Origin of the sequence: Amycolatopsis bullii, from assembly GCF_014654205.1 — a bacterium.
Classification (GTDB): domain Bacteria; phylum Actinomycetota; class Actinomycetes; order Mycobacteriales; family Pseudonocardiaceae; genus Amycolatopsis; species Amycolatopsis plumensis.
Genome location: NZ_BNAW01000019.1, coordinates 1 through 57,671, shown reverse-complemented (window position 1 = coordinate 57,671; position 57,671 = coordinate 1). Strand labels below are relative to the sequence as shown.

Annotated in this window: 46 protein-coding genes and 1 pseudogene (1 of these 47 running past the window's edge); 26 read left to right on the top strand and 21 right to left on the bottom strand. The window is 70.0% G+C overall.

Annotated features, from left to right (window positions below; all coding sequences use genetic code 11):
- On the bottom strand, positions 1-115 hold the 5' end (the start) of the coding sequence (locus IE317_RS21880; RefSeq protein ID WP_191312902.1) for an aldo/keto reductase. 707 nt of this gene lie to the left of the window's left edge; 115 of the gene's 822 nt are visible here — the first part of the coding sequence; the start codon lies at positions 113-115; the stop codon falls past the left edge of the window.
- A gap of 151 nt (positions 116-266) precedes the next feature.
- Between IE317_RS21880 and IE317_RS21875 the strand changes: the two are divergent.
- Together IE317_RS21875 and IE317_RS44635 are read left to right on the top strand one after the other, a co-directional pair.
- Positions 267-448: pseudogene (locus tag IE317_RS21875) on the top strand (hypothetical protein); the annotation flags it as partial.
- A 267-nt stretch (positions 449-715) separates the two neighbouring features.
- Positions 716-874 carry a hypothetical protein gene (locus IE317_RS44635; RefSeq protein WP_229902839.1) on the top strand — a complete coding sequence of 53 codons (159 nt, stop codon included), beginning with the start codon at positions 716-718 and terminating at the stop codon, positions 872-874.
- A 13-nt stretch (positions 875-887) separates the two neighbouring features.
- On the opposite strand, the gene IE317_RS21865 is transcribed toward IE317_RS44635, so the two are convergent.
- The gene (locus tag IE317_RS21865) at positions 888-3,629 is read right to left on the bottom strand and encodes a hypothetical protein (RefSeq protein WP_191312900.1); all 2,742 of its coding nucleotides are present in this window, start codon (positions 3,627-3,629) and stop codon (positions 888-890) included.
- A 222-nt stretch (positions 3,630-3,851) separates the two neighbouring features.
- Here IE317_RS21865 and IE317_RS21860 point away from each other — a divergent pair, with 222 nt between their 5' ends.
- The 5 genes from IE317_RS21860 to IE317_RS21840 are packed head-to-tail and all read left to right on the top strand — an operon-like array spanning position 3,852 to position 9,296.
- Positions 3,852-5,237 carry an FAD-binding oxidoreductase gene (locus IE317_RS21860; protein WP_191312899.1) on the top strand — a complete coding sequence of 462 codons (1,386 nt, stop codon included), beginning with the start codon at positions 3,852-3,854 and terminating at the stop codon, positions 5,235-5,237.
- Positions 5,234-6,796: an acetolactate synthase large subunit gene (locus IE317_RS21855; RefSeq protein WP_191312897.1), complete on the top strand. Its 1,563-nt coding sequence runs from the start codon at positions 5,234-5,236 to the stop codon at positions 6,794-6,796. Before IE317_RS21860 ends, IE317_RS21855 begins: the two co-directional genes overlap by 4 nt.
- Before the next feature lie 45 nt (positions 6,797-6,841).
- Positions 6,842-7,645, top strand: a complete 804-nt coding sequence (locus IE317_RS21850) for an SAM-dependent methyltransferase (RefSeq protein ID WP_191312895.1) — start codon at positions 6,842-6,844, stop codon at positions 7,643-7,645.
- The gene (locus IE317_RS21845; protein WP_191312893.1) at positions 7,645-8,448 is read left to right on the top strand and encodes an SAM-dependent methyltransferase; all 804 of its coding nucleotides are present in this window, start codon (positions 7,645-7,647) and stop codon (positions 8,446-8,448) included. The genes IE317_RS21850 and IE317_RS21845 overlap by 1 nt, the downstream gene beginning before the upstream one ends.
- 41 nt (positions 8,449-8,489) lie before the next feature.
- Entirely contained in the window at positions 8,490-9,296 is an 807-nt protein-coding gene (locus IE317_RS21840) for an SAM-dependent methyltransferase (RefSeq protein WP_191312891.1), read from the top strand.
- On the opposite strand, the gene IE317_RS21835 is transcribed toward IE317_RS21840, so the two are convergent.
- Both IE317_RS21835 and IE317_RS21830 read right to left on the bottom strand, forming a co-directional pair.
- A complete protein-coding gene (locus tag IE317_RS21835; protein WP_229902845.1) occupies positions 9,293-10,627 on the bottom strand; it encodes an MFS transporter in 1,335 nt (444 codons plus the stop codon). The two genes, IE317_RS21840 and IE317_RS21835, sit on opposite strands and share 4 nt — an antisense overlap.
- Positions 10,628-10,790: 163 nt before the next feature.
- Entirely contained in the window at positions 10,791-11,249 is a 459-nt protein-coding gene (locus tag IE317_RS21830; protein ID WP_191313021.1) for a DUF3761 domain-containing protein, read from the bottom strand.
- 93 nt (positions 11,250-11,342) lie between these two features.
- On the opposite strand from IE317_RS21830, the gene IE317_RS21825 reads away from it, so the two are divergent.
- The 4 genes from IE317_RS21825 (at position 11,343) to IE317_RS21810 (ending at position 15,591) form a co-directional block, all read left to right on the top strand.
- Positions 11,343-12,410, top strand: coding sequence for a sensor histidine kinase (locus IE317_RS21825; RefSeq protein ID WP_191312889.1), 1,068 nt, complete (start codon positions 11,343-11,345; stop codon positions 12,408-12,410).
- A 7-nt stretch (positions 12,411-12,417) separates the two neighbouring features.
- Positions 12,418-13,083 carry a response regulator gene (locus IE317_RS21820; protein WP_191312888.1) on the top strand — a complete coding sequence of 222 codons (666 nt, stop codon included), beginning with the start codon at positions 12,418-12,420 and terminating at the stop codon, positions 13,081-13,083.
- A gap of 114 nt (positions 13,084-13,197) precedes the next feature.
- Entirely contained in the window at positions 13,198-15,243 is a 2,046-nt protein-coding gene (locus IE317_RS21815) for an MMPL family transporter (RefSeq protein ID WP_191312886.1), read from the top strand.
- Between the two features lie 42 nt (positions 15,244-15,285).
- Entirely contained in the window at positions 15,286-15,591 is a 306-nt protein-coding gene (locus IE317_RS21810) for an antibiotic biosynthesis monooxygenase family protein (RefSeq protein WP_191312883.1), read from the top strand.
- 48 nt (positions 15,592-15,639) lie between these two features.
- On the opposite strand, the gene IE317_RS21805 is transcribed toward IE317_RS21810, so the two are convergent.
- Both IE317_RS21805 and IE317_RS21800 read right to left on the bottom strand, forming a co-directional pair.
- Complete coding sequence (locus IE317_RS21805) at positions 15,640-17,811, bottom strand: 3-hydroxyacyl-CoA dehydrogenase NAD-binding domain-containing protein (protein ID WP_191312881.1); 2,172 nt, start codon at positions 17,809-17,811, stop codon at positions 15,640-15,642.
- Positions 17,812-17,820: 9 nt separating this feature from the next.
- Positions 17,821-19,032 carry an acetyl-CoA C-acetyltransferase gene (locus tag IE317_RS21800; RefSeq protein WP_191312879.1) on the bottom strand — a complete coding sequence of 404 codons (1,212 nt, stop codon included), beginning with the start codon at positions 19,030-19,032 and terminating at the stop codon, positions 17,821-17,823.
- 150 nt (positions 19,033-19,182) lie between these two features.
- Here IE317_RS21800 and IE317_RS21795 point away from each other — a divergent pair, with 150 nt between their 5' ends.
- From IE317_RS21795 to IE317_RS21775, 4 genes are all read left to right on the top strand, one after another.
- Positions 19,183-20,358, top strand: a complete 1,176-nt coding sequence (locus IE317_RS21795) for a TetR/AcrR family transcriptional regulator (protein WP_191312877.1) — start codon at positions 19,183-19,185, stop codon at positions 20,356-20,358.
- A gap of 791 nt (positions 20,359-21,149) precedes the next feature.
- On the top strand, positions 21,150-22,910 hold the full coding sequence (locus IE317_RS21785; RefSeq protein WP_191312875.1) for an HEXXH motif domain-containing protein: 1,761 nt from the start codon (positions 21,150-21,152) through the stop codon (positions 22,908-22,910).
- Positions 22,911-23,144: 234 nt separating this feature from the next.
- The gene (locus tag IE317_RS21780; RefSeq protein ID WP_191312873.1) at positions 23,145-23,342 is read left to right on the top strand and encodes a hypothetical protein; all 198 of its coding nucleotides are present in this window, start codon (positions 23,145-23,147) and stop codon (positions 23,340-23,342) included.
- Positions 23,343-23,344: 2 nt separating this feature from the next.
- Entirely contained in the window at positions 23,345-25,183 is a 1,839-nt protein-coding gene (locus IE317_RS21775) for an HEXXH motif domain-containing protein (protein ID WP_229902838.1), read from the top strand.
- A gap of 22 nt (positions 25,184-25,205) precedes the next feature.
- Here the strand turns inward: IE317_RS21775 and fxsT are convergent, their stop codons facing one another.
- From fxsT to IE317_RS21755, 4 genes are read right to left on the bottom strand one after another with little or no spacing between them, the layout of a single operon-like run.
- Positions 25,206-29,714 carry an FxSxx-COOH system tetratricopeptide repeat protein gene (gene fxsT, locus IE317_RS21770; protein WP_229902837.1) on the bottom strand — a complete coding sequence of 1,503 codons (4,509 nt, stop codon included), beginning with the start codon at positions 29,712-29,714 and terminating at the stop codon, positions 25,206-25,208.
- A 1-nt stretch (position 29,715) separates the two neighbouring features.
- Positions 29,716-30,801, bottom strand: a complete 1,086-nt coding sequence (locus tag IE317_RS21765) for an AAA family ATPase (protein ID WP_191313039.1) — start codon at positions 30,799-30,801, stop codon at positions 29,716-29,718.
- The gene (locus IE317_RS21760) at positions 30,785-32,368 is read right to left on the bottom strand and encodes a VMAP-C domain-containing protein (protein WP_229902836.1); all 1,584 of its coding nucleotides are present in this window, start codon (positions 32,366-32,368) and stop codon (positions 30,785-30,787) included. The genes IE317_RS21765 and IE317_RS21760 overlap by 17 nt, the downstream gene beginning before the upstream one ends.
- A 22-nt stretch (positions 32,369-32,390) precedes the next feature.
- Positions 32,391-33,266 (bottom strand): effector-associated domain 2-containing protein, encoded by an 876-nt coding sequence (locus IE317_RS21755; RefSeq protein ID WP_191312871.1) that lies wholly within the window; start codon positions 33,264-33,266, stop codon positions 32,391-32,393.
- 148 nt (positions 33,267-33,414) lie between these two features.
- On the opposite strand from IE317_RS21755, the gene IE317_RS21750 reads away from it, so the two are divergent.
- The 3 genes from IE317_RS21750 to IE317_RS21740 all read left to right on the top strand — a co-directional run bounded on the left by IE317_RS21750 (position 33,415) and on the right by IE317_RS21740 (position 37,244).
- Positions 33,415-34,620, top strand: coding sequence for a low temperature requirement protein A (locus IE317_RS21750; RefSeq protein ID WP_191312869.1), 1,206 nt, complete (start codon positions 33,415-33,417; stop codon positions 34,618-34,620).
- A gap of 101 nt (positions 34,621-34,721) precedes the next feature.
- A complete protein-coding gene (locus IE317_RS21745) occupies positions 34,722-36,017 on the top strand; it encodes an acyl-CoA dehydrogenase family protein (RefSeq protein ID WP_191313013.1) in 1,296 nt (431 codons plus the stop codon).
- Positions 36,018-36,038: 21 nt separating this feature from the next.
- On the top strand, positions 36,039-37,244 hold the full coding sequence (locus tag IE317_RS21740) for an acyl-CoA dehydrogenase family protein (RefSeq protein WP_191312867.1): 1,206 nt from the start codon (positions 36,039-36,041) through the stop codon (positions 37,242-37,244).
- A gap of 56 nt (positions 37,245-37,300) precedes the next feature.
- Here the strand turns inward: IE317_RS21740 and IE317_RS21735 are convergent, their stop codons facing one another.
- From IE317_RS21735 to map, 4 genes are all read right to left on the bottom strand, one after another.
- The gene (locus IE317_RS21735; protein WP_191312865.1) at positions 37,301-38,374 is read right to left on the bottom strand and encodes an alpha/beta hydrolase; all 1,074 of its coding nucleotides are present in this window, start codon (positions 38,372-38,374) and stop codon (positions 37,301-37,303) included.
- A gap of 93 nt (positions 38,375-38,467) precedes the next feature.
- Positions 38,468-39,313: an SDR family oxidoreductase gene (locus IE317_RS21730; protein ID WP_191312863.1), complete on the bottom strand. Its 846-nt coding sequence runs from the start codon at positions 39,311-39,313 to the stop codon at positions 38,468-38,470.
- Positions 39,314-39,372: 59 nt separating this feature from the next.
- The gene (locus IE317_RS21725) at positions 39,373-39,885 is read right to left on the bottom strand and encodes a GNAT family N-acetyltransferase (protein WP_191312861.1); all 513 of its coding nucleotides are present in this window, start codon (positions 39,883-39,885) and stop codon (positions 39,373-39,375) included.
- A gap of 10 nt (positions 39,886-39,895) precedes the next feature.
- Positions 39,896-40,660, bottom strand: coding sequence for a type I methionyl aminopeptidase (gene map, locus IE317_RS21720; RefSeq protein ID WP_191312859.1), 765 nt, complete (start codon positions 40,658-40,660; stop codon positions 39,896-39,898).
- A gap of 146 nt (positions 40,661-40,806) precedes the next feature.
- On the opposite strand from map, the gene IE317_RS21715 reads away from it, so the two are divergent.
- From IE317_RS21715 to IE317_RS21705, 3 genes are read left to right on the top strand one after another with little or no spacing between them, the layout of a single operon-like run.
- On the top strand, positions 40,807-41,328 hold the full coding sequence (locus tag IE317_RS21715) for a YbaB/EbfC family nucleoid-associated protein (protein ID WP_229902835.1): 522 nt from the start codon (positions 40,807-40,809) through the stop codon (positions 41,326-41,328).
- A gap of 11 nt (positions 41,329-41,339) precedes the next feature.
- Positions 41,340-41,675, top strand: a complete 336-nt coding sequence (locus tag IE317_RS21710) for a hypothetical protein (protein ID WP_191312855.1) — start codon at positions 41,340-41,342, stop codon at positions 41,673-41,675.
- The gene (locus tag IE317_RS21705) at positions 41,672-42,949 is read left to right on the top strand and encodes a hypothetical protein (protein WP_191312853.1); all 1,278 of its coding nucleotides are present in this window, start codon (positions 41,672-41,674) and stop codon (positions 42,947-42,949) included. The genes IE317_RS21710 and IE317_RS21705 overlap by 4 nt, the downstream gene beginning before the upstream one ends.
- Here the strand turns inward: IE317_RS21705 and IE317_RS21700 are convergent, their stop codons facing one another.
- The 4 genes from IE317_RS21700 to IE317_RS21685 all read right to left on the bottom strand — a co-directional run bounded on the left by IE317_RS21700 (position 42,950) and on the right by IE317_RS21685 (position 48,602).
- Positions 42,950-44,104, bottom strand: a complete 1,155-nt coding sequence (locus tag IE317_RS21700; protein ID WP_191312851.1) for an acyl-CoA dehydrogenase family protein — start codon at positions 44,102-44,104, stop codon at positions 42,950-42,952.
- Positions 44,101-46,086, bottom strand: coding sequence for an acetyl/propionyl/methylcrotonyl-CoA carboxylase subunit alpha (locus IE317_RS21695; RefSeq protein WP_191312849.1), 1,986 nt, complete (start codon positions 46,084-46,086; stop codon positions 44,101-44,103). Before IE317_RS21695 ends, IE317_RS21700 begins: the two co-directional genes overlap by 4 nt.
- Before the next feature lie 5 nt (positions 46,087-46,091).
- Positions 46,092-47,705 carry a carboxyl transferase domain-containing protein gene (locus tag IE317_RS21690; protein ID WP_191312847.1) on the bottom strand — a complete coding sequence of 538 codons (1,614 nt, stop codon included), beginning with the start codon at positions 47,703-47,705 and terminating at the stop codon, positions 46,092-46,094.
- Positions 47,706-47,831: 126 nt separating this feature from the next.
- Positions 47,832-48,602 carry an SGNH/GDSL hydrolase family protein gene (locus IE317_RS21685; protein WP_191312845.1) on the bottom strand — a complete coding sequence of 257 codons (771 nt, stop codon included), beginning with the start codon at positions 48,600-48,602 and terminating at the stop codon, positions 47,832-47,834.
- Positions 48,603-48,883: 281 nt separating this feature from the next.
- On the opposite strand from IE317_RS21685, the gene IE317_RS21680 reads away from it, so the two are divergent.
- From IE317_RS21680 to IE317_RS21670, 3 genes are all read left to right on the top strand, one after another.
- Positions 48,884-50,482, top strand: coding sequence for a cellulase family glycosylhydrolase (locus IE317_RS21680; RefSeq protein ID WP_191312843.1), 1,599 nt, complete (start codon positions 48,884-48,886; stop codon positions 50,480-50,482).
- A gap of 94 nt (positions 50,483-50,576) precedes the next feature.
- On the top strand, positions 50,577-51,167 hold the full coding sequence (locus IE317_RS21675) for an SACE_7040 family transcriptional regulator (RefSeq protein WP_191312841.1): 591 nt from the start codon (positions 50,577-50,579) through the stop codon (positions 51,165-51,167).
- 46 nt (positions 51,168-51,213) lie between these two features.
- Complete coding sequence (locus IE317_RS21670) at positions 51,214-51,720, top strand: hypothetical protein (protein ID WP_013229665.1); 507 nt, start codon at positions 51,214-51,216, stop codon at positions 51,718-51,720.
- A 5-nt stretch (positions 51,721-51,725) separates the two neighbouring features.
- On the opposite strand, the gene metX is transcribed toward IE317_RS21670, so the two are convergent.
- Together metX and IE317_RS21660 are read right to left on the bottom strand one after the other, a co-directional pair.
- On the bottom strand, positions 51,726-52,835 hold the full coding sequence (gene metX, locus IE317_RS21665; protein WP_191312840.1) for a homoserine O-acetyltransferase MetX: 1,110 nt from the start codon (positions 52,833-52,835) through the stop codon (positions 51,726-51,728).
- Entirely contained in the window at positions 52,832-54,136 is a 1,305-nt protein-coding gene (locus tag IE317_RS21660; RefSeq protein WP_191312838.1) for a bifunctional o-acetylhomoserine/o-acetylserine sulfhydrylase, read from the bottom strand. The genes metX and IE317_RS21660 overlap by 4 nt, the downstream gene beginning before the upstream one ends.
- Before the next feature lie 174 nt (positions 54,137-54,310).
- Between IE317_RS21660 and rdmE the strand changes: the two genes are divergently transcribed.
- A complete protein-coding gene (gene rdmE / locus IE317_RS21655) occupies positions 54,311-55,861 on the top strand; it encodes an aklavinone 12-hydroxylase RdmE (RefSeq protein ID WP_191312836.1) in 1,551 nt (516 codons plus the stop codon).
- An 8-nt stretch (positions 55,862-55,869) separates the two neighbouring features.
- Here the strand turns inward: rdmE and IE317_RS21650 are convergent, their stop codons facing one another.
- A complete protein-coding gene (locus IE317_RS21650; protein ID WP_191312834.1) occupies positions 55,870-56,490 on the bottom strand; it encodes a class I SAM-dependent methyltransferase in 621 nt (206 codons plus the stop codon).
- 50 nt (positions 56,491-56,540) lie between these two features.
- Here IE317_RS21650 and IE317_RS21645 point away from each other — a divergent pair.
- Positions 56,541-57,671 (top strand): PucR family transcriptional regulator (locus IE317_RS21645; RefSeq protein ID WP_191312832.1); only part of this gene is annotated, 1,131 nt, incomplete at its 3' end.

Here is a 57,671-nt window from a genome sequence, read left to right as displayed (position 1 = left end):
GGCGTGCGACGGCCTGGGCGCCGTCCTTCACGTGGTCCCACTCGGTCAGCCGCATGGCTCCGAAACCCAAGCGGTGCACGGAAAGGCCGTCTTCGAAGGTGTACGTCGAGGTCATGCCGGAAGCTTCGCCGCCGCCGTCGTCACCCACCAGAGATTTAGCCTGAGCTAAATCCAAGACGGTTACTCAGGGTGCCCTGATAGCGCGAACAGACCAGTGATCACCCTGACCACTGGGGTCCGTGGGGGCCGAGGAGAAGGCGAGCCACATGAACATCGAAACCGCGTTGAAGGAAGCCCATTCCATCTCCGGCCTGTGGGCGCCGCCCTCGTCGACTACGAAAGCGGGATGGCGCTCGGGACGCTGGGCGGCGGCGACTGGCTGGACCTCGACACGGCAGCCGCCGGCAACACCGAAGTCGTCCGCTCCAAGCTCCGGGTGATCTCCGCGCCGACTCCCCTGCCGACCCGCAGGCAGGGCGCGGCGCAGCACTTCCCGCCCCCGCAGGACGTCCCGCGGTCCTACCCCGACGCCCGGGCGGCGGCCCAGGCCCTGGAAGCGATCCGCGGCGAGGTCGACCGGGTCAACATCACCGGCCTGCTGCTGGCCAGCGACACCCAGGAGATCGAAGACGACAGCGTGGCGGCCATGGCCGCCGCGATCGGGCTCGCTACGAGGTTCATCGGGTAGGCCGGCCTCGGCGAGGCCCGCGGCGCGATGTTCCAGGGCTCGCTCGGCCGCATCTGCGTCTTCCCCGTGCAGGGTCCCGTCCTGCTGGTCGTGTTCGCCCGGCCGGACACGACCATGGGCCTGTTCAACGTCGTCGCGAGGCAGGCGCTGGCCCTGCTCCAGGACGCGCTGACCACAGCGAACTGAGCTGCGGACGCGCTCAAGGGCAGGGCGCGCTGTCTTGGAAGCGGAAGGTGCAGACGGGGTTGGCGTCGACGGCGGTGATGTCGTCGATGGTGACGACGGCCAGCGGTCGCCCGGCTCCGTCGCGGCCGGCCCGGAAGTCGATCCGGCCCGATACGCCCTTGAAACAGGCGGCGCTCATCGAGTCGGAGCAGTCGAACTCGCGGAACTCCTGGGCGACCGTCGCCCGGTTCGGGGCGAGCTTGCCCGCCTCGGGGACCGCACGGAGCTTGTTGCGGTTCACGGCGGTCAGGTACATCCCGGCCGCATCGTAGGCGGTCCCGACGCGCTCTCCGGTCCAGCGACGGTTACCGCCGTGCGCGGCGAGTTCCGCTCCGAAGGCCCGCCAGCCGGCCGGCCGGTCGTCCCGCGGCGAGTACAGCCCTCTCAGCCCGGCGCAGAAGATGGTCAGCGGCCGCTGACCGTCCGGGTCGCTGCCCACGGCGGCGGGCTTTCCCTCGGAGACGCAGGAACTGCCGGCGAGCACGACCCTGTTGGCCAGCGACACGTACCCGAGCGAAACGTTGGAGAACCGGTCGGACCGGCGGCTCTCACCCTGGGCGATGAACCGGGTCACGGCGTCGTCGCCGATGATGGTGGGCTTGCCGGTGGCCGGGCAGCCGTCGAGGACGTGGTTGAGGAAGTCGGTGAAGCCGGTCTCGCGGCCCGCGTAGAAGGCGATGTCGTCCGCGCGGCAGTCGACCTCCACCGTCGACGGGGTGCGCCACTGGCGCAAGCGGATCGACGATTGCCCGTGCGCGAGTTCGGCGAACCGGTCGTGCAACGTGCCGAGGTACTGGTCGGGCTCCTGCACGAGGTCGGGGTGGTAGACGGTCACCGTCCGCCGGGTGGCCGCGGCGTACTCGGCGACCAGCCGCGCCTGCGGGCGGTTGCCCGCGACCATCTGGAAGTACAGCGGTGACAATGCGGGCAACGAGTCCCCGGTCAGCGTCGTGGCCACGATGGGAATGCCGAACGCCCCGAGCGCGCCGATGGCGCTCTCGGTCTGGGTGACACTCCGTCCGCCGCCCACGACACCCATCACCGTCGGGTCCCGCTCGGCGAGCGGCGCGATGAACCGATCGACCGTGCGCCGCGCGTGCCGCATCTGGTAGCCACCGTTGGCGACCACGATCCGCAGCAGCGGGTTCAGGGCGTCCTCGGTGGAGTTGCCCACCGTGTTGTACTGCGACTGCTGGATCAGCAGCCCGGTCACCTCTTCCGCCTCGGCGTCGTCGGTGCCTTCCCGGGTGTCGGGATGGGTCAGTTCGGCGAAATAGACCAGCGTGACGATCGAGCGGTCGGGGTTGGTGTCGTGCAGGCGCTCCGCGATCTCGTTCTGCTCGAACACCGCCTCCTGGGCCTTGCGCAGCTTGCCCGTGCTGCCGAAGACGTAACCCCCGGCACTCACCCCGACGCATTCCCCGGTCTCCGGCATGAGGACGGCGCCGGCCTCGGGGAACCCGGCGACCCCGCACGGGTCGGGGACGGGTTCCGGCAGCATCGCCATCGTGCTCGCGCCCGTCCCGGCCAGGAGCAACAGCACCGCGGCGACCACGGCCGGTTTGCGGGCGAACCAGGGGATCTTCCTCGGCTCCCAGTGCCGGCCGCTGTCCGCGTCGTGCCAGGACGCCGGGTCTTCGCCGTCGAGCCGGATGACGAGGAACCGGGCGGCCGGCCGGAACTGCTGCCGTCGCCGTGGCAGGTATTTCTTCCAGTCGGCGACGTCGGCCTTGATCGTGCGCACCGAGCCGGGTTTGACGTCGAGGCTGTCCGGGAGGTCCGTCGCGGTCGCGATCACCAGCAACGGGTCGTGCTCGCCGGTCTGGTTGCGCACGTCGTTGATCAGGTGCAGGAGCTCCCAGCCGCCGTTGGCCTCGGTGATCCCGTGGAGGACGGCGGTGAGGTAGGCGGTGCGCCGCCACCGGCGCAGCCACCAGGTGCGAGTGCCGTAGAACCGGCGCAGATCCCGCAGAAAAGCGCGGACCAGGAGCAGCTTCAGTTGTTCGAGGTTCTCGTTCTCGCGGGCGTCGGTGGTCAGCCGCCGGGCGAACCCCAGAAAATCGGCGGAATGCTTGGGCACCATGAACCGCTGCCGCATCAGCCACCGCGGCTCACCGCCGCGAAGCCCCCGCAACCACAGCCACCGCCCGAACCGGGACAGCAGCCGCGGCATCAGCCTGGTCAGGTCGAGCGCCTTTTCCGGCGCCACTGCGCCCACCATGCGGCTGAGCAGTTCGGTGCCTTCGCCATCGGGCGAGGTCGGGGCGTACCACTCGAGGAGCTTCGAGCGCAGCGGGGCCTGCTGGTTGCGTTCGAGCGTGGACTGGCGGTGCCGGGTCAGCCAGTCCACCAGGCGGAAGGTGTGGAACGGGATCTCCTTGCCCGCCCCGAACCGGTCCGAGCTCAGGTTCTTGACCAGGTGGTTGAGCAGCGGCAGCACGGGACGGCCGTCCCCGCCATCGACGGTGATCAGGGCGGCGTCGACCGAGGCGGACGGGATCAGCCGCGACGGCACCCGGTCGAACTGACGCGGATCCGGGTTGAGCCGGGCGGCCAGCGCCTCGGTCACGGCTTCGGTGGCCCCCGGCTCGCCGATCAGGCACAGCAACGGCAGAGCCTGCTCCCCGCGCAGGTCCCGGTGTTTCTCGGACCACCTCCAGCGCGGGCGGTCGATCAGCTCGCGCACTTCCCGCAACAGCGGGTCGAGACCATTCATGTTCCGCCCCTCCGACCGCTCGCGACGGTGCCTCCGATCAAGGAGAAGCACGGGCAGAGCGGGCCTGACGGGCAATAGCGGCAGTTCTACCTGAATGGAGCAAGAAACGCCGACGCGGCAGGGAGGCGCCTCCGAAGAACGTGAAAACCCTTCATGGCGGCGTACCGCCGGTACGTACTACGCTGCGGTAACCACAGCGACGGCGCGGAGGAGAAACTGCCGATGGGCGACGTGGCAGCACGCCTGGCCGAGATCGTCGGGGACAGAAACCTGCTGACGGGCGAGGCGATCTCGGAGGACTACGCGCACGACGAAGCGCTGACGGCGGAGCCGCAGAAGCCTGCGTACGTCGCGAAGCCGGCAACGGCCGAAGAAGTCGCGGAGCTGCTGAAGGCCGCTTCGGAGTACCACGTCCCCGTGACCGCCCGAGGCTCCGGCAGCGGGCTGTCCGGGGCGGCCCGGCCGCAGGCGGACGGCCTGCTGATCTCCTTCGAGCGGATGAACGCCGTCCTCGAAGTCGACACCGGGAACCACGTCGCCGTCGTCCAGCCCGGCGTGACCCTCGCCGAGCTCGACGCCCGGACCGCCGAGGCCGGGCTCGGCTACACCGTGTACCCCGGTGAGCTCAGCGCGAGCGTCGGCGGGAACGTCGGCACCAACGCCGGCGGCATGCGCGCGGTCAAGTACGGCGTCACCCGCAACAACGTGCTCGGCCTGCAGGCGGTGCTGCCGACCGGCGAGATCATCCGGACCGGCGGCAAGACGTCGAAGATCTCCACCGGCTACGACCTCACGCAGCTGATCATCGGGTCCGAGGGCACCCTCGCGCTGGCCACCGAGATCACCGTCAAGCTGCACCCGCGGCTGGCCCACGGCGCCACCGTGCTCGCCCCCTTCGGCGATTTCGAACAGGTGATGGCCGCCGTGCCCGCGGTCGTGTCCAGCGGGCTCGCGCCGCACATCCTGGAGTACATCGACAACCTGACGATGGCCGCCATCGTCTACAACGAGAAGCTCGAACTCGGCGTGCCGGACAAGATCCGCGAGACGTGCGAGGCCTACCTCGTGGTCGCGCTGGAGAACCGCGAGAGCGGCCGCCTCGAGGAGGACGTCGAAACGGTCGGCGAGCTGCTCGGCGAGCTCGGCGCGGTCGACGTGTACGTACTGGAGGGCAACTCCGCGCGCAAGCTCATCGAGGCCCGCGAAAAGGCTTTCTGGACCGCGAAGGCGGTCGGCGCGGACGACGTGATCGACGTCGTCGTGCCGCGGACCGCGATGCCGCGGTTCATCGCGAAGGCGCGGGAACTCGCGATGGCCGCCGGCGGCGGCGCGCTCGGCTGCGGGCACGCCGGCGACGGCAACGTCCACCTCGGCATCTTCTGCAAGGACGACGCCAAGCGGAAGCAGCTGCTCACCGACATCTTCGCGTACGCCATGGAACTCGGCGGCGCGATCTCCGGCGAGCACGGCCTCGGCCGCACCAAGGCGCACTACCACGCCGAACTCGAAGACCCGGCGAAGATCGAGCTGATGCGCCGGATCAAGCAGAGCTTCGACCCCGCCGGGATCCTCAACCCCGGCGTTCTCTTCCCCGAAGGAAAAGCATGAGCGAGCTGAACGGCGCCCAGTCCCTGATCCGCACGCTGGTCGACGCCGGTGTCGAGGTGTGCTTCGCCAACCCGGGCACGTCCGAGATGCACTTCGTCGCCGCCCTCGACACCGTCCCGGAGATGCGGGGCGTGCTGGCGCTGTTCGAAGGCGTCGTCACCGGCGCGGCCGACGGGTACGCGCGGATCGCGGGCAAGCCCGCCGCAACGCTCCTGCACCTCGGCCCCGGCCTGGGCAACGGCCTGGCGAACCTGCACAACGCGCGCCGCGCGCACACGCCGATCGTCAACGTCGTCGGCGACCACGCGACCTACCACAAGCAGTACGACGCGCCGCTGGAGTCGGACATCGAGGCCGTCGCCGGCTCGCTGGAAGGCTGGGTGCGCCGCTCGGAGCACACGAAGGACGTCGGGGCGGACGCCGCCGCCACGGTCGCGGCGGCCCAGGACGCGCCCGGCCGGGTCGCCACGCTGATCCTGCCCGCGGACGCTTCGTGGGGCGAAGGCGGCGAGACCTGCGCGCCGATCCCGCCGCGCGTGCCGCAGGCCGTCGACGCGACGACCGTCAAGGACGTCGCCGCGGTGTTCGGCACCGGGGAGCCGGTGGCGCTGCTCGTCGGCGGGAGCGCGTGCCGCGAGGAGGGCCTGCGCGCCGCCAGCCGCATCGGCGCCGCGACCGGTGCCAAGGTGTTCGTCGAAACGTTCCCGGCGCGCCTGGAGCGCGGCGCCGGGCTGCCGTCGATCGAGCGGCTGGGCTACCTCGCCGAGCAGGTCGCCTACCAGCTCGACGGGATCAAGCACGTCGTCGTCGCGGGCACGAAGGCACCGGTGTCGTTCTTCGCCTACCCGGGCAAGGCGAGCGATCTGGTCCCCGAAGGCGCCCAGGTGCACACGCTCGCGTCGGTCGCGCAGGACGTCACGCGCGCGCTGAACGAAGTCGCCGACCTGGTCGCCGCGGACACCGAGCCCGTGCTGGCGCCGGAATCGCGGCCGGCTTTGCCGAGCGGGCCGCTGACGCCGCAGAACTGGGTCGAGGTGATCGGGGCGCTGCTGCCGGAGAACGCGATCATCGCCGACGAGGCCAACACGTCCGGCCTGATGCTGCCGATGGCGACGGCCGGTGCGCCGCGCCACGACGTCCTGACGCTGACCGGCGGCGCGATCGGCTACGGCATGCCGGTGGCGACCGGCGCGGCCGTCGCGGCGCCGGACCGGCCGGTGCTGAACCTGCAGTCCGACGGCAGTGCGCTGTACACGATCTCGGCGCTGTGGACACAGGCTCGGGAAAACCTGAACGTCACGACCGTGCTGCTCAACAACCGCGCGTACGCGATCCTGCGGTTGGAACTGCAGCGCGTCGGCGCGGCCTCGGGCGGCCCGAAGGCGAACGACCTGCTCGATCTTTCCCGGCCGGACATGGACTTCGTGAAGATCGCGGAGGGCATGGGCGTGCCCGCGTCGCGCGCCACCACCGCCGAAGAGCTCGCCGAGCAGCTCCAGCGGGCCTTCGCCGAGCCCGGTCCGCACCTCATCGACGCCGTGGTGCCGCCGCTGCTCTAGAACGCACTATCCTCCCGTCACACCTTTCGAGCCCGGGAGCGGCGGATGAGCGAAGGCGAACACGCGAAGCGGGGCATCGACCTCGAAAGACCGAACGCCGCGCGCGTGTACGATTACATGATCGGCGGCAAGCTCAACTACGCCGTCGACCGCGTCTTCGCCGACCGGATCCTCAGTGTGCTGCCGAACGCCCAGCACATGGCGCTGACCAACCGGGCGTGGCTGCGCCGCGCCGTGCGGTTCGCCGCGGAGCAGGGCGTCCGGCAGTTCCTCGACATCGGTTCGGGGATGCCGACAGTCGGCCACGTGCACGAGGTCGTCCAGTCGATCGACCCGGCGTCGCGGGTGGTCTACGTCGACAACGAGCCGATCGCCGTCGCGCACAGCGAGATCGTGCTGGAGGGCAACGAGAACGCGGCCATGGTCCAGGCCGACGCCGAGTACCCGGCCGAAGTGCTGGAGCACCCGGTCACCGAGGCACTGCTGGACTTCACCGAGCCGGTGATGGTGATCATGGCGGCGTTCGTGCACTTCATCCCGGACTCGCGGGACCCGGCCGGGCTGATCGGCGCCTACCGCGACGTCCTCGCGCCGGGCAGCTACCTCGCGCTGTCGTCGGGCACGTGGGAGGGCCAGGGCGAGGAGTCCCAGCGCTCGGTCGCGCTGTACGAGAAGAGCGGCACGCCCCTGACACTGCGGTCGCCGGACGAACTGCGGGCGCTGGTGAAGGGCTTCGAGATCCTGCCGCCGGGGATCGTGTTCACCCCGGAATGGCGTCCGGACGAGCCGCTCGAAGACAAGCCGGAGCAGTCGGGCGGCCTCGCGCTGGTGGCCCGCAAGGAGCGCTGATGACCGGCGGGCACGCGCCCCGCGGGATCGACTTCGACAAGCCGAACGCGGCCCGCGTGTACGACTTCCTGATCGGCGGCAAACTCAACTACGCGATCGACCGGGAGTTCGCCGAGCGGATCCTCCAGGTGCGGCCGGAGGCCAGGGAACTGGCCGTGCTCAACCGCCGGTGGCTGCGCCGCGCCGTGCGCTTCGGCGCTGCGCAGGGGATCCGCCAGTTCCTGGACATCGGCTCGGGCATGCCGACGGCCGGGCACGTGCACGAGATCGTCCAGTCGATCGACCCGACGTCGCGGGTGGTCTACGTCGACAACGAGCCGATCGCCGTCGCGCACAGCGAGATCGTCCTGCAGGACAACGCCAACGCGGAGATGGTGCGGGCGGACGCGGAATTCCCGGCGGACGTCCTCGAGCACCCGACGACCGAGCGGCTGCTGGACTTCACCGAGCCGGTGATGCTGATCATGGCGGCGTTCATCCACTTCATCCCGGACTCCCGGAACCCGGCGGGGTTGATCGCGGCCTACCGGGACGCGCTCGTCCCGGGGAGTTACCTGGCGTTGTCGTCGGGCACGTTCGAGGGGCAGGGCGAAGAGGTCCGGCGCGCGGCGGAGCTGTACCGGCAGAGCGGAACCGACGTCGTCGCGCGCTCGAAGGAGGAGCTGCGCGCACTGGTGGCGGGGTTCGAGGTCCTGCCGCCGGGGATCGTGTTCACGCCGGAGTGGCGTCCGGACGATCCGGCCGAAGTCGGCGAGCATCCGGAGCTGGCCAGCCAGCTGGCCCTGGTGGCCCGCAAGAACTGAGCGGCTATTCTCGCTGCACACCTGACTCCGGGGAGCGGCGGATGAGCGAAGACGAGTACGCGCGGCGGGGCATCGACCTCGACAAGCCCAACGCCGCGCGCGTGTACGACTACATCCTCGGCGGTCAGCTCAACTACGCCGTCGACCGGATGTTCGCCGAGCAGGTGCTGGCCGCGCAGCCGAACGCCCGGGAGCGGGCGCGGCTCAACCGGCAGTGGCTGCGCCGCGCCATCCGGTTCGGCATGGACCAGGGCATCCGGCAGTTCCTCGACATCGGCTCCGGCATGCCGACCGTCGGGCACGTGCACGAGGTCGCCCAGGCCGTCGACGCCAATGCGCGCGTCGTCTACGTCGACAACGAGCCGGTGGCCGTGGCGCACAGTGAGATCGTGCTGGAGGACAACGAGAACGCGGCCATGGTGCACGCCGACGCCGAGTTCCCCGACGACGTCCTCGAACACGACATCACCGAGATGATGCTGGACCTGGACCAGCCGGTGATGGTGGTGATGGCGCTGTTCGTGCACTTCATCCCGGACGAGCGCAACCCGGCCGGCCTGATCGCCGCCTACCGCGACGCGCTCGCGCCCGGCAGCTACCTCGCCCTGTCGTCCGCCACCTACGAGCAGCAGAGCGACGACACCGCCCGCGCAGTCGCGATGTACCAGAAGAGCGCGAACCCGGTGACGCCGCGCTCGGCCGACGAGCTCCGGACCCTGGTCGACGGCTTCGAGATCGTCGACCCGGGCATCGTGTTCATCCCCGAGTGGCGGCCCGACGACCCCGCGGAAATGCCGCCGAACCCGGCGGAGTGCGGCGGCCTGGCCCTGGTGGCGCGCAAGAACTAGGCGGCGACCAGCTCGGGCGCGGTCCGCGTCCGCGGCACCAGCGCCGCCAGCAGCGCGCCCGCCAGCGCGGCGAACGCGGCCACCGCGAACGTCGCGCGGAAGCCGGGCAGGGACGGCACCGGCACGCCGCCGACGCTGATCGTGAGCTGGGCCAGCATCGCTGCCATCACCGCGCTGGAAATCGCCGTGCCGACCGAGCGCATCAGGGAGTTCAGGCCGTTCGCCGACGCGGTTTCGGTGACCGGCACCGACCCCATGATCAGCGCGGGCATGGCCGCGTACGCGATGCCGACGCCGGCCCCGATGATCACCGACGCCGTGATCAGTTCGGCCGCGTTGTCCATCAGCACGATCGCGAACGCGTACCCGGCGGCGATCACCAGCGCGCCGCTGATCAGCGTCGGGCGCGGGCCGAACCGGGCGATGAGCCGCGCCGAAACCGGCGAGAGCAGCATCATCACCAGGCCGTTCGGGGCCAGCGTGAGGCCGGACTCGACCATGGTCTGGCCCAGCCCGTAGCCGGTCGACGCCGGCGCCTGCAGCAGCTGCGGGAACGACAACGCCATGGCGTACAGGGCAAAGCCGACCATGATCGACGCGAGGTTCGTGAACAGCACCGGGCGGCGCGCGGACACCCGCAGGTCGACCAGCGGATCGCGGCGCCGCAGCTGGTAGGCACCCCAGCCGAGCAGGACGACGACGGCGGCCGCGGCCAGCCCGAGCGTCGGCGCGCTGGTCCAGCCCCACGTGCCGCCCTTGACCACCGGCAGCAGCAGGCAGAGCAGCCCGGCCGCCAGCCCGAACGCCCCGAAGTAGTCGAACGGCGCCGGCGTCCGCAGCGGCGACTCGGGTACCACGGTGAGGATGAGCAGCGCGCAGGCCAGCCCGAGCCCGGCGGCGGTCCAGAAGAGCACGTGCCAGTCGGCGTTCTCGGCGACGACGGCCGCGACCGGCAGCCCGATCGCGCCGCCGACGCCGAGCGTTGCGCTCATCAGCGAGATGGCGCCGCCGACGCGTTCGGGCGGGAGCTCGTCGCGCATGATGCTGATGCCGAGCGGGATCACGCCCATCGCGCAGCCCTGCAGCCCGCGGCCGAGGATCTGGAACGCGAGCGCACTGGTCGTCGCGGACACGACCGAACCGGCGATGAGCAGGGCGAGGCTGACGAGGATCATCCGCCGCTTGCCGTAGAGGTCGCCGAGCCGTCCGCTGACCGGCGTGATGACGGACGCGGCCAGCAGCGTCACGGTGACGACCCAGGAGGCGTCGGCGGCGGAGGCGTGCAGCAGCCGCGGGAAGACCGGGATCAGCGGCACGACCAGCGTCTGCATGAACGACGCGACGAGCCCGCACGAGGCGAGCACCACGACGATCGCGCCACTCGACGACGCGGAACGGGACACACCACACCCCCAGTGGGTACTTAGTACGCATCATGCAACTTCGTGCACTGTACCCACGGGGTGACGGGTTTCCGTCCGAGTGGCGGGTTCGTCACAGCCAGGTGCGGACACCTCCGTGGCCCGAGCAGGTGCCCGAGCGGTGCTGGCTGTAGCTGTAGGTGCCGTCCTTGCAGAGGGCCGTGGCGCCCGCGGGGTTGTCGCTGGGCCGGTGGACGCAGTTGCCGTCCGAGTTCCGGTAGTAGTCGGCCCCGCATTCGGCCGGCTTCGGCGCGGCCTGCGCGGTGGTCTTCGGCGCGGCTTGGGTCTTCGGCGCGGTCGTTTTCGGGGGCGCGGTGGTCGCGGCGACCACCGGCGGCGCCTCGGCGGTCGCCGAAACGGGAGTCGAGGTCTCGGCCGGCGTCGAAGACGCCGGGACCGAGGAGGTGGGCGGCGAAGACGCCGAAGAAGTGGGCGCGAGAACGCCGAGGTTGCCCGCGTCCTTGGGCGGGACCGCGCCGGTCCCGCACCCCGCGACCAGCAGACCCGCGACCAGCACCGCACCGAGCTTCATCCGCACGAGTGCCTCCCTTAGCAGCACGAAGTAATGCCGCAGGAGTCGATCGGACGCGCCCGGCTGTTACGCCCGTTCTCCTAAACTCTCCGTATGTCCTGGTTACGGCGGTACGCGACCGAGCTGGCGGTCGTCGTCGCGGTGCTCGTGGGGTCGCTGTTCACCGTCCTCAACGACGGCGCGAAGCCCGCGCACCACGCAGCCATCGGCTGGGTGCTCACCCTCATCGCCTGCGCCGCTGTCTTCTTCCGGCGCCGCTACCCGCTGAGCGTCGCCGCGCTCACGCTCGTCTGCTGCGCGCTCTACTACCCCCTCACCGACCCCGACGGGCTCGTCCTGCTCGCCTTCGCCTACGCGCTCTACAACGCCGCCGCGGCCGGGCGGATCCGCGGGGCCGCGCTGCTCGTCGTCGCGGCGATGGCCGGGGTCACCGCCGGCGAGATCGGCTCGCGGACCGGGCGGCACGTCGACAACTTCGCCTTCTTCCTGATGACCGGCTGGTTCGTCGCCCTGGTCGCCGGCGGCGCCGTCGCGCACTACCGCGCCGAGGCCGAGCGCACCAAGGAGGCCGAAGCCCGGGCGCGCGCCACCGACGAGCGCCTGCGCATCGCCCGCGAGCTGCACGACGTCCTCGGCCACCACCTCGCGCTGATCAACGTCCAGGCCGGCGCCGCGCTGCACCGGCGTGACCCCGGACAGGCCGAGGAGGCACTGGCAGCGATCAAAGACGCCAGCAAGACCGCACTCCAGGAGTTGCGCGCGACGCTCGGCATGCTCCGCGAGATCGGGCTGCCGTCACTGTCGAGGGTTGCGGAGCTGGCCGAATCGGTCGGCGCGTCCGGGCTGACCGTGCGCACCGAGATCGACGGCGTCGCCCGTGACCTGCCGCCGGACGTCGAGCACGCCGCGTTCCGGGTGGTGCAGGAGGCGCTGACGAACGTCGCCAAGCACGCCGGCGCGAAGACCGTCGTCGTCCGGCTCGGCTACGGCGCCGACGAACTGTCCGTCCAGGTCGACGACGACGGCCGCGGCGGCCCCGCCCCGGCGGGCAACGGGATCCGCGGGATGGCCGAACGCGCGCGGGCACTCGGCGGCGAACTGACCGCGGCGCCGCGCGAAGACGGCGGTTACCGCGTGCAGGCGCGGCTGCCGGTGCGATGATGGGCCGATGATCCGGGTCCTGCTCGTCGACGACCAGCGGCTCGTCCGCGCCGGCTTTCGGTCCATTTTGGACGGCGAGGAAGACATCACCGTCGTGGCCGAGGCCGCCGACGGGCGGGAGGCGCTGCAGGCCGCGCACGACCACCACCCCGACGTCGTGCTGATGGACATCCGGATGCCGGTGCTCGACGGCCTCGCCGCCACCCGGCACCTCCTCGAAGACCCCGGCGTGCGGACCAAGGTCGTCATCCTCACCACGTTCGACCTCGACGAAGACGTCTACGGCGCGCTGCGGGCGGGCGCGAGCGGGTTCCTGGTCAAGGACACCGAGCCCGAGGAGCTGATCCACGCCGTGCGCGTGGTCGCCCGCGGCGACGCGCTGCTGGCGCCGTCGATCACCCGGCGGCTGATCGCGGAGTTCGCCGCCCGCGGCACCCGCCCGGCGCCGTCCCCGGCCCTGGACCGGCTCACCGACCGCGAGCGTGAAGTGCTGTCCCTGGTCGCGGCCGGGCTGTCGAACGACGAGATCGCCCGCGAGCTCACCCTCAGCCCGGCGACGGCGAAAACGCACGTCAGCCGCATCATGACCAAGACCGGCACGCACGACCGGGCGCAGCTGGTCGTGCTCGCCTACGAGTCCGGCGCGGTGACGCCGAGGTGGCTGGCTCCCTGACCCGTACTCCCGCGGGTGTACGGGAACGGCCTTAAGGGACACCACCGGGAGCACGCGAAGTGTCCTCCGTTGCGCGACGCGCGGTAGGGCCCCGCTCCCGAATCCTTGTCCACCATGGACACCATCACTCGTACGACCGGTGGCAGCCTGGCGCGGCTGGCCGCCTGGGCGCAGCGCCACCGGTGGCTCGCCGTCGCGCTCTGGGGCCTGGTCCTCATCGGCGTCACGTTCACTTCGCAGCTGGCCGGCAGCGCGTTCCACGACGACAACTCGCTGCCGGGCACCGAATCCCAGCAGGTCGTCGACCTGCTCGAGAACTCCGCGCAATCCGGCGCGAGCGCGCAGATCGTGCTGAAGGCCGACAGCGGGCTCGCCGCGAACCGCGCGCCGATCGACGCCATGCTCGGCGAAGTCCGGTCCCTGCCGCACGTGCGGTCGGTGTCCGAGACGACGCTCTCGCCCGACGGGCGGATCGGCTACGCCACCGTCACTTTCGATGCCGCTTCGACCGATCTGCCCTACGACGACATCGTCAAGTTCGCCGACACCGCGAAGCGGGCCGGGCCGGTCGAGGTCGGGCTCGCCGGGGACCCGATCGAGCGGATTTCCGGCGGGGGTGGTCCGGCGGAAGGCGTCGGCCTGCTCGCCGCGCTGGTCATCCTCGTGTTCCTGTTCCGCTCGCTGCTCGCGGCCGGGCTGCCGGTCATCACCGCGGTGTTCGCCGTCGGCAGCACGCTGGGCGTGATCACGGTCGTCTCGCACTTCGTCGACATCGCGAGCTACACCGCGCCGCTGATGATGCTGGTCGGGTTCGGCGTCGGCGTCGACTACGCGCTGCTGATCTTTTCCCGCTACCGCACCGAAATCCTCGCCGGCCACGACCGTGATGCGGCGGCTCGCCGGGCGCTCGACACGGCAGGACGCTCGGTCCTGTTCGCCGGGACGACCGTGATCATCGCGCTGCTCGGCCTCCTCGCGCTCGGGCTCGGCGGGCTGCGCGGGGTCGCGTTGTCCGTCGCGCTCACGGTTCTGATGACGATGGTCGCGTCCGTCACGCTCCTGCCTGCGCTGCTCTCGCTGTTCGGCAGGCGGCTCGAACGCGGGATCCGCCGTCACGCGCTCCGGCGCGAACACGGCAAGGCGTGGCGACGGCTCGCCGACGGCGTCCAACGCCGTCCGCTGGCTCCGCTGGCTGTCGGCCTGATCGTCCTCATCGGACTGTCCATTCCGGCCGCGGGGATGCGGCTGGGGTTCGCCGACGCGAGCACCGACCCGGCCGGCTCCACCACGCGGAAGGCCTACGACCTGCTGGCCGAGGGCTTCGGCCCGGGCTTCACCGGGCCGCTCGCGGTGGTGGCCGAGGACGGCAACCCCGTAGCGCTGCAGCAGAAACTCGCGTCGACACCGGGGATCGCCCGCGCGCTGCCGCCGATGGGCCGCACGGTGCTCGCGTTCCCGGCGACGTCACCCCAGGACGAGGCCACGGCGGAGCTGGTGACGCGCCTGCGCACCGAGGTGCTGCCGACGTTGCCGGGCCACTACCTCGTCGGCGGCTCGGTGGCGGCCGCGACGGACTTCGCGGACGCCGTCGCCGATCGGCTGCCGCTGTTCGTGCTGGTCGTGGTCGGGTTGTCGGCGTTGCTGCTGATGGTGGTGTTCCGGTCGGTGCTGATCCCGCTCAAGGCGGCGCTGCTGAACCTGCTGAGCATCGGCGCTTCCCTCGGCGTCATGACGCTGGTCTTCGGCGACGGCTGGTTCGGCGCCCAGCCGGGCCCGATCGAGGCGTTCGTCCCGGTGATGATCTTCGCGATCGTCTTCGGGCTGTCGATGGACTACGAGGTGTTCCTGGTGTCGCGGATGCACGAGGAGTGGCGCCGCACGGGCAACGCGCAGCTGGCGGTGCGCGAAGGCCTGGCCTCGACGGGAGCGGTGATCACCGCGGCGGGCGCGATCATGGTCCTGGTGTTCGGCGCGTTCCTGCTGGACCCGTCCCGCATGCTGGCCCAGTTCGGCTTGGGCCTGGCGGTCGCGGTGCTGCTGGACGCGCTGGTGATCCGCTGCCTGGTCGTCCCGGCGATCATGCGGCTGCTCGGCGCGCGGGCCTGGTGGCTGCCGCGGTGGCTGGACCGCCGGCTGCCGCACTTCGCGCTGGAGCCCTGAGCCGCTGTACCGTCGGCAGTCCTTCACGGACAGGGGAACCGGATGATCGCACGCACCTGGCGGGGCTGGGCGCCCGCCGCGACGGCCGACGACTACCAACGGCACTACGAGACCGAAGTGGCGGAGCACCTGCGGGACCTGCCCGGCTTCCGCGGTGCGCGGCTGCTGCGCCGGACGGACGGCGAGGAGGTCGAGTTCACCTCGATCACGTTCTTCACCGACCTCGACGCCGTACGCGGCTTCGCCGGAGACAGCTATGAAGAAGCGCGCGTCGAAGAAGCCGGGCGGCGGGCGCTGAGCCGCTGGGACGACCGCGTGCAGCACGCGGAAGTCGCCGTCGCCCTGTGACGGAAACGGGCCGTTCCCCGCGCGGGGAACGGCCCGTTTCGTCAGCGCTTATTCGTAGATCTCGCCCTTGGCGGCCTTCTCCACGAGCGAAGCAGGCGGCTCGAAGTGGTCGCCGTACCGGGCGGCCAGCTCACGGGCCCGGTCGACGAAACCCTGCAGGCCACCCTCGTACTGGTTGATGTACTGGATGACGCCACCGGTCCACGCCGGGAAGCCGATGCCGAAGATCGAGCCGATGTTGGCGTCGGCCACCGACGTCAGCACGCCTTCGTCGAAGCACTTCACCGTTTCGAGCGCCTCGGCGAACAGCATCCGCTCCTTGAGGTCCTCGAACGGCACCTCGGCCGAGCCCGATTTGAACGCGTCACGCAGGCCCGGCCACAGGCCGACGCGCTTGCCTTCGGCGTCGTACTCGTAGAAGCCCGCGCCCGTCGAGCGGCCCTTGCGGTCGAACTCCTCGACCATCCGGTCGATCACGGCCTCCGACGCGTGCGCCTTCCACGTGCCGCCCGCGGCCTCGACCGCCTCGCGGGTCTCCTTGCGGATCTTGCGCGGCAGGGTCAGGGTCAGCTCGTCCATCAGCTGCAGCGGCGGCGCCGGGTAGCCGGCCTGCGAACCCGCCTGCTCGATCGACGCCGGCTCGACGCCCTCGCCCAGCGCGGCGACGGCCTCGTTGATGAACGTGCCGATCACGCGGGAGGTGAAGAAGCCGCGGCTGTCGTTGACGACGATCGGGGTCTTCTTGATCTGCAGCGTGTAGTCGAACACCTTCGCCAGCGTCGCCGGCGACGTCTTCTCACCGCAGATGATCTCGACTAGCGGCATCTTGTCGACCGGCGAGAAGAAGTGGATGCCGATGAAGTCCTCGGTCCGCTGCACGCCCTCGGCGAGGGTGGTGATCGGCAGCGTCGAGGTGTTGGAGCCCAGGACCGCGTCGGCGTTGACGATGCTCTCGATCTCACCGAACACCTTGTGCTTCAGCTCGACGCTCTCGAACACGGCCTCGATGACGAAGTCCACGCCCGCGAAGTCGGCCGGGTCGCCGGTCGGCTTGATCTTCGCCAGCAGCGCGTCCGACTTCTCCTGCGTGGTCTTGCCGCGCGAAAGGGCCTTCTGCTCCAGCTTGACCGCGTAGCCCTTGCCCTTCTCGGCCGCCTCGAGCGAGACGTCCTTGAGCACGACGTCGATGCCGGCCTTCGCCGAGACGTACGCGATCGCGGCGCCCATCATGCCCGCGCCGAGCACGCCGACCTTCTTGGCCGTGTACTTCTCGAAGCCGTCCGGCCGCGAGCCGCCCGAGTTGATGGTCTGCAGGTCGAAGAAGAACGCCTTCGTCATGTTCTTCGAGACCTGGCCGGTGGCGAGGTGGATGAAGTAGCGCGTCTCGATCTGGATCGCGGTGTCGAAGTCGACCTGCGCGCCCTCGATCGCGGCGGCCAGGATCGCCCGCGGCGCCGGCATGTTCGCGCCCTTGATCTGCTTGCGCAGGTTCGCCGGGAACGCCGGGAGGTTGGCCGCGAAGCTCGGGTTCGACGGGGTGCCGCCCGGGATCTTGTAGCCCTTGACGTCCCACGGCTGGACGCCGCCCTCGGGGTTCGCCTTGATCCACGCCTTCGCGGCGGGGACGAGCTCCTCGACCGTGCCGACGAGCTCGTGCACCAGGCCGAGCTCGAGGGCCTTGGCCGGGCGGTGCCGCTGCCCCTGGAGCAGGACGTTCAGCAGCGCGCTCTGGATGCCGAGCAGGCGCACGGTGCGCACGACGCCACCGCCGCCGGGCAGCAGGCCGAGCGTCACCTCGGGCAGGCCGATCTGGCTGCCCTTGACGTCGGCGGCGATGCGGTGGTGCGTCGCCAGCGCGATCTCCAGGCCACCGCCGAGCGCGGCGCCGTTGATCGCCGCGACGACCGGCTTGCCGAGCTGCTCGATGCGGCGCATCTGCCCCTTCATCAGGGTGCTGCCCTCGGTCAGCTCGACCGCGTGCTCGGGCTTGGCCTGGATGAGGTCGTTCAGGTCGCCGCCGGCGAAGAACGTCTTCTTGGCGGACGTGATCACCACGCCGGTGATGGAGTCCTTCTCCGCTTCCAGGCGGTCGACCGTGACGCCGAGCGACTCGCGGAAGTCGGCGTTCATCGTGTTCGCCGACTGGTTGGGGTCGTCGAGGGTCAGGGTGACGATGCCGTCTTCGTCCTGTTCCCAGCGGATGGTCTTGCTTTCAGGCATTTGGAGTCCTCACACCCGCTCGATGATGGTCGCGACGCCCATGCCGCCGCCGATGCACAGGGTCACCAGGGCGCGGCGCGCCTGGCGGCGTTCCAGCTCGTCGACCACGGTGCCGACCAGCATCGCGCCGGTGGCGCCGAGCGGGTGGCCCATGGCGATCGCGCCGCCGTTGACGTTGACCTTCTCCTCGTCGAGGTGCAGGTCCTTGATCCACTTGAGCACGACGGAGGCAAACGCCTCGTTGAGCTCCCACAGGTCGATGTCCTCGGGCTTGAGGCCCGCGGCCTTCAGCACCTTTTCGGTGGCCGGCGTGGGGCCGGTGAGCATGATCGTCGGCTCGGAGCCGATCGACGCGGTCGCCACGATCCGGGCGCGCGGGGTCAGCCCGAAGGTCTTGCCGACCTGCTCGGAGCCGACGAGCACCAGCGCGGCGCCGTCGACGATGCCGGAGGAGTTGCCGCCGGTGTGGACGTGGTTGATCTTCTCGACCGAGTGGTACTTCTGCAGCGCGACGGCGTCGAAGCCGCCCAGCTCGCCGATGCCGGCGAAGGCGGGCTTGAGCTTGCCGAGGCTCTCGACGGTGGAGCCGGGGCGGCGGTGCTCGTCGTGGTCCAGGACGGTGACGCCGTTGATGTCCTTGACGGGGACGACGGACTTGGCGAAGTAGCCACCGGACCAGGCCGCCTCGGCGCGGTCCTGCGAGCGGACGGCCCAGCGGTCGACGTCCTCGCGGGAGAAGCCCTCGATGGTCGCGATCAGGTCGGCGCCGGTGCCCTGCGGAACGATGTAGTTGTCGTACGCGGTGGCCGGGTCCATGAACAGCGCGCCGCCGTCGGAGCCCATCGGCACGCGCGACATCGACTCGACACCGCCGGCGATGATCAGGTTGTCCCAGCCGGAGCGCACCTTCTGCGCGGCGGTGTTGGTGGCCTCGAGGCCGGAGGCGCAGAAGCGGTTGAGCTGCACGCCGGCGACGGTCTCGGGCAGGCCCGCGTTGAGGGCGGCGGTGCGCGCGATGACGGCGCCCTGCTCGCCGACGGGCGAGACGACGCCGAGCACGATGTCGTCGATCGCGGCGGGGTCGAGGTTCGGGTGGCGGACCTTCAATTCGTTGATCAGGCCGACCACCAGGTCGACCGGCTTGGTGCCGTGCAGGGCACCGCCCTTGTTCTTGCCGCGAGGCGTGCGGATCGCCTCGTAGATGTAGGCCTCGCTACTCACTGAACAACTCCTCGCGAGCGGGATCGGACGTCGTCGTGCCGTGGCCGATGATACCGGCCAGTAGGGCTAATGGCCATTAACATATCTCCGGATAACCCCATGGTGTCAATGGGTTGCAGCTGTGCGATCAGCCGCTATCGTTCACTCACCATGACCGAACGCAGCTCCCGTCCCCGCGACCGCAAGGCCCAGCTGGCCGCGGTAGCCGCGGAGCTGTTCCGCGCCCGGGGCTTCCCAGGGGTGTCGATCAAGGACATAGCGGACGCGGCGGGCGTAACGGGCCCGGCGCTGTACCGGCACTTCGCGGACAAGCAGGCAATCCTGGCGTACGTGGTCCTGAGCGGCTTCGAGGAGATGGAGGCGGCGACGGCGGAGGCCCTGTCGGACGCGGTTCCCCCTGCTGACCAGCTGGAACTGTTGCTGGGCCTGCTGGCGACCCAGGCGGTCGAGCGCCGCGAGATCGCGGCGTTGTGGCGCTGGGAAGGGAGGCACCTCCCGAAGGAGGACCAGCGCGAAATCGCCCGCAGGTCGCTGTTGACACTGGCGGCCTGGTCGAAGGCCCTGCAGGCCCGCCGCCCGGAGCTGCCGGCCGAAGACGCGGAGCTCCTCTGCTGGGCGGCGCTGTCGGTGTTCGGCAGCGTGTCGGTCCACCACACGTCTGTGGCCCGGCGCCGCTTCGCTGCGTTACTGGTCGAACTGGCCCTGGATGTGCTGAACGCCACACTGCCTTCGCCGTCTGCACCCCCACCTTCGGCGGCCGTGAGCCTGGGAACGCCGTCCCGCCGCGAGCAGGTCCTGGCGGCGGCAACGACGTTGTTCGCCCAGCGAGGCTTCCACGCGGTGAGCATGGAGGACATCGGAGCGGCGGCGGGCATAGCGGGGCCCAGCGTCTACCGCCACTTCCCCAGCAAGGCGGCCCTGATGGTGGCTATCGGCCACCGGGCGGCCGATCGCCTGGCCTTAGCCGCGGAGCGGGCCCTCCAGGCACCGGACGAGCGGACCGCGCTCCGCCGCCTGGCGGCGTCGTACGTGAGCACGATCCTGCACACGCCGGAACTGCTGGTGTCGTTCTCGGCGGACCGGGTGACGATGCCGGACCGCGACAAGGTGGACCTGCTGCGGGTCCAGCGGGACTACGTGGCCCAGTGGGTGACACTGCTGTCGGCAGTGCGGCCGTCGCTACCGCCGCGGGAAGCGAAGATCACGGTCCACGCGGCGCTGACCATCGCGAACGACCTGGCCCGCACGCGCCGGGTGGCGTCCCGCCCGCACTTCGAAGCCGAGCTGGCGACGTTGCTGCACACGGTCCTCGGCATCGCCGTCTAGGAGCTGTCCGGTAGGTCATCGGAGCCAGAGCACGATGGCGGCGATGGTGAGTTCGCCGGGTAGCAGGCGGCGCGTCCGACGTAGCGGTGGCCAGGTCGCGGAACTGCTTGAGCCAGTTGAAGCACCGTTCGACCACGTTGCGGTGCTTGAAACCCTCCGGGTTCAAGACAGGCGGTCGCCCGTAGCGACGCGGCGGGCGAGCTGGTCGTTGCGCTTCGGGCTGACAAAGGTGGATTTGGTGCCCAGCCCACCGCGGAACCGGCCGAGTGCTGATGTGCCCGCTCCACGCTGGAGTTCACCGAGATGATCCACTCCAGGTCGCCGACGGCGTCGTCTTTGGCGATCACCCGGTCGAGGATCTTGCCAGGGTGCCGCCGACCACCACCTTGCACCGGCGGCAGCAGCGGCTCGACCACCGCCCGCGCCTTGTCCGTCAACTCTGTTCGCCGCGCATAACGCAGAGTTTCATGTGGACGGACCTCGAACGGCCGCACGGGGCTCGTGCTAGCTTACGGCGCTTCCATCGTACTGCGGACGAGAGGAACCGTTATGCGATCGCCGGATGGCACTGTACGACCGGGATTCGAATCCGAACTCCTTGATCTGAGCGAAATCCCACTGGTTCAGCTGCCTCAGCTCGACCCGGTCGGGCTCGGTCGTTCGATCCGCCACGCGGTGGACCGGACCGCGTACCAGTCCGTGACCGCCAGTGGCAGTCAGGGTGGAATGGACCGCGTCAGCTGAAGCGCTCCGGAAGGCTCGACGTGCACTTGAGGGATCAGCGGGCGTTCATGCCGGAAAAGCATTCGATCACCGAAGAGACCTTCGACCAGCTGGCCGTCGGGAGCGGCGGGATCGCCGGCATGGACGTCCTGCGCAACGCGGATCGCAGCCGTCGCCTGCTCCTGATGCTCGGTCTGGTGGATCGCGCGAAGACCGACGTGCGGCTGACGGGACCGCTGGCCGGCTCGGAAACGGCCTGGGATCTGCTGGTCAAAGCCCAGGAAGCCGATTCCCGTGCGTTGGAGCGGGTTCTCGCCCACCCGTACACCGGAAGCTGGGCCTGCTACACCACCCGGCTGATCGAACAGGATCTAGCCGGGGAATGCCCGCTCTGGGTGCACTACGGCTACTTGCACACGCTCGCCGCGACGGCGGCAATCCACGCGCGCCTCGACTTCACCATCCGGGTACCGGTCTGGGACGGCACCGTCGTACTGCCGACACTGGGAGCGGCTCTGCTCGCCGAGGACCGCGGCTTCACCACCGCCGAGGTGCGCGGGGAAGCGGGAGCCTTCACGATCCTCGGTGAACGTTCGCGTGTCACCCCCGGGCAGCCGGCTTGGAGCCCGGTCCGGACGTTCCGCTTCGACGTCGGTGGTCACGTCCTCGAGCTGCGGGTCGACGACCTGGACCCGTATCGCGACCTGTACCACCCGATCCCGCCCGCCCGGCTGACGGAGTCCGAATCGGCGAACTGGCGGAACGTGCTCGGCGAGGCCTGGGGCTTGATCGTCGCGCATTTGCCCGAGTACGCCGAGGTGATGCCTGTCGGCCTGATGTCGATCGTGCCGGAGCCGGCCGTCCCGTTCCGGCTCCCCAGCGCATCGACGGACGACGCATTCGGAAGCGCGGTCATCACGACTCCGGGCGAACCGGCGACACTCGCCGCGGCACTCGTGCACGAGTTCCAGCACGTCCGGTTGGGTGCGCTCCTGCAGCTGGTCCGGCTACACGACGACGACCACACCGAGCGGCTTTACGCGCCGTGGCGTGAAGATCCCCGGCCACTCGGCGGCCTGGTGCACGGCGTCTACGCGTTCTTCGGTGTCTCGGCCTTCTGGCGAGCCTTCTCCAAAGCCCGCCCGGACGATCTGGTGGCGGCGTTCGAGTTCGCCCACTGGCGCAGTCAGAGCTGGCGCACGCTCGAAGCGATCCGTGACGAGCCGGCTCTGACCGATGCGGGACGGCGTTTCCTCGGCGAGCTGGCCGCCGTGCTCGGCCCGTGGCAGGAAGAACCGACGCGGAGCGAAGCAACGCACTGGACGAAAACGCTGGAGGCAGACCACGAAGCCGGTTGGCGGCTCCGCCACTTGCGCCCCGCACCTCAGATTGTCGCCGGACTCGCGCGAGCCTGGCAGGAGGGTCTCCCCTGTCCGCCGTCGGCACCGGAACGCAAGCTCGACACCGTTTCGGACGGTGATTGGCCGAATGCCCGCGCCGACCTGGTCCGGATTCGGCTGAGCGAGAACGGCAAAACCCGGCTGTCGCAATTGTGGTCGCTGGTCCCGGGTGCGCTGGAGGCCGACCGCCTGCTGGTCGACGGCAGGGTGGGCGAAGCCCGGACCGCGTACGCCGCGAAGCTCGCGGTCGATCCGGACCATGCGCCGGCCTTGATCGGCCTGGCCCTGTCCCTCGCGGACGAGCCGGTCGGGCGGACCGTGCTCGCCGCGCCCGAACTCGTCCGCGCGGTGCACCGGATGCTGCGCGAAACCGGCGATGCCCCTACCGTCGAGGAACTGGCGGCATGGATGGGCAGAGGAATGCCCTGAGCGGCTTTCCTGGTGCTCTGTGCGGCGACGGCTGCACTTCTCGGTGAAAGCCGGTGCATCTTCACGTGCAGGCGCACGGCATTCGTGACCACTTGGGCCGGCCGTCCCGCGGCCAGCCGCCCGGTGCACGTCACCTGGACGACGCACGGCGTCCGTCCCTGTCGTAACCGACCGGAATCCTGGATAATGGAAAGCGGGCCGACGGGGTCCGTTCTCCCTGCGAGAAGGGAAAGCGTGATGCAGGCAGCTCGTTCCGGCGCTGAAGACGGATTCGAATCGGAGCTCGTCGACCTCGGCGGTGTTTCGCTCGCCAGACTGCGCACGCTGGACGGCGGCGAAATGCGCAAGGCACTACGACATGCGGTGGAACGCGTCGCGCACATCCCGGTAACCGCAAGCGGAAGCGGCGCCGGCGCGAAACGGGTTGATTGACCGTGGAGTTGGCGGAATATCCCGAGACCACCCCGGAACTCGGTCGGCACCAGCTGCTGTGGACGGACTTCGACGAGATCGCGCGCGGCGACGGGGGCCCCGGCCTGGTGGGCAAACTGCGTGCCGCCGAGCGAAGCCGCCGACTGCTGTTGCTGCGCGGCCTGGTCGAAGTGGGCACCAAATCCGAAGACCTGTATCTCCCGCTGCCCTCGCCGGAAACGGCATGGGATCTGTTGGCCAGGGTCGAGCGAGCAGCGCCGCAAGAGCTCGAGACGATTCTTTCCCACCCGTACACCGGGACTTGGGCCGGCTACACGACCCGGCTCTACCTGCACGACGTGGCCGGCGTCTGCCCCTTCTGGGTTCACCTCGGGTACGTGCACTGCCTGGCCGCGGCAGCCGCCGTTCGAGCCGGAATTTCCTTCGAGGTTGAACTGCCGGTGTGGCGCGGGAACGTCGTGCTGCCCACTCTCGGACTGGCGCACCTGCCGGCCGAGGCACCGTATTCCGTCGCCACCATCCGGAGCTCGCACGGCGTGGTGGAAATCCGCAACCGGCACTCGGTGGTACGCCTGCCCGTACAACCGTATTCCGACGCACCGGGGTGGTCCGGGCTCAGGAAAGCGGTGGTGTGGTCCGACGACCACCGGCTCGCGGTCCGGCTCGACGACCTGGATCCTTACCGGGGCCTGTACGAGCCGATTCCCCCGGAGCGGCTGCGTCCGGTCGAGGTCGAATCGTGGCGAACCGTCCTCGACGGTGCCTGGCGATTGCTCACCCGGCACCTGCCCGGCATCGCAGAGGCCATGTCCGCGGGTCTGGACTCGCTTGTTCCCGCACCCGCCATGCCGTTCCGGCTGCCGAGCGCTTCGACCGGGGAAGCGTTCGGCAGCGCGATCGTGGCCTACGGCGAAGATCCCGCGACGCTCGCCGCCGCGCTCGTCCACGAGTTCCAGCACATCCGCTTGGGCGGGCTGCTCCACCTGGTCCGGATCAGCGAGGACGACCCGCGGGAAAGGTTGTACGCACCATGGCGGCCTGACCCGCGTCCGATCGCCGGCGTGCTCCACGGAATCTATGCGTTCTTGGGCGTGACCTCGTTCTGGCGTGCCCTGGCCGAGGCCCAACCCGGCCACCAGCTCGCCGCTTTCGAGTTCGCCCTGTGGCGCGAAGGAGTCTGGCGCACGCTCGTCACGGTGCGAACCGACGAGAGCCTGACTCCGGCCGGCCGCCGGTTCCTCGATGGCGTCGCGGCGAAGCTCCAACCGTGGCAGGTCGAACCGGTCACTGCAGCCGCCCGAAAATGGGCGGGCCTGGCGGCCGCTGACCACTACGCGGCTTGGCGAACGAGGCATCTGCGTCCTGACCCCGACACCGTAGCCGAGCTGGCAACGGCATGGCGGCAAGGGCTTTCCCGGCCCCGATGCGCCGTGACGGGCCCAGCGGAGCCCCGGGTGCCGACCCCGGTCCCGGACGGGGACTGGCAAGACTCTCGCACGGACTTGATCCGGCTTCGCCTCGGACCGGACGGTGCCGCCCGGTTCGCCGAGTATGCATCGTCGGTGCCCGGCGCGACGGGAGCAGACGTGTGCTTCGCGGCCGGGCGGATGGTGGAGGCCGCGGCAGGGTACCGAAACCTGCTGGCTGCGGACCCGGATGATCCGGCGGCGCTCGTCGGATTGGGCCTTGCCCTCGCTGCACGCAGCGCCGGACCGGCATCGCGGACACTGCTACACCGCCCGGAACTCGTCCGGGCGGTGCATCGCCTGCTGCGTGACGAGGCGGAAACGCCATCTTCCGTGGAAGCGATCGCCGGCTGGCTGGGCCGGTTCACCCACTGAACCACCCACCCCGGGGTCGTTCCTACAGCGGCATCGGGTCGATGTCGCAGTCGGCCCGGACGCCGCGCGACGCCGCCACCGTGCCCGGGTGGGTTTCCCCCAGCACCAGCCGGTACCGCGTCATCACGTCCTCGTACAGCGCATCCGCTTCCGTCATTTCCCCCATGGCCCGCAGGTCCAATGACCGGTTGAGCTGTACTGCCAACGTGGTCGGATGGTCTTCACCCAGGACATCGCGAGCCCGGTCGATGAGGTCGGCATCGAACGCTGCTGCCTCTTCCACTCGATCGAGTGCGAAGAGGTCACTGGCCAGATTGATCCCGCAAACGATCGTGTGCGGGTGGTTTTCTCCGACTTTCGCGCTCAAGCCGGCCAGCGCCTTCTCATCCACCACACGAGCGCTCGCGGGGTCACCGCCGAGCCGCAGCGTCACGCCGAGGTCGAGTTGCGCCGACAGCGTGTGCGGGTGGTTTTCCCCGAAATTCTCACGATAGAGGTCGTACACCTCTTCGCCGAGCTCGCGGGCTTCGGCGAACCTCTGCGCGTGCCGAAGGTCGATGGAATGCCCGAGCGCGCAGGCCATCGCGTTCGGGTGGCTGTTGCCGTAGCGCATGCGGAACCTGCGCAGTGCGTCCCTTGACAAGTCGAGTGCCGTGTCGTGGTCGCCGTCCTTGCGACATGACACCGACTGGAAGTAGCGGCGACGAAGCGTGCCGACGGCGTCGCCACCGTACAGTTGCTCAGCCCGCTCCGCGATTCGTTCCATCTCGATCTTCGCCCAGGGGTAATGCCCGAGCTCGCGGCGCGCGAGGACGAGCAAAACCTGCGTGGAGATCGTGTCGACGTTGTCGAAGCCGAAGATCTCGACGCGACGGCGATAGGTTTTTTCCGCCAGCCTGCGAGCTTCTGCGTACTCCCCGGTCAGCAGCAGGGCCACGACGAAGTCGTGCGCGGCGTTGAGGGTGACCGGGTCATCTTCGGTGAAGAGGCCGCGAGCCTTGACATAAATTTCCCCGTTGCGCCGCCGAGCCTCCGAGAAGACTCCTCGGGCCTTGAGGATGAGGGCGTACGTGAGCTGCGCATTCAGCGTCTCTTCACGCGATGGACCGAGTTCTTCGGTGTAGCGATCCAGTGTTTGCTTGGCGACCTTGTCCGCTTCGTCGTACCGCCCCACCACCCAGTAGAGAAAGGCGAGCCGCTTGGTGGCTTCGAGCTCCAGCAGCGGTGGGTCCTCGACCAGGTCCTCGCCCCGGATCAGCCGTTGCTCCCGGTCGGTCGCCCATGCCTTGACCGCCCGTTCCGCAAGGGAAAGCGCGCCCTCGTGGTCACCCCAGTAGTAGAGGAACATGAAAAGGTTGATGACCAGCTGGCGCGCCCAGGGATCGATGCAGTCGGTCAGCTCGGCGTCGTGGATGTGCGGCACGATCTCCTGGTACCGCGTCCAGGTCTGAGGTGACGCCGGGTCGTTCGGGTCCAGTTTTGCCAGCAACAGGTGCGCACCGTGACGCATTTCCAGCCGGTGCTGCTCACTCATCCTTTCGCGCAGGACAAGCTGTACCAGGCGATGCAGCAACAAGGTGTTGCTGCGGTGGTCGATCTTCGCCAGGCTGTACCGGTTGACGTCACGAATCGCACGCGCCAGCCGCATCGGGTCGCGCAGGGCAGCATCCAGCTCCGGAGCAATGGACACCTCGCGTACCCCGGTGAACAGGCTGCGCGAAATCGGCTCCGGCGCGAAGAAGGCACAGACCTGGAGCAGCTGGTGCGCCGCTGGACTGCGGGAACTCAGTTCGTCGAACGAGACGTTCCACGCTGCGGCGACGGATACCTCGTAGTCGTTCGGCGCGGCCGTGTCGAGGATTTCGGTCACCTTCACGTCGAACAGGTCGAGGTAGTCCTGCGCCGGCATCCCGGTCTCCGCCAGCCAGGCAGCCGCCTGCTCGATGGCCAGCGGCAGGTCGCCGAGCTTCTCGGCGATGAGGTCGGCATCGGCGTCGGCGAGATCCTCGCGGCGGAGGCCGAGCAGGTTCTTGCTCTCCTCACGCTCGAAGACGGCGACTTCCAGCGGCCGCGCGATGGCGGCCCAACCGGGGTTGCGCGAGGTCACCAAGATCTGGCCCGGTCCGTCCACCGGGAAGAACTGCCGCACCATCGCCGGGTCCTCGGCTGAATCGAAGACCAGCAGCCAGCGCCGGTAAGGGCGTCCCAGCCGAAGCGCCTCCCGGACCGCCGGGACAGCGGTGATGGCTTCGTCGGCGCCGGGCAACCGCAGATGCTGCGCGAGCTCGGTGAGCGACTTGCGGATCTGCGTCATCTGTGTGGCCTGAATCCACCAGACGATGTCGTAGTCCGCCAGGTGCCGGTAGATATATTCCACCGCCATCTGCGTCTTGCCGATACCCCCCATTCCGTGCAACGCCGCAGGCAGGACGGCGGTGGTTCCGGCGCCTAGTCGATCACCCAATTGATCGAGCAGTTCACGCCTTCCGGTGAAATTCGGGTTCTTGGGCGGAACAGCACCCCAAACAGGTGGTGCTTCTTCGCCGGAACGGCGCTCGCTTCGGCTGGCCACATCGACGATCTCCCGGACGACCTTCGTCTGCACGACCGGCGACACTTCGCTCACCGGTGGAGGTATATCGACATTTCCGGTGTCAGGCTGGACCACGGCGGTTGCAGGCTCGCTTGAGGAACTCGCCTGGTCGAGTCCCTGCGACATTATATCTCTCACCGCCGAGAGGGTAGTCGGTGGCGCGGGCATCATAGTGGATGACTCGCCGCTGTGGCGAGTGCTCACTGACGAAGGTTCGCCTGATTTGCCGCGGTGGCGATCCCTCGCTGTCCCGACCTCCAATCGATCCGCCGCCGCTATTCTAGCCTCCAATCGGTCTGCGCGGGACAAATAGGGCCCGGATAGCGCACGCATCAAGTCACGTTCGAGGGCGATGTCCGCTGGAGTCGCCCCGGGGAGGGCCGGATCGGGCGTCGCGTCCGGCGCCGCCAACGCCGCCTTCAGCCGCGCCAGAACCGGGTTCCGGTCGCCGAGCCTCCGCGACGCGCTGATCACAGCATGAGCGGTGTCCGAACGTCGCGCTCCGCGCAAGAGCAGCTGACGGACGTGGTGGGAGAACTCCCAGTTCGCCCGGTCCCACGGCGTTTCGTCTCGGACCCGCTCCAGCAGCCCGCTGGTGAACACTTCGGCGAGATGGTCGGGACCGGAGCCGGGTACGAGCTCCGCCTGGAGCGCGCGGGCGACGGCGACGTCCACGGGCACCGCGGCCAGCAGGGTGGCGAGCCGGAATGCCGACGGCGAAGCGGAACTGTGAAAATGCGTCACCTTTTCCCGTGCGGAGCGTTCCGCCCCCTCTGCGTCCGGGCCGGCCGGACGTGGCTGGTCACGAGCAAGCACCACGGCGGCTTTCCGGGCGACGCCACCCACACCGGTGACCATCGACGCCCACCAGCCCAGCCACCGATCCTGCAGCTCGAGCACCGGTACCGCGACCGCACCGGCGGTGAGCTCAGCAGCCTCGACGGGATCCAGGAGAACGTCGGCCGACTGCACGCCGTACGCCCCGTTGGGCCGCAGTGGTCCGGGCGGGGTGAGCACCGCTTGGTGGATTCCCATCCCGCCACGCGCCCAAAGCCGTTGCGGCAGCATGTGCACGATCGCCACCGGCATCGCCCGTCCCCACCGGACGAGCATCGGCGAAATCGAGTCCCGGTGCCACGCGTCACTGACCCCGTCGGTCAGGACCAGCAACAGGCTCCGGTCCGGCGAGCCGATCACCTCACCGGCACCACGCGCCGGAGCGTCGGCCGTTCCCCCTCGCAGGGTCGGACCGAGGACCTCACCCCCTTCGGCAGCCCCGGTCTTGCCCGTCTCCAGCAGGCGCACCCGGACGGACCGGAACGCACCAAGTCGCTCCACCAACCGGATGAACGCATTCACCGTGGGCGTCCACAACGCCATCGACGGGGACGAATCGACGACCAGCGTCAAGTCGAGCCAGCGGCCGCGTCGCCGGCGGATGACCGGCATCCACACGCCTGTCTGCGCCGCTTCCTCGGCTGTGCGGTCCTCATCGAGTTCGACATCGTCCGCCTTCTTCGAGAAGGCCTTCCGCTTGAACGGACGCAGGGCACGAACGATCTCGGCCGCGCCGGGCAGGACCGGCGCCGTCGTCGCGGCGATGAGGTCCGCATCCGGATGCGGCCCTCCCGCCCGCGGCGCGAGCGGACCACCGTTGTCGGCAGGGTGCTCGAGGAACGCCGGACGGTCGGCCGACGGCCGTTCCCGATCGGGTTCGTTTCCTTCCACGGCACGGTCGGGCGGACTTTCGCAGGCAACCTGTTCCCCGCCGTTTTCCCGGTACTTCGGCAGGGGGCTCTCCGGTCGCTCCGGAACGTCCGCCACACCGGTCTCCGAGGCGGGGATCGCGTCGATGGCCGCCATCAGCCACAGGCCGTCGCCGAGTTCGGTCCACGTCAGGTCGTGGTCGCCCGCAGTGGGGTCCGGCCGCTGTGGCATCTCACGGCACCTGCTGGTTGAGCTGCCGCCAAAGCGAATCGACGAGATTCGGCCAGGCTTCGTCATCCGGCCGATAAGCACCCGAAGTGGCCAGGAAGATCGCGTCGAGCAACTTGTCCGCCGGCAAGCCGCCGACGGACGCGCTCCGGGCGACGAAAGCCTCGATCAGCCCGGCCCGGTGGTGCTCGGGATCCAGCGCGTGGGCCGCGACCATGGCCGCAAGTTGAGCGGCGTCCGGCTCACGGGTTTCCAGGCGCAAGCACCGGCGGAGGAAGGCAGGCGGGAACTCGCGCTCGCCATTGCTCGTGATGACCACGACCGGGAACGCCGAACACCGGACGCGGCCGTGCCGTATCTCGGCGGTGTAGCCGGGATCCGCTGTGAACACCTCCGCCGACGTCGAACGGCGTGCATCCCTGGCCAGCTCGGGAATCACGAATTCGCCGTCCTCGAACAGGCCGAGCAGGTCGTGCGGCAGGTCCGACTCCGACTTGTCCAATTCATCGACCAGGAGCACGCGCGGTAGCCGTCGCGGCAGAAAAGCCGTGCCCAGCTCACTCAACCGGACGAACTCGCCGATCGGCACCTCTCCCTGTGCTCCCGTGCCGGCCAGCTCTTTCCACGCCGCTGCGGCTTGAACACGCCCGATCGCGTCGTAGTCGTACAGCCCTGATTTGAGCGTGGTCTGCGAGGTGATGGCCCAGCGGAGAACGCGTCCCAGGCCGAGCTCCCGCGAGATCCGGTAGGCCAGGGACGACTTGCCGCTGCCCGGGCGGCCCGTCACCAGCAATGGTCGTCGCAGGTACAACGCTGCGTTGACCATCTCCACCTCGTGCGGGTCGACATCGCGGGCGGAGTAGCTGAGCTCGGTGCCCAGCTTGCGCTCGATCTCGCCGTCGTCCGGCGGGAAAACGTCGCGTTCGGGGAGCACCGCTCCCCGAAACGTGCGCCACGGCGGCGGATCCGGCAACCGGTCGGCCAACCGGACGTCATACAGCGGCCGTCCAGTTCCGCGATAAATCCACCAATCGGGTGGGCTGTCCGGATGCGGAGTTCCACCGATCCGGCTGTCAGGAAGCTCTGTCACGCCGGCCGGCACCTCCTTCGGGGTGCCCTGCAACTCCGGTTTCGCCAATGGGAAGCAATCGACTCGGGTCGTCCCATAGCACCACCAGGTCCGTGAGTGTGCCGCCATCACCCGACGACGGCGGATTCCGAAGCACGTCCAGCCGAGACTCCCTTACCAGTGCGGGCAAATCCCCCAGTCCGCTACCGCTTTCGGCTAGCCAGGCTACCACTTCTCGAACGACTTCCGAAGAGGCCGTGGGGTGCCAGACGATGACAGGCACCCCCGTCCGCAAGGCGGGCAAAAGCTCGTCCTGCCCGGAAATCGCACTGACCGGCGGCGATTCGGTCAGCACCGCCATCGCCCATTGCTCGTCACTCAATATCGCTTCGAGCTGGAGTCGATCTCCGTCGTCACCGGATCGGCAGAAATACACCCGTTCGAACGAAGGATTACCAACCCACGACTCCCAGCGTTGCCGCCAGACGCGGTGCCAGCGCGGAGAAGTCATCCGTTCCAGTGACCGCACGACGGTCTGGTAGCTCAGGTACAGGGGTTTCGGCGCACCGGAAGCTCGCTCTGTCGCCCACGAGTGCACCGGCAGGTTCAACAACGCACGTGGCAGGACGAACTCGATCACCACGTCCGCAGCGGCCTCAGACCACGCTTGCTCGGCATCGGCGATCAGCGCGTCGACGTGGTCCTCCAGCTCGCTTTCCCGGACCAGCGCGATCTCCCCCCTGGCCGGCGGCCAGTCGTCCGGATCGTCTTGCCGCCAGCACGAAAGCTCGTACAGGTCGTTCTCGATGGGGTCCGGGCGCACTGCGATCAGGAGGTGGAGTTCACCCGGCCTGGGCCGGACCGCCGCCAGCTCCGTGCGCAACTGCCGCAAGGCGTCGCCGAGCCGGAGCCGCCGGGCCTGTCCGTCGGACCAAGTGCGCAATTCCGCGGCGAAGTCGTCGTCGCATTCGGCGGCAATCGATTCGACGAAGATCAGCAGCGGTGGCAGCTCGCCCGGCCCCGCGTTGAAGTCGGCAAGTCCGGAAAAAGCCGCGGCGGCGTCGTCGTAGCGCGGTGGCGGAGAGACGTAACGCGCGGCGCGGCGCACAGCCCTGCCGAGCCCCGGCGGCGAGAAGCCCGCCAACCGTTCCCGAAGCTTTTCCTGTTCGGCTTCCGGCACGACGTCGTGTATTCGAACCGACGACACGAGGGCGCGTACTTCGGCGGACTCCTCACTGTCGGGACGGAGGAATTCGATCACGTCCGCCAGTACGTCCGGACCTTCGGAGAGTCGGCAGCACGCGGAGACGATCTCGATCAATTGGTCGCGGCCCGCCAGCTGGTCCGAAAAGGTGAACGGGTGATCCAGCGCCTCACGCAGTTCGCTGACCATCAGGGTGCGAATGGATTTGTCATCGGCGAAGCCGGCCAGCACGAGCACGTCCACCACTGCCTTGCGGACCGCGATACCCGGGCCGGGATGCCCCTGCTTCACCCCTACCTCCACGCCGAGTAGCGCACCGAAGATCGTGAGTTTACCTGTTTGGCGTAACCACAAAAGGGCAAAAACCTGACAGGGCGCGTACACGCGAAAACCGGCACCATCCGGTTTACCGGGCAGGCCGTTGCGACCAGTTGCCGATGATCTCGGCCAGCGTCGTGACCTGCGGTGATTGCGGCTCGATGGTCCTGATCGCGGTCAGCAGGTCCGCGAGACCGCCAGCGAATCGCTGGCACGTGCGCGCCAACGCGATCACGTGCAGGCGGTCCTCGGCGTGGTACGGCACCAGTTCGGCGATTTCCCGCCGGGGGAACACCTCCAGGAGCAGCTGCCGGCTTTCCGTCTTGCGCACGCAAGGTACCGCGAGCAGTGCTGCCACGAGGGCCGGAAAATCCGGTGTCGCAGTCGAAGCGGGGGCAGGCACCGGGAGCCCGTTCGTGACCGCACCCAGAAGGCGTAGCCAGGCTTCGGTCTTCGTTTCCTTGTTCTCGATGGGGATCCGTCGGTACGAGGCGGCATCCGCTGCGGGATCCGCGCGCACCACGTCCTTATAGAACGTGTTCGACACGACCAGTGCCACCAAGGCATTCGAGTCTTTCAACGCCTTCTTGACCTCGGCGGCGTCCAGCAGCCGGAACGCGAAACTGTTCGCGTCGCTGATCGTTCCGTCACTGCCCTGGTAGACCTCGCCCGCGTGGAGTGCGACCCGCAGGCGGACGTTCGCCGCTTCCGCGTGCACCTCGTTGTAGCGGCGCAACTCCGCCAGCATCCGGTCCGGCAGCTCGGCCACCAGGTCCGCCTTCGCCACTTCGGAAGGCAGGTGGATCATCACGCCGTCGCCGGTGTTCTCCCGGAAGAGCGTGTCCCAGGGAATTCCGGTGTCGGCGAACGCCGCGCGCATGAGCTTCCAGAAGCCGTCGTGGACTACGAGCCGGTGCGCCACTGTGCGCTTCGGGTCGTTGTAGCCGGCGATGTCGACGGCCATGATCGTTTTGTGGTGCGCAGCCGGGTACACGGCCCACCTCCCCACGTCCGTCGCTCATTGTCCCAGACCTATGCACGCCGGGCCATGTTCGCGCAGGGCGTTACGACAAAACCGGAACCTGCTGACATGTTTTCGTCCATACTTCGGCGTGCCCACGACACGACTGCACCTGGTGAACGCGGACGAGGACCACCGCGTCTCGACCATCGAGCTCTTCTTCGACCTGGTCTTCGTCTACGCCATCACCCAGACCACGCAGCTGATGGCCGACCACCTGAGCCCCGTCGGGGTCGGGCAGGGCCTCGCCATGCTCGCCGTCCTGTGGTGGTGCTGGTGCTCCTATGCCTGGCTCGGGAACACCATCCACGTCGACCACGGGATCGCGCGGTTGGCCATGTTCGGGGCGATGGCCGTCATGTTCCTGGTGTCGCTGACCATCCCGGAAGCCTTTGTCGATCATCCCGGCGGGCTGTACGCGCCCGCTCTATTCGTTGTCTGCTACGCGCTCGTGCGGCTGCTGCACCTCGTTGCTTACCTGGGCGCGGCAAAGCACGACGCTGGACTGCGGAAGGTGCTGCTCAAGATGTTCCTCGGCGTGACGCCGAGCGTGGTGTTGCTCGGCGTTGCCGCCTTCCTGAGCGGGCCGTGGCAGCTCGGGCTGTGGGTCGTCGCGCTGGTCGTCGACTACCTCAACGTCTACCTCGCCGGGCCGGACGGGTGGCGGCTCAACGCTCCCGCGCACTTCGCCGAGCGGTTCGGGCTGATCGTGATCATCGCGCTCGGCGAATCGATCGTCGCGATCGGGATCGGGATCGGGGCGCTGCCGATGTCGTGGCTGGTCGCCGGGGCCGCCGTGTGCGGGCTGGCGCTGGCCGCCGGGATGTGGTGGACCTACTTCGACGTCGTCGCGCGCGTGTCCGAGCACCGGCTCACCCAGGCCACCGGGACCGAGCGCACGAAGCTCGCCACCGACTCCTACACCTTCCTCCACCTGCCGCTCATCGCCGGGATCGTGCTGGTCGCCCTCGGACTGAAGAAGGCCTTCCTCTACATCGCCGACACCGAGCACCACACCCCCGGCGAGGCACTGCACGGCGTGCCGATCTGGACGCTGACCGGCGGCCTCGCGCTCTACCTGGTCGCGCTGAGCGCCCTCCGCAAGCGCAACCTCGGCAGCTGGAACGTCCAGCGGCTCGTCCTCGGCCTCCTGCTCGTCGCGGCGACACCGCCGCTGGAGCACGTGCCCGCCGCGGCGTTGCTGCTGGTCGTGGCCGCCCTGGTGCTCGGACTCATCACTTTCGAGCGCATCCGGTTCGGCGAGTGGCGCAGAAAAGTGCACACCGCGCACCCGTAAGCCACCCCCACACTGGCGCTAACCCGCCTTCCGGGTTAACCTACTCGCGAGTAGGTAACGGGATGGAGGGCCACATGGCTGCGCCAAGGAAACGGGACGCGATGGGCTGGGGCCTGTCCGCGCTGACCCGGCTGGCCGGGAGCAAGGTCGTCGACCGGGCCGGGCTGCGGAAGCCGCTCGAAGGCCTGGTCACCGCGGGGACCCGGAACGGCTTCCGCGTCGCCGGCGCGGCGACCCGGTCGTTCAAGTCCGTGCAGAAGCTGGGCAAGCCCGCCCGGCTCGCGCCGGCCGCGGACACCGGGCTGTTCGACCTCACGCCGACCGAGGACCAGCAGCTCATCGTCGAAACGGTGACCGAGTTCGCCGCCGAGCAGCTGCGGCCGGCCGCCGCGGACGCCGACGCCAAGCTCGAGGCGCCCGAGGGCCTGCTGAGCCGGGCCGCCGAGCTGGGCATCAGCCTGGTCGGCATCCCCGAGGAGCTCGGCGGGGTCGGCACGGAACGCTCGGTGGTGACCAACGCGCTCGTCGCGGAAGCGCTGGCCCACGGCGACCTCGGCCTGGCCGTCGCCGTGCTCGCGCCCTCCGCCGTGAGCACCGCGCTGGTCAGCTGGGGTGACGAGCAGCAGCAGGCCGACTACCTGCCCGCGTTCACCGGCGAGCACGTCCCGGCCGCGGCGCTGGCGCTGCAGGAGCAGAAAGCGCTCTACGACCCCTTCAAGCCCGCCGCGAAGGCGCGCCGCACACCGAAGGGCTACCAGCTCGACGGCGTGAAGTCGCTGGTCCCGCGGGCGACGCAGGCGGAGCTGTTCATCGTGTCGGCCGACCTCGAAGGCCGCGGCCCGGCGCTGTTCCTCGTCGAGTCGTCGAACGCCGGGGTGTCCATCGAGGCCGAGCCGGCGATGGGCCTGCGCGGCGCCGCGACCGGCAAGCTGCACCTCGAGAAGGTCGCGCTGCCCGCGGGTGCGCTGCTCGGCGGCGGCAAGGCGGACGTCTTCGCCGAGGTCGTCCGGCTGTCGCGGCTGGGCTGGGCGGCACTGGCCGCCGGCACCGCGAAGGCCGTGCTCGACTACGTCGTTCCCTACGTCAACGAGCGGGTCGCGTTCGGCGAGCCGATCAGCCACCGGCAGGCCGTGGCGTTCTCCGTCGCCGACATCGCGATCGAGCTGGAGGGCCTGCGGCTGGTGACGCTGCGCGCCGCGGCGCGGGCCGAGCAGGGCAAGTCCTACGCCCGCGAGGTCGCGCTGGCGCGGAAGCTGGCCGTGGACAAGGGCATGCAGATCGGCAACGCGGGCGTGCAGCTGCTCGGCGGGCACGGCTTCGTCAAGGAGCACCCGGTCGAGCGCTGGTACCGGGACCTGCGGGCCATCGGCGTCATGGAAGGCGCCGTCCTTCTCTAGGCTTCGGAAAGGCTTTGGACAATGATCAACCTGGAAGTCCCCAAGAAGGCCGGCGCGCTGATCAACCAGGCGTACCAGGCCGCGGCCGAGGTGTTCCGGCCGATCTCGCGCAAGTACGACCGCGCGGAACACACGTACCCGAGCGAGCTGGACATGTTCGCGGCGCTGCTGGACGGCCTCAACTCCTCCGGCGAAGGTGGCGCGGGCGCGGCCGGTGTCCGCCGCTCCGCTTCCGAGAAGGAAGAGAAGGGCAACCGCAACGGCGCCAACCTGAACGTCGTCCTCGGCACGATCGAGATGTGCTGGGGTGACGTCGGCCTGCTGCTGTCGATGCCGCGCCAGGGCCTCGGCAACGCGGCGATCAGCTCGGTGGCGACCGACGAGCAGCTCGAGCGCTTCTCCGGCATGTGGGCCGCGATGGCCATCACCGAGCCGTCGTTCGGCTCGGACTCGGCGGCGGTCAGCACGACGGCCCGTCTCGACGGCGACCACTACGTGTTGAACGGCGAGAAGATCTTCGTGACCTCGGGCGAGCGCGCCGACGCGGTGGTCGTGTGGGCGACGCTGGACAAGTCCAAGGGCCGCGCGGCGATCAAGTCGTTCGTGGTCGAGAAGGGCACTCCCGGCTTCGAGGTCGTCCGCACCGAGCACAAGCTCGGCATCCGCGCTTCGGACACGGCGGTGCTGCGCTTCGAAAACTGCCGCGTCCCGAAGGAAAACCTCCTGGGCTCGCCGGAGATCGACACCAAAAAGGGTTTCGCGGGCGTCATGCAGACGTTCGACAACACCCGCCCCCTGGTGGCGGCCATGGCGATCGGCGTCGCCCGCGCGGCGCTGGAGGAGACGAAGCGGATCCTCACCGAGGCGGGCATCGAGATCGACTACGACCGCCCGGCCAACTCGCAGCACGCGGCGGCGGCGGAGTTCCTGCGCCTCGAGGCGGACTACGAGTCGGCGTACCTGCTGACGCTGGAATCGGCCTGGATGGCGGACAACCGCAAGCCGAACTCGCTGCAGGCGTCCATGGCGAAGGCCAAGGCGGGGCGCTCGGTGGTGGAGATCGCGCTGAAGTGCGTGGAACTGACCGGGGCTTATGACGAGGAGTCGCTGCTCGAGAAGTGGGCGCGGGACGCGAAGATCCTCGACATCTTCGAGGGCACGCAGCAGATCCAGCAGCTCATCGTGGCCCGCCGGATTCTCGGGAAGTCGAGCGCCGAGCTCAAGTAAGTTCTCTGCCGCGGCTTGTCGTGAGTGGTGAAGCGGGTTCTAACCCTCCTTACCACTCACGACGGCTGCGGCAGACTGCTGAGCTGGTCGTCCAGGAACTCGTCCAGGTAGCGCCACGTCGTGCCGCGGGCTTTCCGGCCCGTCAGCACGCCCAGGTGGCCGCCCGGCGCTGTCTTGAAGCGGACCTCCGGGGCCTTGTCCAGCAGCTCCACCACGCGCTCGACCGAGGGCCGCGGGGCGATCGTGTCGTTCTCGCCCGCCACCACCAGCGTCGGCACGCGGACCGCGGACAGCGAAATGATCCGGCCGTTCAGGTCCACCTTGCCCTCCGCCAGGTCGTTCGTGCGGAACAGGCGGTGGTACAGCTGGCCGAACGTGCGGCCCGGGTAGGCGTACATGTTGCTCATGAAGTGGTCGACGGCCTCGATCTGGGCCAGGTAGTCGCGGTCGTCCAGGTTCTTCAAAATGGCCAGCGGCTTGGTGATTTCCTTGCTGACGCCCGTCGCGCGGAACACCCGGCTGACCAAATAGGACGGTGCGCCGCCGAACGCCCGGTAGATCGGCGTCAGCAGGTGACCGTTCGTGAGGTCGACCAGCGGGCGGAACGGTGCCACGATCGGAATGGCCGTGAAGTCCACCGGCGAGCCGATCGCGGTGATCGACGCGATAGGGAGGTCCGGCTGGTCGGCGTTCACCAGCAGCGAGAAGATCCCGCCCAGCGACCAGGACACCAGGTGCACGGCCTGGCCGCCGGCGTCCGCACTCACGCGCCGGATCGCGCGCGGCAGCACCTCGTCGATCCAGTGCTCGATACCCAGGCGGCGGTCGGAGAACGCCACCATGCCGTAGTCGACGAGGTAGGTGTTGCGGCGGCCCTCGACCAGGTGCTCGATGAGGCTGCAGCCGCGGCGCAGGTCGAAGCAGATCGCCGGCGCGGCCAGCGGCGGCACCAGCAGGATCGGCGGCCCGGACACCGTCCCGCCGCGGTGCGTCATCCGGTACAGCGAGCGGTTGGGACCCTGGTCGATCAGCACCCGCGGCATCGGGCGCAGGTCGGCGAGGCCGCCGTGCAGCACCTTGCCGACCACGTTCGACGCCGCGGCGGCCAGCCGCGCAGGTGGTGAAACCATCGAGTCCTCCCAAAACCGGTCCGAGGCAATCTTGCCGGGCCGGCCGGACGGACTCAACAGCCCCTCACCCGCGAACACGTCCAATTCGGACAGTCACTGCTCCGTCCGAGTTACCCCGGGCCCGCTCTCCGCGGCTCGTGCTTCGTACGCCGCGCGGGCCGGGGAATGGGCTGCCGAAGCCAAAAGCCGGTCCGCTTTCAACGCCCGCGCGAACGCCTCGCCCGCCCGCCGCGGCAGCAGCCGCGTGAGCTTGCCCATAGCGCCCAGCGAGCGGGGCACGAAAACGTCGAAACGAGGCTTGCGCAGCGCGGATACGATGGCGTCGGCCACATCTTCCGGCCGCACCGACTTGAACATCTTCGCCTCGGCGAGACCGCTCGCGAGCTCCGTCCGCACGATGCCCGGCATCACGCACGAGACGTGGACGCCGCTGCCGTGCAGCTCCAGGTGCACCGCCTCGGACAGCCCGACGACGGCGTGCTTGGTGGCGCAGTAGGTCGCCGCGCCGGGGAAACCGGCCTTGCCCGCGAACGAAGCGACGTTGACGATGTGCCCGCTGCGTCGCGGCCGCATCCGCTTCACCGCCTCGCGCGTGCCGTGGATGACGGCGTGCAGGTTGATCTCCAGCTGACGCCGGGTCGTCGCGTCGCTCTCCGTCTCGAGGTCGCCGAGGGGCATGATGCCGGCGTTGTTGATCAGCACGTCGATGCGGCCGTGCCGGCGTTCGACCTCGTCGAGGAATTCGGTGAACCCGCGGAGGTCGGTGACGTCCAGCGGCAGCGCGTCGGCCCCGAGCTCGCCTGCGGTCTTCTCGGCCCGGACCTGGTCGAGGTCGCCGATCACCACCTTCGCGCGCAGCCGGGCCAGCGCCGACGCGGTCGCCGCGCCGATCCCCTGCCCGCCCCCGGTGATGACGACGACCTTGCCCGCGAGATCCATGGCGACTCCTTCGTCTGTTGGCACCGCGTCAACAGTGTCGCCCCCGAACCGGGAGAGCGCTACCCCACGCGCTGCTCCAGCACCTGGCCGACCCACTCCTCGACGGTGAACCGAACGGTCGGCTCGAACCCCTGGCTCTCGTAGTACCGCTGCAGTTCGCCGTCGCCGCCGGCCCAGCAGTCGACGCGCACGAGGTCGATGCCGCGCCGCCGGGCCTCGTCGAGCGCGTACTCGACGAGGCGCCCGCCGACGCGCCGCCCGGTGAACCGCCGTGACGTGATGAGCAGCCGGATGTACAGCTCGCGCTCGTCGGCCGCGGGCACGTGCGGGTCGTGTTCCTCGGAGACGATCAGCGCCCCGGCGGGCTCGCCGTCGACCACCGCGATGCGCAGGCCCGGGTCCGCCGCCATGCCCTTGACCCGCTCGACGCGCTTCGGGACCCGGCTCCACGGCTCGGCCCCCCACTGCTTCTCGCTTCCCCGGGCGACCAGCCATTCGACGGCTTCGTCGAAGAAGCGCAGCAGCGTGTCCACATCCCCAGAGTCACCCGATCGGATGACGATGTTGTCCATGACCTCCTGTCTACCGCACGGTGAGCACGCGCGGGCCGTCTTCGGTGATCGCGATGGTGTGCTCGACGTGCGCGGCCCGGCTGCCGTCGGCGGTGAGGATCGACCAGCCGTCCTCGGCGTACCGGTAGGCGTCACCCCCACGGGTGAGCATCGGCTCGATGGCCAGCGCGAGACCCGGCTTGAGCCGCATGCCGCGGCCCGCGCGGCCTTCGTTCGGCAGGTGCGGGTCCTCGTGCATCGCGCGGCCGATGCCGTGCCCGCCGTGGTCGTCGAGCATGCCGTGGCCCGCCGCCCGGCCGGCGGCGCCGATCGCGTACGAGATGTCTCCCAGCTTCGCGCCCGGTTGAGCGGCGGCGATGCCCGCGGCCAGCGCGCGCTCGGTGGCCTCGATGAGCGCGAGATCGGCGGGATCGGCGTTGCCGACGACGAAGCTGATCGCGGCGTCACCGTTCCAGCCGTCGAGGATCGCGCCGCAGTCGATGCTGACCAGGTCGCCGTCCTGGATGCGGTAGGCGGTGGGGATCCCGTGCACGACGACGTCGTTGACGCTGGCGCAGAGGACGTTCGGGTAGGGCGTCGGCGCGGACCGCGGCTGGTAGTGCAGGAACGACGGTTTCGCGCCGGCCTCGCTGATGACGTGGGCAGCGACTTCGTCCAGCTCACGCAGCGAGACGCCGATCGCGGCCGCCTCCTTGACCGCGTGCAGGGTGTTCGCCACGACTCGGCCGGCTTCGCGCATCATCGCCAGCTCGGACTCGGTTTTGATCTCGACCATGGCGATAACTATACCGGTATAGTTATCGCTGTCCAGTGCGCGCCGACCTGGCGGCGTTCAGCCGGTGGCTCCGTCCGCGTCATCCGCAGTTCAACGGCCGCTGATTGACTTCCGGTGTTCACGACCTCCTTTGCGAGAAGGACAAATTGACCCAGTCAGTGCCCGACGGCGATGCCTTGGCCGCGTTCGGCGCGGAACTCGCGGAGATCCAGGCAAAAGCCGCCGCAGCCCAGGAAAAACTCCGAACCGCCACAGCCAGCGTGCAATCGCCGGACGGAGCGGTCTCGGTGACGGTCGGCCCGAGCGGGGTCCTGCAGGACCTCCGGTTCGGCCCCCGCGCGTACGAGCGCCCCCCGCAAGCCCTTTCGGGTCTGGTGATGCAGCTGATCGGCCGCGCGCAGCAGAAGGTCTCGGCCCAGGTCGCCGACGCGTTCAGCGGCATGGTGGGCGAGAACTCGGCCGCCCGCGGGCTGCTGGACGAGTTCCTGCCGTCGCCCGAACCGGACGACGGGCCGCCACCCGGCAAGAGCGAGGTGTTCATGCCGGAGCAGGAGGCCACCGATCGACCGCCTTCGCCCCCGCACCGCCCGCCGCCACCACAGCAAGGTCCGCCGCGTCGCCGTCCCCGGCCCGAGCCGGACGAAGATGACGAGAGCAACCCTTGGTAGGAGGGGAAACCGTGGTTTCCGGAGCAGGTTTCTCGGTCGACCCGGCCGAGCTGCAGAAGTTCGGCCAGTACCTTTCGGGCACCACGCAACCGGCGGTGCAGGACGCCGCGAACCGGATGCAGGCCGCCAACGGGTTCGACAACGCCGCGTTCGGCATCCTGCTCGCGCAGGTCCTCGCCGTGCCCTCGCGGATCACGATGGCGGTGATCACCGGCGAGATCGGCAAGCTCGCCGGGGACATCGGCAAGTCCGCCGCCGACGTGCAGAAGGCAGCCGAGACGTACGCGACCCACGACGCGAACACGGCACAGGGCTTGAGCACCTTCGAAACGGAGCTGGGCAAGTGACCGTCCCCATCACGGCCTCGAACTCGACGACCGGCGCCGGCGTCTTCGACAGCTGGAAGCAGGTCGGCGACTCGATCGGCAAGGTCCAGACCGAGCACGGCGGCGACCTCGCCGCCGTCAGCGTCGAGCTGGGCATCAACCTCGTCAGCGCCGCGCTCGACACCGTCGCGTTCGCCATGGACCCGCTGGCCAAGCTGATCGCCGCGGGCCTGGGCTGGCTGATCGAGCACGTCTCGTTCCTGAAGTGGCCGCTCGACCAGGTCGCGGGCAACCCGTCCGAGGTCACCAAGCTCGCCAACGAACTGCACAAGATCGGCGAGTCGCTGCGCAACACCGGCGAGGAACTCGACAAGACGCTCAAGTCGACGATCACCCAGTGGCAGGGCAAGGGCCACGACAGCTTCGAAAAGTCGATCAACGACCGCAAGGGCTGGATCGACGCCAACGCGAAGGCGTCCGACGTCGCCGGCTACATGGTCGAGACCACCGGGGCGCTGATCGCCGCGGTCCGCGCGCTGCTGCGCGACATCATCACGACGATCCTCGGCGACATCATCTCCACGATGCTGATCGCCCTGGCGATGGCCGCGTTCACCTTCGGCGCCTCGATCGCCGTCGGCGTGAGCAAGATCGTCGTCCAGGTCTCGGTGCAGGTCGCGGCGATGGCGGCCAAGCTCGCCAAGGTCGTCGCCTACGCCGGGCGCACGATGGCCCGGCTCACGCAGCTGTCGAAGCTGGTCAAGCCGAAGCCGGGCGCGTCCGGCCACGAGCTGACGCCGGTGCCGCGGCCGAACGGGAACACCGTGCCCAACTTCTCCCGGCCGCTGCCCCCGCCACCCGGCACCGCCATCACCCACGACCTGCCCGGGACCGGTGGCGCCACGCCGAGCACCCGGCCCGCGGGCGACGGGACCGTCCCGAACTTCTCGCGGCCGCTGCCGAAGCCCGCGGACCCGCCACCCGCGCCCAAGCCGCCGTCACCGCAGTCGCACCTGAGCGAGCACGACTTCCCGATGATCAAGAAGCACGAGGACTGGCTGAAGACCAAGTTCGGCGACAGCTACCAGAAGATGAAGTTCGCCGACGACTGGCTCAAGAAGAACCACCCGGAGTACTACCCGATGCTGAAGGCGCTGTCCGACGCCAAGAGCTCCAAGAACTTCGCCGGCTGGGCGGGCAAGGACATCGTGCAGGTCGACCGCGGGCTCACCGACATCCAGATGCAGGCGGAAGCCGCGTGGGCCGAGGAGGACAAGAAGCAGCAGCAGCCCTGATCAGGCGACGCCGAGGTGGCGTGAGATCAGCATCTTCTGGACCTCGCTCGTCCCCTCGCCGATCTCCAAGATCTTGGCGTCGCGGTAGAAACGGCTGACCGGGAACTCGTTCATGAACCCGTAGCCGCCGAAGATCTGCGTCGCGTCGCGGGCGTTGTCCATGGCCGCGTTGGAGGCCACGAGCTTCGCGATCGACGCCTCCTTCTTGAACGGCTCGCCGCGCAGCATCTTCGACGCCGCCTGGTAGTACGCCAGGCGGGCGGTGTGCGTGCGGACCTCCATGTCCGCGATCTTGAACTGGATCGCCTGGTACTCGCCGATCCGCTTGCCGAACGCCACCCGGTCCTTGACGTACTTGAGGCACTCGTCCACGCAGCCCTGCGCGAGACCGACCGACAGCGCGGCGATCGCGACCCGGCCCTCGTCCAGAATGGACAGGAACTGCGCGTACCCGCGGCCGCGGACGCCGATCAGGTTCTCCGCGGGCAACCGCACGTCCGAAAAGGACAGCTCGTGCGTGTCCGAGCAGTTCCAGCCGACCTTGGAGTACTTCGGCGCCACCTCGAAGCCCGGCGTGCCGGACGGGATGAGGATCGCCGAGATCTCCTTGCGGCCGTTCTCCATCACGTCGGTGACCGCGGTGGCGGTGACGAACCGGGTGATGTCCGTGCCGGAGTTCGTGATGAACGCCTTGCTGCCGTTGACGATCCACTCGTCACCGTCCAAAGAGGCGCGGGTGCGGGTCGCGCCCGCGTCCGAGCCGCCACCCGGCTCGGTCAGGCCGAAGCCGCCCAGCGCCGTCCCCGCGCACAGGTCGGGCAGCCACTTCTCCTTCTGCTCCTGCGAACCGAAGCGGTAGATCGGCATCGCGCCGAGGGAAACGCCGGCCTCCAGCGTGATCGCGACCGACGAGTCGACGCGCGCCAGCTCCTCCAGCGCCAGGCACAGCGCGAAGTAGTCGCCGCCCATGCCGCCGAACTCCTCGGGGAACGGGAGCCCGAACAGGCCCATCTCCCCCATCTTCGCGACGATGGCGTACGGGAACACTTCCTTCTCGTACAGCTCGCCGATCACCGGCGCGACCTCGGCGTGCGCGAAGTCCTCGACGGTCTTGCGGAGGGACTCGTACTCCTCGTCCAAGCGGAAGTCGATCACTGCTGCTCCTCGTGGGGCTTCACTACGGCAAGGGTTTCGTCGAGCGCGACCTGTTGGCCGGCCCGGACGGGGAGTTCGCTGACCACGCCGTCGATCGGCGCGGTGACCGTGTGCTCCATCTTCATCGCTTCGACGACCAGCAACGGCGTTCCGGCCTTCACGACGTCACCGGCCGCGACCTTCACCACGAGCACCGTGCCCGGCATCGGGCTGGTGACTGGGCCCGCCCCGGCGGCCTCGCCGCGCGACGCGAGCACGAACTCCTGCTCTCCGAAGGGGAAGCTGAGCCCGTCCCGCGCCAGCCAGACCGTCCTGTCCGGACCGCAGGCCTGGCGGTAGCGGTGGAAGCCGCACGCGTGCCGGATCTCCAGGACGTCGCCGTCGCGCCGGGCCGACACCCGGACCGGCTCACCCTCGTCGACGAACACCGTCGCCGCGGCGGGCGTGCCTTGCACGCGGACCACCGCGCGGGCGGCGCCGGACTTCAGCCGGAACGTCACCCCGCCGGAGCCCCCCATCCGCCAGCCGTCCGGCACGTCCCACGGGTCCACCACGGGCCCGGACGGCTGCAGCTCGAGGAACCGGTCCAGCGCGGCCGCGACGAAGAACTCCGCGGGCACGTCGGGCGAAACCAGCTCCGACAGCCGCCGGTCGACCAGTTCGGTGTCGAGCTTGCCCGCACGGACGTCGGCGTCGGCCAGCAGCCCGCGCAGGAACGCCGTGTTGGTGCCGATGCCCAGCAACGCCGTGTCGGCGAGCGCCAGGTCGAGCCGGTGCAGCGCGGCCGCGCGGTCCGGGCCCCAGGCGATGACCTTGGCCAGCATCGGGTCGTAGTTCGAGCCGACCACCGCACCCGGCGTCATCCACGAGTCGACGCGGACGCCGTCGCCGGACGGCTCGTGCACCGCCAGCACCGTGCCACCGGTCGGGATGAACCCGCGCGTCGGGTCTTCGGCGTACACGCGCGCCTCGACGGCGTGGCCGTTCAACACCACGTCTTCCTGCGCCACGGTGAGGTGCTCGCCGGCCGCGACCCGGACCTGCCACTCGACCAGGTCGAGGCCGGTGACCAGCTCGGTGACCGGGTGCTCGACCTGCAGCCGGGTGTTCATCTCCATGAAGAAGAACTCGTCCGGGTTCTTCGCCGACATGATGAACTCGACGGTCCCGGCGCCGACGTACCCGACCGAGCGCGCGGCTTCGGCCGCCGCCGAGCCCATCTTCTCGCGGGTGGCTTCGTCCAGCAGCACCGACGGCGCTTCTTCGATGATCTTCTGGTGCCGCCGCTGCAGGCTGCACTCGCGCTCGCCGAGGTGGATGACGTGGCCGTGCGTGTCGGCCAGCACCTGGATCTCGATGTGCCGCGGGGTGGTGACGAACCGCTCCATCAGCAGCGTGTCGTCGCCGAAGGAGCCCTTGGCCTCGCGTCGCGCGGACTCGATCGCCGCGTCCAGCTCCTCGGGCGCGTGCACCAGCCGCATGCCCTTGCCGCCACCACCGGCGGACGGCTTGAGCAGCAGCGGGTAGCCGACTTTCGAAGCCGCCGAAGCGAAGTCGCCGTCCGGGATGTCCACATCGGACGCGCCGGGCACGACCGGGACCCCGGCCTTCGACACCGTCGCCTTGGCGCGGATCTTGTCGCCCATGGCGTCGATCGCGGCCACCGGCGGGCCGATGAACACCAGCCCGGCTTCCTCGCACGCCCGCGCGAACTCGGCGTTCTCGGCCAGGAAGCCGTAACCGGGGTGCACCGCCTGCGCGCCGGAAGACACGGCAGCGTCCACAATGGCCGGGATGTTCAGGTAACTGCGAGCCGCCTCGGCCGGGCCGATGCGCACCGCCGTGTGCGCCTCCCGGACGTGCCGCGCGTCGGCGTCCGCGTCGCTGTACACGGCGACCGCGCGGATGCCCAGCGCCCGCAGCGTGCGGATGACCCGGACCGCGATCTCGCCCCGGTTCGCGACCAAAACTGAGTCGAACATGCCCCTCACATCCGGAAGACGCCGTAGTTGACCTCGGACAGCGGCGCGTTGGCCGCGGCCGAGAGGGCGAGGCCGAGCACCGTGCGGGTGTCCGCCGGGTCGATGACGCCGTCGTCCCACAGCCGCGCGGTGGAGTAGTACGGGCTGCCCTGCGCCTCGTACTGCTCGCGGATCGGGTCCTTGAACGCCTCTTCGTCCTCAGTGGACCACTCGCCGCCGCGGGCCTCGATCGAGTCGCGGCGGACCGTCGACAGCACCGAGGCCGCCTGCTCGCCGCCCATCACCGAGATCCGCGCGTTCGGCCACATCCACAGGAACCGCGGCGAGTACGCCCGGCCGCACATCGAGTAGTTGCCCGCCCCGAACGAGCCGCCGATCACGACGGTCAGCTTCGGCACCCGCGCGCACGCCACCGCGGTGACCATCTTCGCGCCGTGCTTGGCGATGCCGCCGGCCTCGTACGCGCGCCCGACCATGAAGCCGGTGATGTTCTGCAGGAACAGCAGCGGGATCGAGCGCTTGTCGCACAGCTCGATGAAGTGCGCGCCCTTCATCGCCGACTCGGCGAAGAGCACGCCGTTGTTCGCGATGATGCCGACCGGGTGGCCGTGGATCCGGGCGAAGCCGGTGACCAGCGTCGACCCGTACTCCTTCTTGAACTCGGCGAACCGGCTGCCGTCGACGATCCGCGCGATCACCTCGCGTACGTCGTAGGGCACTCGCGGGTCGGTCGGCACGACGCCGTACAGCTCGGCCGGGTCCACCGCGGGCTCCTCGGTCGGCAGGACGTCCCACGGCCGCGGGGCGCGCGGGCCCAAAGTCGACACGATCGAGCGAACGATCCGCAGCGCGTGGGCGTCGTCGTCGGCCAGGTGGTCGGTGACGCCGGACTGGCGGGCGTGGACGTCGCCGCCGCCGAGCTCCTCGGCCGTCACGACCTCGCCGGTCGCCGCCTTCACCAGCGGCGGGCCGCCGAGGAAGATCGTGCCCTGGTTCCGGACGATCACGGCCTCGTCGCTCATCGCCGGGACGTACGCGCCACCGGCGGTGCAGGAGCCGAGCACGGCGGCGATCTGCGGGATCCCGCGCGCGGACATCGTCGCCTGGTTGTAGAAGATCCGGCCGAAGTGTTCACGATCCGGGAAGACCTCGTCCTGCCGGGGCAGGAACGCGCCGCCGGAGTCCACCAGGTAGACGCACGGCAGGTTGTTGTGCAGCGCGACCTCCTGGGCGCGCAGGTGCTTCTTCACCGTCATCGGGTAGTAGGTGCCGCCCTTGACGGTGGCGTCGTTGGCGACGACCACGCACTCCCGGCCCGAGACGCGCCCGACACCGGTGATGATGCCGGCCGAGGGTGCCTCGTCGTCGTAGAGCCCGTTCGCCGCCAGCGGGGACAGCTCGAGGAACGGCGAACCCGGGTCGAGCAGCGTGTCGACGCGGTCGCGGGGCAGCAGCTTGCCGCGTTCGACGTGCCGGGTGCGGGCCTTCTCCGGGCCGCCCAGCCGGGCGCTCGCCAAGCGTTTGCGGAGGTCTTCCACCAGCTCCGCGTGGGCGGTGGCGTTGCGGGCGTAGGCCTCGCTGTCCGGGGCAGCCGTAGTCCCCAGTGCCGGCGTGTCCATGGGCTCCCTCGAAGTTAGCGGTCGTTAACCTCTGCCTCGATGTTAGCGACCGCTAACGTGGGTGTCCAGTCGCCGGCGTGCGGAAGGGTCACCCCGGCGGACCGGGGTGACCCGCACGGATCCGGCTCAGCCGATCGCCGCCTGCAGCGGGGCGTAGTAGCCGCCCGACTGCCCGGCGACGGTCGGGTGGTAGGACTCGATCACCGGCCAGGTCAGGCTGTGCAGGTAATCGCCGGCCGACGAGCAGATGTTGTGCCCGACGAACGAGGGCCGCACGTCGACGAAGGTCGCGCCCGCCGAGCCGGCCCGGGACTGGATCACCGACGCGAGCGCGTCGGCGCCCGAGTTGATCGCCGTGCGCTTGGTGTCGCTCAACCCGACCCAGCAGGAGCCGGGCACGGTGTAGAACCGCGGGTAGGACAGGACGACGAGCCGGGCGCCCGGCGCCTTGGCCTTGATCGCGTTGTAGGTGTTGGTCAGCAGCGCCGGCAGCGTGTTGTTCACGTACGTCTTGGCGGTGTCGACCCGGTTCACGCAGTCGGAGTCACTGCCCAGGGTGCAGGTGGTGATCACGTCGCTGAACCCGGCGTCGTTCCCGCCGACGGTCACCGTGACGAGCGTGGCCGACGCGGGGATCGAGTTCGCCTGGCTGATCACGTCCCCGGTCTTCGCCCCCGAGCAGGCGAGGAACGTGAACGAGGTGCCGCTGTGGGCGTTGGCCCACAGCTGCGGGTAGGCCTTGGAGCTGCGGTAACAGCTCCCGGAACTGCCGTAGCTGCCGGCCCCGACCCCGGAGGAGTAGGAGTCGCCGAGCGCGGCGTAGACGGTCCCGGCGGCGTGGGCGAGGCCCGTGACGCCGAGAGTGGCAAGGACGACGGCCCCCAGGGCCGTGCTCAACCGTAGGAGGGATCGCCGGAAATTACGGGTGGGAACAGCCATGGGTCACTCCTTTGTGACAGGGCCGACCCAAATAGGACAGCAGGTGGAAGGCTGGCAAGGAACCCCTCGTTACCGGTAGGTACCCACTCGGCCCACACCGGAAGTGTGAAACGTCGGCGACCGGTCGGCCGCCGTTTCCCGCGGCGCAGGATTCGCCCTCCGCCCTTGACACGGTGACCGCGATCGCTAACCTCGTCTGGGAGCGCTCCCAGAACGACGTTTCGCTCAAAGGAGAGCAGATGACGCAGCTGAGAAAGGCGTTCGGCCTGCTGGCCGCGGCCGTGGTGACCGCGAGCAGCCTGGTCGCCTTCGGCGCGACCGGCCAGGTCGCGGCGGCGGCCGGCGGTACGGGCACCGGGTACCTGCACACCAGCGGCAACAAGATCCTGGACAGCACGGGGGCGACGGTCCGGCTGACCGGCATCAACTGGTTCGGGATGGAGACCGACAACAAGACCTTCCACGGCCTGTGGTCCAGCCGCACCTGGCGCCAGCAGCTCGACCAGATGGCGCAGCTGGGCTACAACACCTTGCGCGTGCCGTTCTCCGACGACGCGCTGAAACCCGGCGCCACGGCCACCGGGATCAACGACTACACCAACCCCGACCTGGTCGGGCTTTCCCCGCTGCAGATCCTCGACAAGGTGATCGGCTACGCGGGGCAGAAGGGGATGCGCGTCATCCTCGACCGGCACCGGCCGACCAGCGCGGGGCAGACCGCGCTCTGGTACACCGCCGGCGTCCCGGAAAGCACCTGGATCAACGATTGGAAGACGCTCGCCCAGCACTACGCGGGCAACACCACGGTCATCGGCGCCGACCTGCACAACGAGCCGCACGCCGAGGGCACCAACCCGGCCGCGACCGGCGCGTGCTGGGGCTGCGGCGACACCGCCCGCGACTGGCGGCTCGCCGCCGAACGCGCCGGGAACGCGATCCTCGGCGTGCAGCCGAACTGGCTGATCTTCGTCGAGGGCGTCAGCTGCCCCAGCGGCGGGCTGTCGAACGTGTGGGACGGCGACCCGTCCAACGACGAGGACTGCGGCTGGTGGGGCGGGAACCTGTCGAAGGCGGGCGAGTTCCCGGTCCGCCTGTCCGTGCCCGGCCGGCTGGTGTACTCCCCGCACGAGTACGCCACCTCGGTCTACAACCAGCCCTGGTTCAGCGCCCCCGACTACCCGGCGAACCTGACCGCGATCTGGGACCACTACTGGGGTTACCTGTACAAGCAGAACATCGCGCCGCTGATGATGGGCGAGTTCGGCACCACGCTGGCGAACCCGGTCGACAAGGTGTGGCTGGAAAAGCTGATGGCCTACACGGGGACGGGTGTCAACGGCATCTCGTTCACCTACTGGTCGTGGAACCCCAACTCCGGGGACACCGGCGGCATCCTCAACGACGACTGGACCACGGTCAACCAGGCGAAGCAGAGCATCCTCCAGCCGTACCTCATCCCGCCCGCCGGTGGCGGCCCCGACCCGACGTCGACCACCCCGACGACCACGACGAGCGGCGGCGGCACCGGCGGGTGCACGACGGCGTGGAAACTGGACAATTCCTGGCAGGGCGGCTTCCAGGGCACGCTGACCGTCACCAACATCGCGGCGAGCGCCGCCAATCCGTGGACGGTCGTGTTCACCCTGCCCGCCGGGGCCACCATCGCCAGCGGCTGGAACGGCACCTTCACCCAGTCGGGGACCACGGTGACCGTGAGCGCGCCGACCTACAGCCCGTCCCTGGGCGCGGGAGCGGCGGTGTCGCTCGGCTTCACCGCCAACGGCCCGTCGGGCGCACCTTCGGCCGTCAAGCTGGGCGCGGCGGCCTGCACCGCGTGACCGGTCCCTGGCTGCGGTGCCCTCGGCGCACCGCAGCCAGGGCCGGGGCGCAGTGACGTTAGCGCTCGCTAACCTGCCGCTCTAAACTGACCGGATGCCGGCCAACCCCACCCCTCTCGTGAACGGCGAGAAGGCGAGCAGGCGCGAACAGATCCTGTCCGCGGCCGCCGAGCTGTTCGCCCACCACGGCTTCCACGGTGTCGGCATCGACGACATCGGCGCCGCGGTCGGCATCTCCGGGCCGGGGCTCTACCGGCACTTCCGCAGCAAGGACGCGATCCTCGGCGAGATGCTGAACTCGATCAGCCGCTACCTGCTCGACGGCGGCACGGCGCGGGCCGCCCGGCCGGGCGAGCCCGACGACACGCTGACCGGCCTGGTGCGCTTCCACGTCGATTTCGCGCTCGCGCACCCGGCGTTGATCACCGTTCAAGAGCGCAACCTCGCCAACCTCACCGACGCCGACCGCAAGCAGGTGCGCGCGCTCCAGCGCCAGTACGTCGAGGTGTGGGTGCGGGTGATCCGCGAAGCCGTGCCGGACCTGGGAGAACGGCAGGCCCGGTCGGCGGCACACGCCGTGTTCGGACTGATCAACTCGACCCCGTACAACCGCCATCTCGGTGACGACGAGCTCGCCGAACTGCTCTGCCGGCTCGCGCTGGGTGCCCTTCGCGCGGCCGGATGACCCTTGGCGGATCAAGGTATCCCCACGAGCGCCGTGGTGGTGTTTGATGGGGCACGTGGACCCCGATTGGAGCGAGCAGGAGCGGCGGCTCGTCGAGAAGGCTCAGCGCGCGTTGACCGCGCTGAGCCTCGGCGACGACGCCGAAGCGCTGGGCGAGGTCGCCCCGTCGGCCGCCGAGCCGCAGGCCCGCGCGGACGAGACGAAGGCCCTCATGCTGCTGCTCTTCGGCGAGTGCAGCGCGATGGTCTCCACGCTCGGCGACGGCGGCAGCGCACCGGTGAAGGTCCAGGTGTTCGACGAGGACGGCGAAGAGGTCTCGATCGACCAAGCCGACCCGCCGGTGCGGACCGCGGTCCGGACGCTGCTCGCGGAGGTCCACGGCAACACCGAAGCCGCGCAGGAGCAGGTCGAGATCGCCCTCGCCAACGCGGCCCCGGACGAGGTCGACAGCCTCGTCCTGCAGGCGCTGCGCTGGACCATCCGGCTGTCGGTGGAGTGCCTGGACCGCGACCTCCCGGTGGCCCCCTGGATCTCCGAGGCCGTCTCCGACTAGGGGCCCTATCCCAGCAGGTGCTTCACCAGGGCCGCGATCTGGCCGGTTTCGATGAGGAACGAGTCGTGCCCGTACGGCGACGTCACCACCGACGGCTCCGGCGCGCCCGGGATGCCCGCCGCGATCTCCGCCGACTGGTACAGCGGGTAGAGCCGGTCGCTGTCGACGCCGGCGACCACCGCCCGCGCCGTCACCCGGCCCAGCGCGGCCGCCACGCCGCCGCGGCCGCGGCCGATGTCGTGGGTGTTCATCGACTCCGTCAGCACCAGGTAGCTGTTGGCGTCGAAGCGGCGGGCCAGCTTGGCCGCGTGGTGGTCCAAATAGGACTCGACGGCGAACCGGCCGCCGCGCAGGGGATCTTCGCCGTCCTGCGGCGAACGGCCGAACCGCTCGGCCAGCTCCGGTTCGCTGCGGTAGGTGACGTGCGCGATCCGCCGGGCGATGCCGAGCCCGCGAACCGGCCCGTCCACGGCCGAGTAGTAGTCGCCGCCGTGGAAGAACGGGTCGCTGCGGATCGCGTGCAGCTGCGGTGCGGCCCAGGCGATCTGCTCCGCCGACGCCCGCGCGGTCGACGCCAGGACCAGCACCGACGCCACCCGTCCGGGTAGCGTCACCGCCCACTCCAGCGCGCGCATCCCGCCCATCGACCCGCCGATGACGGCCGCCCAGCGCGCCACCCCCAGCGCGTCCGCCAGCACCGCCTCGGCCGCCACCTGGTCCCGGACCGTCACCACCGGGAACCGGCTGCCCCACGGCCGCCCATCGGGTGAAAGCGACGACGGCCCGGTCGAGCCCTGGCAGCCGCCCAGCACGTTCGGGACCACGACGAAGAACTCGTTCGTGTCCACCGCCTTGCCCGGCCCGATCAGCCCGTCCCACCAGCCCGCGCTCGGGTGCCCCGGTCCGGCGGGCCCGGCCGCGTGGCTGTCCCCCGTCAGCGCGTGCTCGACGAGGATCGCGTTGGACGCGTCGGAGTTCAGCGTCCCCCACGTCTCGTAGGCGAGCGTGAACGAAGGCAGCACGCCACCGGCCTCGAGCGCGAGCGCGCCCGGGCCGGTGACGAACTTCCGGCGGCCCGGCGGGTCACCGACCCGCCAGGCGCCGGTCACCGTCACAGTTCCGCCTTGGCCGCCCGGAATCCGGCCTCGAGGTCGGCCTTGAGGTCCTCGATCCCCTCCAGCCCGACGGCCAGCCGGACCAGCCCGGGCGTGACGCCGCTGGAGAGCTGCTCCGCCGGGGTCAGCTGGCTGTGCGTGGTCGACGCCGGGTGCACGATCAGGCTGCGGACGTCGCCGATGTTCACCAGCTGGCTGTGCAGCTCGGTGCCGTCGACGAACTTCCGGCCCGCCTCCACGCCGCCACGCAGGTCGAACGACAGGACCGCGCCCGCGCCGCGCGGCAGGTACTTCTGCGCGTTGGCGTGGTGCGGGCTCGACGGCAGGCCGGCGTAGTAGACCTTCTCGACCTCGTCGCGCTGCTCCAGCCACTCGGCCAGCGCCTGCGCGTTCGAGACGTGCCGCTCGAGGCGCAGGGACAGCGTCTCGATGCCCTGCAGGATGAGGAAGCTGTTCAGCGGCGAGATCGCCGCGCCGGTGTCACGCAGGATCTGGACGCGCGCCTTCGCCGCGTACGCGCCCGGGCCGAGCGCCTCCCAGTACTTGAGGCCGTGGTAGCTGGGGTCCGGCTCGTTGAAGCCCGGGAACTTGTCCGGGTTCCGGCCGAAGTCGAACGTGCCGCCGTCGACGAGCACGCCGGCCACCGTGGTCCCGTGGCCGCCGAGGTACTTCGTCGCGGAGTGCACGACGACGTCGGCGCCGTGCTCGATCGGGCGCAGCAGGTACGGCGTCGGCACGGTGTTGTCGACGACGAGCGGGACGCCGGCCTCGTGCGCGACGTCGGCGACGCCGCGGATGTCGAGGACGTTGCTGCCCGGGTTGGCCAGCGTCTCGGCGAAGAACAGCTTCGTGTTCGGCCGGACGGCGGCGCGCCACTGCTCCAGGTCGTCCTGGTCCTCGATGAACGTGACCTCGACGCCGAGCTTCGGCAGCGTGTAGTGGAAGAGGTTGTAGGTGCCGCCGTAGAGCGACGGGCTGGAGACGAAGTGGTCGCCCGCGCCCGCGAGGTTCAGGATCGCCGCCGTGGTCGCGGCCGAGCCGGACGCGAACGCCAGCGCCGCAACCCCGCCTTCGAGCGCCGCGAGCCGCTGCTCCAGCACGTCCTGGGTGGGGTTCATGATCCGCGTGTAGATGTTGCCGGGCTCGGCGAGGCTGAACAGGTCGGCGCCGTGCTGGCTGTCCCGGAAGACGTACGACGTCGTCTGGTAGATCGGCGTCGCCCGTGCCCCGGTGGCCGGGTCCGGCGCGGCGCCCGCGTGGATCTGCTTGGTCTCGAAGGACCACGCCGAAGTCTCGGTCATCGGTTTTTCTCCTTGCGGCTCAAGGGGTTCGCGGAAGGGCTGCCGGGACGAAGCTACTTGGGCCGAACGGCCTACCCAACCCGTCCCACGTCCTGGGAGCCAACTTGCCTTGCCAATCAAGTCTCTCTGACTCTAAGATATCTGCAAGGGAGATTCACAGACAGGGAGATAGTTGTGACGGAGCGGGTGCAGGTCCTGGTCGTGGGGGCCGGGCTGGGCGGACTGTCGGCGTCGCTGTTCCTGGCGCAGGCCGGGGTGGACGTGCTGGCCGTCGAGCGGCACGCGGGGACGTCGGTCCACTCGCGCGCCGCCGGGCAGAGCTGGCGGACCATGGAGTTGTTCCATTGGGCGGGAATCGACCGCGAAGTGCTCGCGGCGAGCCCGCGGGCGTCGCAGGGGCTGCGGATCACCGTCGCGACCAGCCTGGCCGGCCGGGTGCTGCACCGGCTCGTCCAGGACGGCAGCGAGTTCGACGTCTCGGCGTCGACGACCCTGCCCGCGGGCATGGCCGGCCAGGACGTCGTGGAGCCGATCCTGCTGGCGCACGCGGAAAAGGCGGGCGCGCGGGTGCGGTTCCGGACCGAGCTGACCGGCCTGGAACCGGACGACGACGGCGTCACCGCGACGCTGCGCCACCGGGATTCCGGCGAGGAAACCGTGGTGCGCGCGGACTACGTCGTGGCCGCCGACGGCGGGCGCAGCGGGATCCGGCAGCGGCTGGGCATCGGGACCACCGGGATGGACGCGCTGAGCCACTGCCTCGGCGTGGTGTTCGACGCGGACCTCGGCGACCGCGTCCAGTCAGGAGTGTCCGACCTGTTCTACCTGCAGCACCCGGGCTTCACCGCCGGGTTCGTCAACACCGACGTGCCGAACCGGTACGTCTTCGCGCCGGACTACTTCCCCGAGCGTGGCGAAAGTCCGGCCGACTTCACCCACGACCGGCTGGTCGCGATGATCCGCGCCGCCACCGACCTGCCGGACTTGGAGCCGGAGATCGTCTGGACCGGCTCGTGGGAGGTCGCCGCGCGGCTCGCCGACCGGTTCCGCGCCGGGCGCGTGTTCCTGGTCGGCGACGCGGCGAAGGTGACCCCGCCGACCGGCGGGATGGGCGGCAACACGGCGGTCGGCGACGCCGCGGACATCGCGTGGAAGCTCGCCGCGGTGCTGCGCGGCGAAGCGGGCCCGGCGCTGCTCGACACCTACGAAGCCGAGCGGCGGCCGATCGCGCGGATGGTCATCGACACGTCGCTGCACAACATGAAGCAGCGCATGCACCCCGACCTCGACGTCTCCGGGCTGACGAAGGCCGAGGACCAGCTGGCGATCACGCTCGGCTTCCGCTACCGCTCGACGGCGGTGCTCGCGGAGGAGCCGGACGACGGCGAGCGCGTCGAGGACGTCCAGGCGCCGACCGGACGGCCCGGCTTCCGGGCGCCGGGACTGGAGTCCACTGTGGACCTGCTCGGGCATTCGTGGGTGCTGCTGTGCGCGGGCGACGGTACGCGGTGGCAGCCCGCCGCGGCGGACATCGCGGCGGAGCTGCACGTCCGCCTCGACTGCCACGTGGTCGAGGACGACGTTTTCGCGGCACGCTACGGGCTTTCGGAAGGCGGCGCTTCGCTGGTGCGTCCCGACGGGATCGTCGCGTGGCGGTCCCGGGAGCCGGCCGAGGACCCGGCCGGCGAGCTGTGGCGGGTGCTGACGGCGGTGTTGTCCCGCTGAGGCGCCGCTCAGCGCCTGCCGAGCACCCAGTGGAAGGTCGCCGGGCCCTCCGGCTCCTGCATCGTCACGGTTTCGTCCACGTCGAGGGTGAACCCGGCCGCTTCGAGCAGCCGCCGGTTCTCCGCCGGGGAATGGCTGCTGAAGAACATCGGCGCGCCCAGCCACGAGGTCTCGACACCGTTCGCTTCGCTGCACCCGAGCGCGGCCAGGAACCACCCGCCGGGACGCAGCCATGCCGCGATCCCCGCGAAGAGCGCGCCCTGCTCTTCGCGCGGCACGTGCAGCACCGAGTAAAACGCCGTCACGGCCGCGAAACTGCCGTCCGGAAAGGACAGTCCGGTCATGTCGCCCCGCCGGAACCGCGCGCCGGGGACGTTCCGCCGCGCCAGTGCCAGTTGTGCCTCGGAGAGGTCGACGCCGAGGACGTCGTGCCGTTCGGCGAGCGCCGCGGTGCTCGGCACCCCGGCGCCGCAGCCGAGGTCGAGTACCGGGGCGCCGTCGTCGAGACGGCCGGTCAGCTCCGCGGCGAACCGCCGCCGCGGATCGTCCGGGATCCGCGCGCTCCACTCGAGGTACCGCTGGGCGATCCTGTCGTAACCGCTTTCCACGACCTGCCGGGCGTCACTCACCGCACCGACCCTACCGAGCCGTCCACGGGTTTCTCGGCGAGAATGCTCGGGTGGTTTCGGTGCGCAGCGTGGTCGACCGGGTGGGGCCGACGCTGCTGCACGCGCTCCAAGTGCCCGAAGACTCGCCCGCGGTCGCCGACGTCGTCATCGCCGAACCCGGCGGCGCCCTCACCCTGTCCGCGGGCGACCTGGTGCTCGGGGTCGCCACGACCGGCCCCGAGGATGCCGCCGAACTGGTGAAGCAGAGCGCCGCGCAGGGCGCCGCCGCCGTGCTGCTCAAGCCGCCGCTGGCCGCGAAACCGGCGGTGAAGCGGGCCGCGAAGGCCAGCGGGATCGCGCTGATCCAGGTGCACGCGGCGACGTCGTGGGCGCAGCTGGTCTGGCTGCTGCGGACCGTCCTCGACGCCCTCGCCGACGAGTCCGAGGACCTCGACCCCGGTTCCGGCGACCTGTTCCGGCTGGCCGACGCCGTCGCGAGCGTCGTCGACGCGCCGGTGACCATCGAGGACACCAACTCGCGCGTGCTCGCCTACTCCGCGCGCCAGGACCTGACCGACCCCGCGCGCGTCGCCACGATCATGGGCCGGCGCATCCCCGACGACGTGCTCGCGCGGTTCCGGTCGCGCGGGGTGTTCCGCGAGCTGTCCCGCGGCCGGCAGACGATCTTCGTCCCGGCCCAGCGCGACGGCACGCTGCCGCGGCTGATCGTGCCGATCCGGATGGGCGGCGAGCTGCTCGGGTCGATGTGGGCGGTGGTCGCCGGGCCGGTCTCCGACGAGCGCGCGGCCGCCTTCGCCGACGCCGCCCCGGTCGTCGCGCTGCACCTGCTGCGGCGCCGCGCGCACACCGACGCGCAGCGCCGGGCGTCGGCCGAGCTGCTGCGCGCGGTGCTCGAAGGCAACGCGAACCCGCGCAAGGCGATGGCGGAGCTGGACCTGTCCGACGAGCCGCACCGCGTGGTCGTCATCGAGGTCACCGGCGGTGACGGGCGGGACGCCGAAGGGCTGCGGCTCGCCCTGCTCGAGCGGATCTCGCAGGGCATCGGCAGCCGCCCGGTGGCGACCGAGCTCGGCGGGCTGCTCTACGCCGTGGTGCCGGACCGGCCCGGGCCGGGCGGCTGGGCCGAGCTGCGGCAGGCACTGGCCGCGCAACCGGCGTCCCGGCGCGGCGGGGCCAGATCG

What these genes read in the sequence shown, in the direction of transcription:
- IE317_RS44635 (WP_229902839.1), top strand. Translation starts at nt 716, where the DNA reads ATGTTCCAGGGCTCGCTCGGCCGCATCTGCGTCTTCCCCGTGCAGGGT.
- IE317_RS21865 (WP_191312900.1), bottom strand. Translation starts at nt 3,629, where the DNA reads ATGAATGGTCTCGACCCGCTGTTGCGGGAAGTGCGCGAGCTGATCGAC.
- IE317_RS21860 (WP_191312899.1), top strand. Translation starts at nt 3,852, where the DNA reads ATGGGCGACGTGGCAGCACGCCTGGCCGAGATCGTCGGGGACAGAAAC.
- IE317_RS21855 (WP_191312897.1), top strand. Translation starts at nt 5,234, where the DNA reads ATGAGCGAGCTGAACGGCGCCCAGTCCCTGATCCGCACGCTGGTCGAC.
- IE317_RS21850 (WP_191312895.1), top strand. Translation starts at nt 6,842, where the DNA reads ATGAGCGAAGGCGAACACGCGAAGCGGGGCATCGACCTCGAAAGACCG.
- IE317_RS21845 (WP_191312893.1), top strand. Translation starts at nt 7,645, where the DNA reads ATGACCGGCGGGCACGCGCCCCGCGGGATCGACTTCGACAAGCCGAAC.
- IE317_RS21840 (WP_191312891.1), top strand. Translation starts at nt 8,490, where the DNA reads ATGAGCGAAGACGAGTACGCGCGGCGGGGCATCGACCTCGACAAGCCC.
- IE317_RS21835 (WP_229902845.1), bottom strand. Translation starts at nt 10,627, where the DNA reads ATGCAGACGCTGGTCGTGCCGCTGATCCCGGTCTTCCCGCGGCTGCTG.
- IE317_RS21830 (WP_191313021.1), bottom strand. Translation starts at nt 11,249, where the DNA reads ATGAAGCTCGGTGCGGTGCTGGTCGCGGGTCTGCTGGTCGCGGGGTGC.
- IE317_RS21825 (WP_191312889.1), top strand. Translation starts at nt 11,343, where the DNA reads ATGTCCTGGTTACGGCGGTACGCGACCGAGCTGGCGGTCGTCGTCGCG.
- IE317_RS21820 (WP_191312888.1), top strand. Translation starts at nt 12,418, where the DNA reads ATGATCCGGGTCCTGCTCGTCGACGACCAGCGGCTCGTCCGCGCCGGC.
- IE317_RS21815 (WP_191312886.1), top strand. Translation starts at nt 13,198, where the DNA reads ATGGACACCATCACTCGTACGACCGGTGGCAGCCTGGCGCGGCTGGCC.
- IE317_RS21810 (WP_191312883.1), top strand. Translation starts at nt 15,286, where the DNA reads ATGATCGCACGCACCTGGCGGGGCTGGGCGCCCGCCGCGACGGCCGAC.
- IE317_RS21805 (WP_191312881.1), bottom strand. Translation starts at nt 17,811, where the DNA reads ATGCCTGAAAGCAAGACCATCCGCTGGGAACAGGACGAAGACGGCATC.
- IE317_RS21795 (WP_191312877.1), top strand. Translation starts at nt 19,183, where the DNA reads ATGACCGAACGCAGCTCCCGTCCCCGCGACCGCAAGGCCCAGCTGGCC.
- IE317_RS21785 (WP_191312875.1), top strand. Translation starts at nt 21,150, where the DNA reads ATGCCGGAAAAGCATTCGATCACCGAAGAGACCTTCGACCAGCTGGCC.
- fxsT (WP_229902837.1), bottom strand. Translation starts at nt 29,714, where the DNA reads ATGCCACAGCGGCCGGACCCCACTGCGGGCGACCACGACCTGACGTGG.
- IE317_RS21755 (WP_191312871.1), bottom strand. Translation starts at nt 33,266, where the DNA reads ATGGCCGTCGACATCGCCGGCTACAACGACCCGAAGCGCACAGTGGCG.
- IE317_RS21745 (WP_191313013.1), top strand. Translation starts at nt 34,722, where the DNA reads ATGGGCTGGGGCCTGTCCGCGCTGACCCGGCTGGCCGGGAGCAAGGTC.
- IE317_RS21740 (WP_191312867.1), top strand. Translation starts at nt 36,039, where the DNA reads ATGATCAACCTGGAAGTCCCCAAGAAGGCCGGCGCGCTGATCAACCAG.
- IE317_RS21735 (WP_191312865.1), bottom strand. Translation starts at nt 38,374, where the DNA reads ATGGTTTCACCACCTGCGCGGCTGGCCGCCGCGGCGTCGAACGTGGTC.
- IE317_RS21730 (WP_191312863.1), bottom strand. Translation starts at nt 39,313, where the DNA reads ATGGATCTCGCGGGCAAGGTCGTCGTCATCACCGGGGGCGGGCAGGGG.
- IE317_RS21725 (WP_191312861.1), bottom strand. Translation starts at nt 39,885, where the DNA reads ATGGACAACATCGTCATCCGATCGGGTGACTCTGGGGATGTGGACACG.
- map (WP_191312859.1), bottom strand. Translation starts at nt 40,660, where the DNA reads ATGGTCGAGATCAAAACCGAGTCCGAGCTGGCGATGATGCGCGAAGCC.
- IE317_RS21695 (WP_191312849.1), bottom strand. Translation starts at nt 46,086, where the DNA reads ATGTTCGACTCAGTTTTGGTCGCGAACCGGGGCGAGATCGCGGTCCGG.
- IE317_RS21690 (WP_191312847.1), bottom strand. Translation starts at nt 47,705, where the DNA reads ATGGACACGCCGGCACTGGGGACTACGGCTGCCCCGGACAGCGAGGCC.
- IE317_RS21680 (WP_191312843.1), top strand. Translation starts at nt 48,884, where the DNA reads ATGACGCAGCTGAGAAAGGCGTTCGGCCTGCTGGCCGCGGCCGTGGTG.
- IE317_RS21675 (WP_191312841.1), top strand. Translation starts at nt 50,577, where the DNA reads ATGCCGGCCAACCCCACCCCTCTCGTGAACGGCGAGAAGGCGAGCAGG.
- IE317_RS21670 (WP_013229665.1), top strand. Translation starts at nt 51,214, where the DNA reads ATGGGGCACGTGGACCCCGATTGGAGCGAGCAGGAGCGGCGGCTCGTC.
- IE317_RS21660 (WP_191312838.1), bottom strand. Translation starts at nt 54,136, where the DNA reads ATGACCGAGACTTCGGCGTGGTCCTTCGAGACCAAGCAGATCCACGCG.